The 57671-nt window shown below is 34.9% G+C and carries 53 protein-coding genes, 3 tRNA genes and 1 riboswitch (1 of these 57 only partly in view); of the genes, 37 read left to right on the forward strand and 19 right to left on the reverse strand.

Going from position 1 to position 57671, the window contains the following annotated elements; genetic code table 11:
* Both nrdD and nrdG read left to right on the forward strand, forming a co-directional pair.
* A protein-coding gene (nrdD, locus tag QJV49_RS08760; protein WP_225512293.1) for an anaerobic ribonucleoside-triphosphate reductase crosses the window boundary here: on the forward strand, window positions 1-918 show its 3' end. It extends 1326 nt beyond the left edge of the window; 918 of the gene's 2244 nt are visible here — the last part of the coding sequence; its start codon lies beyond the left edge, outside the window; its stop codon occupies window positions 916-918.
* Window positions 915-1520, forward strand: coding sequence for an anaerobic ribonucleoside-triphosphate reductase activating protein (gene nrdG, locus QJV49_RS08765; RefSeq protein ID WP_225512373.1), 606 nt, complete (start codon window positions 915-917; stop codon window positions 1518-1520). The genes nrdD and nrdG overlap by 4 nt, the downstream gene beginning before the upstream one ends.
* Before the next feature lie 108 nt (window positions 1521-1628).
* On the opposite strand, the gene QJV49_RS08770 is transcribed toward nrdG, so the two are convergent.
* Complete coding sequence (locus tag QJV49_RS08770; RefSeq protein WP_225512294.1) at window positions 1629-2135, reverse strand: DUF2325 domain-containing protein; 507 nt, start codon at window positions 2133-2135, stop codon at window positions 1629-1631.
* A gap of 206 nt (window positions 2136-2341) precedes the next feature.
* Between QJV49_RS08770 and QJV49_RS08775 the strand changes: the two genes are divergently transcribed.
* Together QJV49_RS08775 and eno are read left to right on the forward strand one after the other, a co-directional pair.
* Window positions 2342-3712: a hypothetical protein gene (locus tag QJV49_RS08775; RefSeq protein ID WP_225512295.1), complete on the forward strand. Its 1371-nt coding sequence runs from the start codon at window positions 2342-2344 to the stop codon at window positions 3710-3712.
* Between the two features lie 223 nt (window positions 3713-3935).
* Window positions 3936-5207: a phosphopyruvate hydratase gene (eno, locus tag QJV49_RS08780; protein ID WP_225512296.1), complete on the forward strand. Its 1272-nt coding sequence runs from the start codon at window positions 3936-3938 to the stop codon at window positions 5205-5207.
* Window positions 5208-5375: 168 nt separating this feature from the next.
* On the opposite strand, the gene QJV49_RS08785 is transcribed toward eno, so the two are convergent.
* The 4 genes from QJV49_RS08785 to QJV49_RS08795 form a co-directional block, all read right to left on the reverse strand.
* Complete coding sequence (locus QJV49_RS08785; protein WP_225512297.1) at window positions 5376-6890, reverse strand: helix-turn-helix domain-containing protein; 1515 nt, start codon at window positions 6888-6890, stop codon at window positions 5376-5378.
* A gap of 171 nt (window positions 6891-7061) precedes the next feature.
* Window positions 7062-8012 (reverse strand): choloylglycine hydrolase family protein, encoded by a 951-nt coding sequence (locus tag QJV49_RS08790; protein ID WP_225512298.1) that lies wholly within the window; start codon window positions 8010-8012, stop codon window positions 7062-7064.
* Between the two features lie 38 nt (window positions 8013-8050).
* Entirely contained in the window at window positions 8051-8191 is a 141-nt protein-coding gene (locus QJV49_RS13240) for an LPXTG cell wall anchor domain-containing protein (RefSeq protein ID WP_225512299.1), read from the reverse strand.
* Window positions 8188-10005 carry a VWA domain-containing protein gene (locus tag QJV49_RS08795; protein WP_225512300.1) on the reverse strand — a complete coding sequence of 606 codons (1818 nt, stop codon included), beginning with the start codon at window positions 10003-10005 and terminating at the stop codon, window positions 8188-8190. Before QJV49_RS08795 ends, QJV49_RS13240 begins: the two co-directional genes overlap by 4 nt.
* Before the next feature lie 659 nt (window positions 10006-10664).
* Between QJV49_RS08795 and QJV49_RS08800 the strand changes: the two genes are divergently transcribed.
* Window positions 10665-12104, forward strand: coding sequence for a MucBP domain-containing protein (locus QJV49_RS08800; protein ID WP_281449130.1), 1440 nt, complete (start codon window positions 10665-10667; stop codon window positions 12102-12104).
* 244 nt (window positions 12105-12348) lie between these two features.
* Here the strand turns inward: QJV49_RS08800 and QJV49_RS08805 are convergent.
* Window positions 12349-12436 (reverse strand) — tRNA-Ser (locus tag QJV49_RS08805).
* A gap of 175 nt (window positions 12437-12611) precedes the next feature.
* On the opposite strand from QJV49_RS08805, the gene QJV49_RS08810 reads away from it, so the two are divergent.
* The 13 genes from QJV49_RS08810 (at window position 12612) to add (ending at window position 25392) form a co-directional block, all read left to right on the forward strand.
* Window positions 12612-13445 (forward strand): energy-coupling factor ABC transporter ATP-binding protein, encoded by an 834-nt coding sequence (locus QJV49_RS08810; RefSeq protein ID WP_225512302.1) that lies wholly within the window; start codon window positions 12612-12614, stop codon window positions 13443-13445.
* Window positions 13446-13646: 201 nt separating this feature from the next.
* Window positions 13647-14513, forward strand: coding sequence for an energy-coupling factor ABC transporter ATP-binding protein (locus tag QJV49_RS08815; protein WP_225512303.1), 867 nt, complete (start codon window positions 13647-13649; stop codon window positions 14511-14513).
* Window positions 14513-15313, forward strand: a complete 801-nt coding sequence (locus tag QJV49_RS08820; protein WP_225512304.1) for an energy-coupling factor transporter transmembrane protein EcfT — start codon at window positions 14513-14515, stop codon at window positions 15311-15313. The genes QJV49_RS08815 and QJV49_RS08820 overlap by 1 nt, the downstream gene beginning before the upstream one ends.
* A gap of 23 nt (window positions 15314-15336) precedes the next feature.
* On the forward strand, window positions 15337-15948 hold the full coding sequence (locus QJV49_RS08825) for a thiol-disulfide isomerase (protein ID WP_225512305.1): 612 nt from the start codon (window positions 15337-15339) through the stop codon (window positions 15946-15948).
* Between the two features lie 211 nt (window positions 15949-16159).
* On the forward strand, window positions 16160-16930 hold the full coding sequence (gene dapD, locus QJV49_RS08830; RefSeq protein WP_225512306.1) for a 2,3,4,5-tetrahydropyridine-2,6-dicarboxylate N-acetyltransferase: 771 nt from the start codon (window positions 16160-16162) through the stop codon (window positions 16928-16930).
* Window positions 16931-17066: 136 nt separating this feature from the next.
* Window positions 17067-18221, forward strand: coding sequence for an N-acetyldiaminopimelate deacetylase (locus QJV49_RS08835; RefSeq protein WP_225512307.1), 1155 nt, complete (start codon window positions 17067-17069; stop codon window positions 18219-18221).
* 122 nt (window positions 18222-18343) lie between these two features.
* Window positions 18344-19462 (forward strand): polysaccharide deacetylase family protein, encoded by a 1119-nt coding sequence (locus QJV49_RS08840; RefSeq protein WP_225512308.1) that lies wholly within the window; start codon window positions 18344-18346, stop codon window positions 19460-19462.
* A 142-nt stretch (window positions 19463-19604) separates the two neighbouring features.
* Window positions 19605-19678, forward strand: a tRNA-Arg gene (locus QJV49_RS08845).
* 304 nt (window positions 19679-19982) lie between these two features.
* A tRNA-Pro gene (locus QJV49_RS08850) sits at window positions 19983-20056 on the forward strand.
* A 590-nt stretch (window positions 20057-20646) separates the two neighbouring features.
* Entirely contained in the window at window positions 20647-21258 is a 612-nt protein-coding gene (rpsD, locus tag QJV49_RS08855) for a 30S ribosomal protein S4 (RefSeq protein ID WP_004255752.1), read from the forward strand.
* 126 nt (window positions 21259-21384) lie between these two features.
* Complete coding sequence (locus QJV49_RS08860; RefSeq protein WP_225512309.1) at window positions 21385-23523, forward strand: Tex family protein; 2139 nt, start codon at window positions 21385-21387, stop codon at window positions 23521-23523.
* A gap of 95 nt (window positions 23524-23618) precedes the next feature.
* On the forward strand, window positions 23619-24062 hold the full coding sequence (locus QJV49_RS08865; protein ID WP_225512310.1) for a SprT family protein: 444 nt from the start codon (window positions 23619-23621) through the stop codon (window positions 24060-24062).
* A 271-nt stretch (window positions 24063-24333) separates the two neighbouring features.
* Window positions 24334-25392, forward strand: a complete 1059-nt coding sequence (add, locus tag QJV49_RS08870; protein ID WP_225512311.1) for an adenosine deaminase — start codon at window positions 24334-24336, stop codon at window positions 25390-25392.
* 81 nt (window positions 25393-25473) lie between these two features.
* Here add and QJV49_RS08875 read toward each other — a convergent pair whose 3' ends face one another.
* The 3 genes from QJV49_RS08875 to QJV49_RS08885 all read right to left on the reverse strand — a co-directional run bounded on the left by QJV49_RS08875 (window position 25474) and on the right by QJV49_RS08885 (window position 28433).
* Entirely contained in the window at window positions 25474-26127 is a 654-nt protein-coding gene (locus QJV49_RS08875) for a hypothetical protein (protein ID WP_225512312.1), read from the reverse strand.
* 220 nt (window positions 26128-26347) lie between these two features.
* Window positions 26348-28030: a ribonuclease J1 gene (rnjA, locus tag QJV49_RS08880; protein ID WP_003131712.1), complete on the reverse strand. Its 1683-nt coding sequence runs from the start codon at window positions 28028-28030 to the stop codon at window positions 26348-26350.
* A 172-nt stretch (window positions 28031-28202) separates the two neighbouring features.
* A complete protein-coding gene (locus QJV49_RS08885; protein WP_003131711.1) occupies window positions 28203-28433 on the reverse strand; it encodes an RNA polymerase epsilon subunit in 231 nt (76 codons plus the stop codon).
* 309 nt (window positions 28434-28742) lie between these two features.
* Here QJV49_RS08885 and tsaB point away from each other — a divergent pair, with 309 nt between their 5' ends.
* The 5 genes from tsaB to QJV49_RS08910 are packed head-to-tail and all read left to right on the forward strand — an operon-like array spanning window position 28743 to window position 31701.
* Window positions 28743-29468 (forward strand): tRNA (adenosine(37)-N6)-threonylcarbamoyltransferase complex dimerization subunit type 1 TsaB, encoded by a 726-nt coding sequence (tsaB, locus tag QJV49_RS08890; protein ID WP_225512313.1) that lies wholly within the window; start codon window positions 28743-28745, stop codon window positions 29466-29468.
* A complete protein-coding gene (gene rimI, locus QJV49_RS08895; RefSeq protein WP_225512314.1) occupies window positions 29422-29991 on the forward strand; it encodes a ribosomal protein S18-alanine N-acetyltransferase in 570 nt (189 codons plus the stop codon). Before tsaB ends, rimI (QJV49_RS08895) begins: the two co-directional genes overlap by 47 nt.
* The gene (gene rimI, locus QJV49_RS08900) at window positions 29988-30458 is read left to right on the forward strand and encodes a ribosomal protein S18-alanine N-acetyltransferase (protein WP_225512315.1); all 471 of its coding nucleotides are present in this window, start codon (window positions 29988-29990) and stop codon (window positions 30456-30458) included. The genes rimI (QJV49_RS08895) and rimI (QJV49_RS08900) overlap by 4 nt, the downstream gene beginning before the upstream one ends.
* A 2-nt stretch (window positions 30459-30460) precedes the next feature.
* Window positions 30461-31501 (forward strand): tRNA (adenosine(37)-N6)-threonylcarbamoyltransferase complex transferase subunit TsaD, encoded by a 1041-nt coding sequence (gene tsaD / locus QJV49_RS08905; protein WP_139917652.1) that lies wholly within the window; start codon window positions 30461-30463, stop codon window positions 31499-31501.
* Window positions 31501-31701, forward strand: a complete 201-nt coding sequence (locus tag QJV49_RS08910) for a DUF4649 family protein (RefSeq protein WP_003131704.1) — start codon at window positions 31501-31503, stop codon at window positions 31699-31701. Before tsaD ends, QJV49_RS08910 begins: the two co-directional genes overlap by 1 nt.
* Before the next feature lie 42 nt (window positions 31702-31743).
* On the opposite strand, the gene QJV49_RS08915 is transcribed toward QJV49_RS08910, so the two are convergent.
* On the reverse strand, window positions 31744-31929 hold the full coding sequence (locus tag QJV49_RS08915) for a hypothetical protein (protein WP_225512316.1): 186 nt from the start codon (window positions 31927-31929) through the stop codon (window positions 31744-31746).
* A 101-nt stretch (window positions 31930-32030) separates the two neighbouring features.
* A complete protein-coding gene (locus tag QJV49_RS08920) occupies window positions 32031-32819 on the reverse strand; it encodes a hypothetical protein (protein ID WP_225512317.1) in 789 nt (262 codons plus the stop codon).
* 299 nt (window positions 32820-33118) lie between these two features.
* Between QJV49_RS08920 and QJV49_RS08925 the strand changes: the two genes are divergently transcribed.
* The 7 genes from QJV49_RS08925 to QJV49_RS08955 all read left to right on the forward strand — a co-directional run bounded on the left by QJV49_RS08925 (window position 33119) and on the right by QJV49_RS08955 (window position 41732).
* A complete protein-coding gene (locus QJV49_RS08925; RefSeq protein WP_225512318.1) occupies window positions 33119-34168 on the forward strand; it encodes a phosphate/phosphite/phosphonate ABC transporter substrate-binding protein in 1050 nt (349 codons plus the stop codon).
* A 118-nt stretch (window positions 34169-34286) separates the two neighbouring features.
* A complete protein-coding gene (gene phnC, locus QJV49_RS08930; RefSeq protein WP_225512319.1) occupies window positions 34287-35027 on the forward strand; it encodes a phosphonate ABC transporter ATP-binding protein in 741 nt (246 codons plus the stop codon).
* On the forward strand, window positions 35028-35840 hold the full coding sequence (phnE, locus tag QJV49_RS08935) for a phosphonate ABC transporter, permease protein PhnE (RefSeq protein WP_225512320.1): 813 nt from the start codon (window positions 35028-35030) through the stop codon (window positions 35838-35840). It begins immediately after the preceding gene.
* 14 nt (window positions 35841-35854) lie between these two features.
* Window positions 35855-36664 carry a phosphonate ABC transporter, permease protein PhnE gene (gene phnE, locus QJV49_RS08940; protein ID WP_225512321.1) on the forward strand — a complete coding sequence of 270 codons (810 nt, stop codon included), beginning with the start codon at window positions 35855-35857 and terminating at the stop codon, window positions 36662-36664.
* A gap of 5 nt (window positions 36665-36669) precedes the next feature.
* Complete coding sequence (locus tag QJV49_RS08945) at window positions 36670-38229, forward strand: bifunctional UDP-sugar hydrolase/5'-nucleotidase (RefSeq protein ID WP_225512322.1); 1560 nt, start codon at window positions 36670-36672, stop codon at window positions 38227-38229.
* Window positions 38230-38536: 307 nt separating this feature from the next.
* The gene (locus tag QJV49_RS08950) at window positions 38537-39019 is read left to right on the forward strand and encodes a peroxiredoxin (protein ID WP_225512323.1); all 483 of its coding nucleotides are present in this window, start codon (window positions 38537-38539) and stop codon (window positions 39017-39019) included.
* Window positions 39020-39191: 172 nt separating this feature from the next.
* A complete protein-coding gene (locus tag QJV49_RS08955) occupies window positions 39192-41732 on the forward strand; it encodes a M1 family metallopeptidase (protein ID WP_225512324.1) in 2541 nt (846 codons plus the stop codon).
* A gap of 37 nt (window positions 41733-41769) precedes the next feature.
* Here the strand turns inward: QJV49_RS08955 and QJV49_RS08960 are convergent, their stop codons facing one another.
* The 3 genes from QJV49_RS08960 to QJV49_RS08970 all read right to left on the reverse strand — a co-directional run bounded on the left by QJV49_RS08960 (window position 41770) and on the right by QJV49_RS08970 (window position 45141).
* The gene (locus QJV49_RS08960; RefSeq protein ID WP_225512325.1) at window positions 41770-42963 is read right to left on the reverse strand and encodes an MFS transporter; all 1194 of its coding nucleotides are present in this window, start codon (window positions 42961-42963) and stop codon (window positions 41770-41772) included.
* Window positions 42964-43387: 424 nt separating this feature from the next.
* The gene (locus QJV49_RS08965; protein ID WP_058209140.1) at window positions 43388-43861 is read right to left on the reverse strand and encodes a MarR family transcriptional regulator; all 474 of its coding nucleotides are present in this window, start codon (window positions 43859-43861) and stop codon (window positions 43388-43390) included.
* Window positions 43862-43863: 2 nt separating this feature from the next.
* Window positions 43864-45141 (reverse strand): cation diffusion facilitator family transporter, encoded by a 1278-nt coding sequence (locus QJV49_RS08970; protein WP_021722392.1) that lies wholly within the window; start codon window positions 45139-45141, stop codon window positions 43864-43866.
* Window positions 45142-45416: 275 nt separating this feature from the next.
* On the opposite strand from QJV49_RS08970, the gene QJV49_RS08975 reads away from it, so the two are divergent.
* From QJV49_RS08975 to QJV49_RS08995, 5 genes are all read left to right on the forward strand, one after another.
* On the forward strand, window positions 45417-45767 hold the full coding sequence (locus QJV49_RS08975; RefSeq protein WP_003131688.1) for a PadR family transcriptional regulator: 351 nt from the start codon (window positions 45417-45419) through the stop codon (window positions 45765-45767).
* 309 nt (window positions 45768-46076) lie between these two features.
* Entirely contained in the window at window positions 46077-47798 is a 1722-nt protein-coding gene (gene lmrC, locus QJV49_RS08980) for a multidrug efflux ABC transporter LmrCD subunit C (protein WP_225512374.1), read from the forward strand.
* Window positions 47799-47801: 3 nt separating this feature from the next.
* A complete protein-coding gene (gene lmrD, locus QJV49_RS08985; protein WP_225512326.1) occupies window positions 47802-49796 on the forward strand; it encodes a multidrug efflux ABC transporter LmrCD subunit D in 1995 nt (664 codons plus the stop codon).
* Window positions 49797-49971: 175 nt separating this feature from the next.
* Window positions 49972-51237, forward strand: coding sequence for a UDP-N-acetylglucosamine 1-carboxyvinyltransferase (locus QJV49_RS08990; protein WP_225512327.1), 1266 nt, complete (start codon window positions 49972-49974; stop codon window positions 51235-51237).
* A 45-nt stretch (window positions 51238-51282) separates the two neighbouring features.
* Window positions 51283-51501, forward strand: a complete 219-nt coding sequence (locus QJV49_RS08995) for a YdbC family protein (RefSeq protein ID WP_003131683.1) — start codon at window positions 51283-51285, stop codon at window positions 51499-51501.
* A gap of 31 nt (window positions 51502-51532) precedes the next feature.
* Here QJV49_RS08995 and QJV49_RS09000 read toward each other — a convergent pair whose 3' ends face one another.
* On the reverse strand, window positions 51533-52360 hold the full coding sequence (locus QJV49_RS09000; protein ID WP_225512328.1) for a helix-turn-helix domain-containing protein: 828 nt from the start codon (window positions 52358-52360) through the stop codon (window positions 51533-51535).
* A gap of 198 nt (window positions 52361-52558) precedes the next feature.
* Between QJV49_RS09000 and QJV49_RS09005 the strand changes: the two genes are divergently transcribed.
* Window positions 52559-53209, forward strand: a complete 651-nt coding sequence (locus tag QJV49_RS09005; protein WP_225512329.1) for a hypothetical protein — start codon at window positions 52559-52561, stop codon at window positions 53207-53209.
* Between the two features lies 1 nt (window position 53210).
* Complete coding sequence (locus tag QJV49_RS09010) at window positions 53211-54923, forward strand: ABC transporter ATP-binding protein (RefSeq protein ID WP_225512330.1); 1713 nt, start codon at window positions 53211-53213, stop codon at window positions 54921-54923.
* Between the two features lie 31 nt (window positions 54924-54954).
* On the opposite strand, the gene QJV49_RS09015 is transcribed toward QJV49_RS09010, so the two are convergent.
* The 4 genes from QJV49_RS09015 to thiT form a co-directional block, all read right to left on the reverse strand.
* Complete coding sequence (locus tag QJV49_RS09015) at window positions 54955-55311, reverse strand: DUF3397 domain-containing protein (protein ID WP_225512331.1); 357 nt, start codon at window positions 55309-55311, stop codon at window positions 54955-54957.
* 23 nt (window positions 55312-55334) lie between these two features.
* A complete protein-coding gene (locus QJV49_RS09020; protein ID WP_225512332.1) occupies window positions 55335-55883 on the reverse strand; it encodes a biotin transporter BioY in 549 nt (182 codons plus the stop codon).
* Window positions 55884-55993: 110 nt separating this feature from the next.
* Window positions 55994-56470: an aminoacyl-tRNA deacylase gene (locus QJV49_RS09025; protein WP_015425787.1), complete on the reverse strand. Its 477-nt coding sequence runs from the start codon at window positions 56468-56470 to the stop codon at window positions 55994-55996.
* A gap of 63 nt (window positions 56471-56533) precedes the next feature.
* Window positions 56534-57082 carry an energy-coupled thiamine transporter ThiT gene (thiT, locus tag QJV49_RS09030; RefSeq protein WP_225512333.1) on the reverse strand — a complete coding sequence of 183 codons (549 nt, stop codon included), beginning with the start codon at window positions 57080-57082 and terminating at the stop codon, window positions 56534-56536.
* 46 nt (window positions 57083-57128) lie between these two features.
* A riboswitch (TPP riboswitch) is annotated at window positions 57129-57228 on the reverse strand.
* Window positions 57229-57671: the final 443 nt, after the last annotated feature.

Genomic DNA, 57671 nt, shown 5'->3' on the forward strand with positions numbered 1-57671 from the left:
GAAATCTTCAATGAAAGAATTGAAATTGCTCATGATGCGCTTGCCTTTCGTGTTGAACGTGCTAAAGAAGCACAACCTAAAAATGCACCTATTCTCTTTATGAATGGTGCATTGGGACGCCTTGATGCCGAAGGTTCAGTTGATGAATTGTACAATAAAGAACGTGCAACTGTAAGTTTAGGTTACATTGGACTTTATGAAGTGGCGACTACTTTTTATGGCCCAACTTGGGAAAATAATCCTGAAGCTAAAGCTTTTACAATTGAAATTGTGAAACGAATGCATGAAGATTGTGAAGATTGGTCTAAAGCCTCTGGTTATCATTATTCTGTTTACTCAACACCGTCAGAAAGTTTAACTGACCGTTTCTGCCGAATGGATAAAGAAAAATTCGGTTCAGTTGCAGATATTACTGACAAAGATTACTATACTAATTCTTTCCACTATGATGTGCGTAAAAATCCAACTCCATTTGAAAAATTAGAGTTTGAAAAAGACTATCCTGTTTATGCCAATGGTGGATTCATTCATTACTGTGAATATCCCGTTCTTCAACAAAATCCGAAAGCTCTTGAAGCAGTTTGGGACTTTGCCTACGATCGCATTGGATATCTTGGAACAAATGCACCAATTGACCACTGCTATGCTTGTGGCTTTGAAGGAGATTTTGCGGCAACGGAACGTGGATTTAAATGTCCACAATGTGGCAATGATGATCCTAAAACCTGTGATGTTGTCAAGAGAACTTGTGGATACCTTGGAAATCCGCAAGCACGCCCAATGGTTCATGGTCGTCACAAAGAAATTTCATCACGTGTAAAACATATGAATGGTTCTGTCGGAGCTTTGAGCGATGGAAATTTGATTGATTCAGTTGAAGTTGACGAAGCAAAATCAAAATATTTTGCGGAGAAATAAGTATGAACAATCCAAAACCAGGAGAATGGAGAGCTGATGAACTCTCACAAAATTATATTGCAGATTATAAACCCTTCAATTTCGTTGATGGCGAAGGGGTGCGCTGCTCACTCTATGTGAGCGGCTGTATGTTTCATTGCGAGGGCTGCTATAATCAAGCCACTTGGTCATTTCGTTATGGAACGCCCTATACCAAAGAGCTTGAAGATAAAATTATGGCTGACCTTGCTCAGCCTTATGTCCAAGGTCTGACACTTCTTGGTGGGGAACCTTTCTTGAATACGACATTTTTGATTCCTTTGCTCAAACGGATTCGTCGTGAGTTACCGGATAAAGATATTTGGTCATGGACAGGTTATACATGGGAAGAGATGCTGCTTGAAACAGATGACAAATTAGAAATGCTTGATTTGTTAGATATTCTAGTTGACGGTCGTTTTGAATTATCAAAGAAAAACTTAATGCTCCAATTCCGTGGGTCATCAAATCAGCGGATTATCGATGTACCAAAATCTCGAAAACAAGGACAAATTGTCATTTGGGAAAAACTCAATGATGGTGAAAAAACTTTTGAACAAATTCATAAAGAAAAATTAATTTAAAAGTTACTGATGGACATTTGAGTATATCCGTAAACACTAAAGTGCCAACGACTATGTTCTGACAGAAATTCTATCACTAAAAATAAGCACTGACAAATGCGTCAGTGCTTATTTTTTAAATAATTTTGTAAAATCTGGTTCGTCGTCAGTAATTTTGAAATCTTTTAGCGCCGATTTTAGAGGGAGATGTTTCTTTTTTCCTTTTAAATAATTTTGACTTTCTTTGCTTTGGGCACTTTCGGCTAAAGAATTTTGCTTTTGCAGAACTCTATTTTCATTTTTCCTTTTGCTTTTCTTATTTTGTTCGGTGCTTTCAAAAGATTCATCTGGAAAAGTTTGAGAAAGTTGCTTGATAATGGTTTCTAAACCAAAATTACTACTAATCCAAAAGGGTGTATCGGTTGCTTTACAAGCATCTTTAGCAAATTGAACTGAATGATGAGCCACATTACGGTTTCTCATAACGACGAAATCAGCTTTGGCAACAAGCTGTTCAATCTCAAATCGATTAGGCTTTTTCTTATCAAAACCAAGAAAAGCAACACCAATTTTAGCCAAACCTTCTCTAAAATCATGCCAATATTTAACTTCACATAGAATAAGAACTGTTTTCATATCATTCCTAACTAATTGTCTTTTCTTCACAAACAGAAGATGATTTATAGTATTATAGCACAATTTGAAATTAACATTTTAAAAAAAGATTATGTTAAAAAAATATTAATAAAATAAAAAAATAATTTTATTATTAGAAAAAGGTTGAAAAATGAAGGATAACTTTATAAAATGAAAGAGAAAAGTTTTTTATTAAAAGGAGAATTATGGAAAAGTTTAAAGAGAATTTGAGCCCAGTTTTGAGAGTCGTTGGATTTGTACTAGCCGCATTATTTTTGTTTGTGATTGCGAAAACTGTTAATAGTATCTTCGGATTAATTATTTTTTTAGGGCTCATAGGATTCGCTATTTATTATGGATTAAGTGGAAGAAAGAATGCCACAAATTATATTTCCAAAATTAGTAATAAAGCGCTTCTGATTGTTACACTTATTTTGTTTGTTGTAAGTACGGGTGCATTGACCGTCCATAGTAATCAAGTTGAATTAAAAGAGTCTAGAATCGAACTAGAAAACTCTAATGATCAACTTTCAAATTTATCCTTAGACTATGTATCGAAAGCAACGCAAAGAAAAGTTAAAGATGAACAAAAAGATACTCGTGAAATTAATAAGAGCAAAAATAACGCAAGCATAAAAGCCGAAACAAAAAGACTCAACCGTCTCATCTCAATTGCAAAATCAGAGCAAAAAGTCGTCAATAAGATTTTGTCCCAATCTGCTGAACTTAAAAATGATGAGAATATTTTATTAGAAGACAAAGCAGATATTGATAAATTAGAGAAAAAGGCAAATAATTATCAATCCTTGAGTTCTTATAAAAAAGAATCTGAGAATTTACTAGCACTCATCTCGGTTCACAATCAAAGAGAAGAGCAACTAAAAGCAGTCGCAACAACTCTAAAAGATAAAAATTTATCAACACAAGATAAAAGTAAATTAGACAAATTAGTTCTAGAAATAAAAATAGCTAGAAAAGCATCAGATATTAAAGATAAGATTTCTGAGATAAATACTGCTTTAGAAACTGCAAAATCTAATATTCAAATAAAAAAAGAAGTAGATGATCAGAAGGAAAAACTTAGTTCAACAATAAAAAGTGCTCAAAGTTTACTGAATGATTCATACATCTCATCTAGTGATAAAGTACTAATTCAAGACAGTCTGGATTTAGTTAATAAAGCTCAAACACTTGATGACCTAGATAAAGCTGCACAAAATCTTATTGAAAATACGAGTAAGGTTCAGATTAATAATGAATCTGCCAAAGAAATGGCAGATAAGAAAAAAAGAGATGATGAGCAAAAAAGAATAGCAGAGGAAAAAGCTGCCACTCAAGCTGCAGCTTCTCAAGAAAAGGAAAGTGCTCAATCCAATTCTGAAGTATCAGGTGGTAATTATAGCACTAATACATCTGGATGGGGCGTAGCTCAATCTGGCTATTGTTTTTATCGTTCAAATAGTAAAAAATATTATAGTTCGGTAGCTAATCCTGGTAACTATACTTATATGACTATCAGTGAAGCACAAGGTCTTGGAGGAACACCGGGGCATAGTAATGGCTCTGCTCATACTTAATTCAACTCGTTTAGTCTAATTTATTAAAAATACAAATCTAAAAAGTTGACCATATAAAAATAAAGTGGTAAATTAATAACAGATGGGTATGGTGCACACCCGAAACCATTTCAAGAAATAGCTTGAATCTAATGGCGCCTACAATACAAACCTTTTTGTGTTGTAGTCTGCCATTTTTTCTTTGACTTACAACAGCATTAAGGGCAAAGAAAAGGAGATTATTATGACAACAGTCACAATCGAAAACATCCACGCAAGAGAAATTTTTGATTCTAGAGGAAATCCAACCGTTGAGGTAGATGTTAGATTAACAGATGGAACACTAGGACGTGCAGCAGTACCTTCAGGAGCATCAACTGGAGACCGTGAAGCAGTTGAATTGAGAGATGGCGGAACCCGCCTTCAAGGGAAAGGGGTTTCTAACGCTGTTGCGAATGTCAATGGCGAAATTTATAAAGCTTTAAAGGGACAATCACCATTTAATCAAGCAAAATTAGATCATCTGATGATTGAGCTTGATGGGACAAAAAATAAATCACGTTTAGGGGCCAATGCGATTTTAGGCGTTTCAATGGCTCTTTCTCGTGCAGCAGCGAATAGTGAAAAAATTCCACTCTATCGCTATCTTGGTGGTGTTGATTTGGAACTTCCGCAACCATTTTTCAATGTCATTAATGGTGGAGTACATGCCGATTCAGGAATTGATGTTCAAGAATTTTTGATTACACCAGTCAAACGGGACAGCTTCCGCGGTGGTTTAGAAAAAATCGCAAATATCTATCATACCCTGAAGAAAATTTTAGCTGACAAAGGGCTAGAAACAGCCGTAGGTGATGAAGGTGGCTTTGCTCCTAAACTTGGCTCTACAGAGAATGCAATTGCTACACTTTATCAAGCAATTGAAAGTGCAGGATATGTCCCTGGTGAAGAAATTGCGATTGCCATTGACCCAGCTTCAAGTGAATTTTATGATGATAAAGAAAAAGTTTATCGTTTTGAAGGGCAAAAATTGACTTCTAAAGAACTATTAACTTACTATGAAAATTTAGTTGAAAAATATCCAGCACTTATTTCTATTGAAGATGGATTTTCTGAACATGACTGGGAGGGATTTGCAGCTCAAACGAAAGTACAAGGTCAAAAAATTCAATTAGTAGGTGATGATATTTTTGTGACAAATCCTGAAATTTTCAAAGAAGGAATTAAAAAAGGTGTAGCAAATGCTATTTTAATTAAACTTAATCAAATCGGAACAGTAACAGAAGCGATTGAAGCCATTCGTTTAGCGAGAAAAGCAGGCTATAAGACAATGATTTCTCACCGTTCAGGTGAAACAGTTGATAGCTACATTGCCGATTTTGCTGTAGCCATGCATGCCGGCCAAATAAAAACAGGTTCAATGGCTCGAAGTGAACGTGTTGAAAAATATAATCAATTTTTACGAATTGAAGAAGAATTAGAAAATGAAATTACTCTTGCAAGATTTCCTGAATAAACTAATAAATAAAAAAGCAGTAATTATTTTACTGCTTTTTTATTTATCGATAAACATATGAAAAAACGGTTGTTATTTAACAAAGCTCTATTTAAGATGAATCTTTTGGTTTAATAAGTACTTTTTATATAACTCCTTCGCTAAATAAAGAATTTGGAATTTTAGGAATTACAACCTTTTTATGTTGGGAGAATCCTTAATTTCGTTTTTTTTCTTGGATAGTAAGATTTCTTTACAGGATTTAAAAATATTTTCGACATCTTTTTTATTGACTTCGGAATTTATATAGATTACTTTAGACCTTTTATATTTATCTTCAATCAAACCTGTAGAGAGTATTAAATCGGGCTTTCCTATAGCAAAGTTCCGCTCTAAAGTGTAATTATACTTATCATGTAAAAGATTCTCAATTCTTTCCTGAGTTATCATATCAATGTATAAGGCAACATCTGTCAATAAAAGTATCTTGATTTCGGGTTCAAAATCTTGTGGTGAAAATTCTAAAATGTAGGCTTGGGCATATCTCAAAGTTAATGATTTTAAAGTATTTTTAGATAAATTAGGCTCGATAGTTTGAATTTCTTTTTTAATGGAAGGAAGTAAATGTGGAGATTCAGTATTTGCGTGTTTAAATATACGCACAGCGGAAGAATTAAAGTAAATATCACCAAAAATATCAACAAATATTCTTCCGGAAATTAATACTGACCAAAAAAGGGAACTAGAAGGAGCATTTTTATCCCATTTAGGGTGCTTTAATTCAATATAGTTTACAAACTTAATTAAACTATTGTAACTTTGTTCTGAGAAGTTTTTTAAGAGGACAAGTGTACTAGCGGTATCTTGAAAGTAATTATAACTTTCAGGAAATGTATAAAAGGTCAGAAGAATGAAGGCTACCTCTTTATCTGGAATCTCAAAGAATTTTTTAATGGTATCTGATAATTTTGATAAATAGTTATTTTTAAGAATTAATTGTGTTGAATAATTAGGGAGGTGTTCTTCCAAAATCAAATGATTTGTCTTAACTCTAGAAAGGTAGACAGCTAAATAAAAAGATAGCTGTTTTCGTTTACCATAACTAATTTTTCTTCCATCCAATACAATGGAAGAAACGAGTGAATCTATCGTTTTTTCTTCAAGGAGTTTAAAAGGCCATCTAGTTCCGCGATAGACACGCCACAGTAGACTAATCAGACAATAACGAATAATTCTTTCTTCGCCTAGGATAGATATAAAGTTTTTTCTAATGACTATTTTTAAACCAGTACTTTTTAATAACAAATTTACTTTACTAATTTTTTTCTTAAGTGTACTCTCACCTATAAAATTTTCTCGACAAAAATTAGTGAAATTAACCGCCGGATTATTCAAGAATAATTCAGAAAGTTTTAATAGAGATTCAGGTTCTAATAGGTAACTTCTTAAATTATAGTAATCTATTTTGTTTCCAGAAAAATAATATTTCCATTTTTTTGAAACAATAATGTTTCCAGAGTGGTGGTATTTTTCACAAATTTTATTAATAAAATTTAGATGATTATAGATGGTTCTTCTATCTACATTAATGATTGTAGTTAAATTTTCAATATCCATACCCTCAGAATTGTTAAATAATGCTTTTAATATTAACAGTTGCTGATAGGTATCCTTGCTAAAAAGGTATTCCATATAGTTATTCATCATGTTCCTTTATTTTGTACCATCTCTTTTTTGATTAAAGTACTTATTTTGCTTCATTGTAACATATGAAAATATTGCTTACAACTGACTTATTTTAAAATTAAAAATAAAATTTCTTACTTTCAAGTGAGAAAATAAGAAATAAAATAACTTTATAAATGCAGCACATAACTAAAAATTAATGACATTTTTTTGTTCGGTGAGTTCTTTAGATAAAGAAAACTCCATGAAAGATAAACTATCATAAGTTTTAAAGTAGTACTTATTATTTGTCAAATCCATGATTGCAATGTACTGAGTGTAATCAGATAATCCTTGGGAATTTATTTTTATCCCCTTTGGAATATTGACAGAGTCTAGGATACGGTTAATATTCATAATTCCTTCATAAGTATTTATTGCAGGTTCAACATAACTTTTGATAAAGGCTGTTCGAATAAAACGAGAAGTAGAAGTAAAATCACCTGGTAGTCCGAAAGCACCAAATCCTGGCCCATCAAGCTTAGCAACATAATTTCCATAAATTTTGGATTCTGTTTCGCTAGGTTGAAGATGATTATAATGAGAAAGATTGTCTAAATGCCAGTTAAAATCAGGAGAGTTCGTCATTATTCCTACCTCATTATCGTATAAATGGTAGCCGGAATCAGTAACTTCTAATACGGAAGTTTTACCCGACTTGTCTGATATAATCCAATGTAGTGGGACATTAACTTGTAAAAACTTATTTTTCGAATGTACGAAATTAATGGTAGATAGTTTTTCTTTGAAGTCGTTCACAGAAGTAATATTTCCTAATGCCCAGGCTACAAGTTCGCTGGATTCAAAATTGATTTTGGAAGGTTCTGGTTTTTCAGAATACTTTGCTTTTGTTTCAAAATAAAGCGCTGCGATTCCAAAACCCAGTTCATTAAATCCATCAGACAAGATATAGTTCTCAACAAAGCGTGAAGAACCAATGAAACTATACTTTGTTTTAAATCCGCTTGGGTCGAACGCTAAATTAAAATGATAGTGGCGTGGAATAAAAGTAGGCCTAGCTTGAAGATTGATTGCAAAATCCATTGTTCTGGCTAAAAAATGACTTCCATTTTGAGAGGAATAAGTCAAAGATGTACACATTTTATTCTCCTTATATTATAGATTATTAAAATGAACAATTAATGTCCTTTAAAAAAATAGAGACTTCCTCCTAGAATGAAGAGTCCTGCACCTATCAAAATCGATTGGGCTGACTGATCACCTGTTTCTGGTAAATTCTCAGCGTGTGTGTCTTGAGTTTGACTGGAATTTTTAATCACTTTTTAGGAGCAACCGGAAGTGATTGAGAGGGCAAGGCAGAGGAGCTGGGGTTAGTAGGGTTAGTTTTTAGTCTGTTAGTGATAAGAAAATGATTTTCAAGTTTCGTTACTGTACTTTCAAATTCATCAGGAACATTGATTTCATTTACTTCGTAAATAAAATTATCCCCATTGTTATTATAAAGTGGTAGGTCACTCTGAGATTTATTTACAGGTAATGAGCTATAACTTTGCTTATAACCCTCTTTTTTACTAAGAATTATATTGTCACTTTTATCCCAAGAGTTAGAAGTAATGTTATGACGAATGACTACAAAGTCAATAGAACTGGGTGTTGAATCATTATTTATATTTTCCCAATGCTTTTCAACGGTTAAAGAAAATTTAGGGGCTTTGATAGAGGGGACAGGAAATTGTAAAAGTTCTTCCGTATTATCTGGATCCAGTGTAGTTACCCCATTACAGAGATACCAATTTTCACCCTTAAAATCAGTTGTTTCAGTGTTCAAGCGTATTTGATAAGTCAATGTTAAACGCTCATTTTCCCCTAATACGATATGAGAAACCGTGATGGTCTGGTTCTCTTCGGTTACTTGAACATTTTCGTTTAAATCGTTATCTGGAGACCATATTCCATCAGATTCTTTGCGCCATCCTTGAAGTTGATAATTAGAGGGGGTAAAATTCCCACTTCCTTGTAACAGAATTTTATCCCCCATAGGGTCTTTAATGCTCCCATTCGAGATAGTCTTATCAATTTTATCTGCGATACTTGACAATGCTTCACCTAAGCCACTCAAATTTTCATCAATTGTAAAATAATTTTTTGAAGTAGAAGCGATATTTCTTGCAATATATTCTCCTCTTAGAGAAGGGGAAACGCCAATAGAGTAACAATTAATCCCACTTTCTTTGATTTGAATAACGCTACCTAATGTTTCATCGTTGATTATTTTTTTATCCACTACAGTACCATTTGTATCACCAGCAATAAGTTTATCGCTGGTATGATATAGCTCAGAATCAGTTTGGAAATCTTTATTGTAGGTTTCAGTGTGATAATTATTGTAATCAATAATTTCACCATTATTTAAGTAGTTTGTTGCTCCGGGTACGGGAAGATAGCTACGATTAGCACTGCCATCACCTATGTGAATTAACATCGGTTCAGCATCAGGTCTCTGATTATTTTCTAAAAGTTTCTGCCCTTCTATTAGCCCTTTTTGAATGAAGGTACCAGAGTGACTCTCTGCAGTATTTTTTAAAAAATATTCTAATTCAGAAATATCATTTGTTAATTTTCCAGTAGAATAAACATTTCTATTATAGGCTACAATTCCTACCCGGATATTCCCATTTTGTAAAGAAGTTTTTAGTTCTGAACCAAATTTTTCTAGCCCTTTGAGTGTATTATTAAGTTTTTCTCCAGTCATAGACGATGAAAAATCAATGACGAATACAATGTCAATAGGGTGGTTAATTTGGTTTCCTTTAATATCAAGCGTGACATCAAATAGTCCTTGCTTAGCATTATTTTCTTTGACTGTTTTTTTGAGATAGGCTTTATCACTATAATTTACAAAGCCTTCTTGATCGAAAGGGACTCCGTTGACATTTCCATAAGCATAATTATGAGTATTACCACTACTTATCCCATTGCTAATGTAGGTACCCAAGTTATCATTTTGATAGTCGAACTTTATAGTATCTGAAAGAACAGGTTTATTTAGAGTAAAAAAGCTAATAATAAATAGTAAGCCAAGTATTATTTTTAATATTGCTATCAGGGAATTATTTTTATCTATAAACTTCATTTAATCCTCCCATTTTAGTTTATTTATCTTGATAGTCATATGATTAATGAGCTTAACAAAACTTTTGATTTGAAAAGGCTCTAAGACTCCTTTAGGATAACTTAAGTTCAAAAATAATTCAAGACTAATTTTCGTTGTGTTTTTTATTAAAAATAAAATATTGTTACTTGTTTATTTTTGTCAAACGAAGAAGTCTTTTATTTATAAAGCTTGCGAGGTTATTGTCTATATGTCATTTGAAATAAATCTCTTTAAAAGTACTGTCTTAGTACGAAAATTAGTCTTGCAATCGGTCGTTTTCTTACTATTTAAAAAAGATGCGAAAGAAGATTGTTGATTAAATTAGTTCTATAGGCAGAGTATCATATAAATTTTACGAATTGGGTAAAAAGTGAGCTACTAAATTGAACGCTCTTCAGCAATTAATAAAAGAGAGACAATAAATAAAAAGAGAAGAAAGAGATGTCAGCTTACAATTGCTTAAATACGGTATTAAAAAATTTTGTAAATGTTACCGAATAAAAATTGTCAAAGTAAATAGGATATTAGATTGGATGTGACAATGTAACAATATGGATACATGTATTGTAATTTTATTCCACTTGGATTATACTTAAGTAAGTTAGGGAGAAGCTACATATGAAAAATAAAAAAATTTATTGGGAAACTTACTAATGCTTTTCGTTGCTTTTACAACATTGCTTTCATTTTGCAGCAAAGGTCATGCAGCTGAAATTAGTAATGCAACTGTAAGTACTGAATATATTGATTACTCATCGCTTAATCCTACTGAACAACGTGGAATAATCAAGGGAAAACCTAATAGCTTGATTAAGCATGACAAAGAAATATTCTCTTTAGTTTATAAAAAGATTGAGAATAAGAGTACTATATTCCCTTCTTCATCCAATGTCCTTCCGATGAATAATAGTACTAGTCTAGTTTCTTCTAATAATGCGGGACTCCTTCCACAAACAGGAGAGCAATCAAGTTTATTACTTTATGTTTTAGGATTACTTATTATAGTGATAACTGGCTTTTCACTTTATAGATGGAAAAGAACTAAGCAGATTATTCTTATGATTATTACTGTAGGAAGCTTAGGGTTTTTAAAAAATGTATCTGCAGAGACTTTAGGAAGTTTTCCAAATAATGTAACTACTGAATATCTACTTGGTAGTGAGTATTCAGGAAATGTCCCTTCAATATCAGGTTACGAATATATTGGCTACCTTCACAATTATTCCGATCATTCAAAACCAAATGGAAACGGAACGGTCATGGTTCAATTCGTGGACGAAGCAGATAAAGAAGTCGCGCCATCTAAAACTTTGACAGGAATTATTGGTTCAACATATACAACATCTTCTGAATCAATTACTGGTTATAATTTATTGACTACTCCAAATAATGCAAATGGCAAATTTACACTTACTCCTCAAACGGTTAAGTACATCTATAAAAAAGTTAATAAAAACGGAACAGTTACGGTTCAATTCGTGGACGAAGCAGATAAAGAAGTCGCGCCATCTAAAACTTTAACAGGAATTATTGGTTCAACATATACAACATCTCCTGAATCAATTGCTGGTTATGCTTTATCGACTACTCCAAGTAATGCGAATGGCAAATTTACACTTATTCCTCAAAAGGTGAAGTATATTTATAAAAAAGTCGTTCAAAATGCAACGATTACCGTTAAATTTGTGGACAAGTCAGGTAATCCTTTTGTTATTCCTGATTTTACAACTTTGAAAAATGGAGAATTTGTTTCACAATACCCTAATTTACAACACTACTCTACCCTACTTGATTTCAATGGACAAACCTACAACCAAAAACAAACAGTTAGTGATCTATCTCTTCCAGCAAAAATAGGAGAAAAATATTCATTGCCTAAACAAGTTATATTTCATATCAAGGATGATAAGGGAAATGACGTAGACTATCTTATGTCACCAGATCCTGATGGCTCACTTTCTGGTATTGAGTACTGGTATTCACATGACACTCCCAATAATATTAGTGGTATTGTTGATAAACAAGAAGTAGTAGTAACTTATATTATTGAGGGGGAGGGAGTAATAACTCCACCATAATAAGAGGACATATTGAGTTCTTACTTTAATAAGATGAAGAAAAGGCCTAATTTAATAGGCTTTTTCATTTATTCTTAAATTAAGTAGAGAAGTAATTGAGATAAGAAAATGATAAAAACACACCCAAAACTTTCGCATAAAATAAAAGTGATACAAGATAATGTAACTTTTATAAAAATGATTCAAAAAATAGAAAAGCTTTCTGTTAATCTTAAGACAGAAAGCTTTTTTAATATTATTTTTAAGGAGAAGAGGGGATTCGAACCCCCGATACGCTTGTGACGTATACACACTTTCCAGGCGTGCTCCTTCGGCCACTCGGACACTTCTCCATAATTATATTCAAGAGGTGAATGCTCTTTATTTATACGAGTTCAATTATAACAAAAACTTTACTTATTTAGCAATGGTAATGAATGTTTTGTTTTGGCAAGAAAAAATGTCATTTTTAGTAGAAATATAAAACTAAATGCTTAAAAGTGTCTAAAATTTGGTATAATAAGGGCTATGAATAAAATTCTCGAAGTAGAAAATTTAGTTTTTAAATATGAAAAAGAAAGCGATGTAAATCAGCTTAATGGGGTTTCCTTTTCAATTACAAAAGGAGAATGGGTTTCTATTATTGGCCAAAATGGATCTGGTAAATCGACAACAGCTCGGCTGATTGACGGTCTTTTTGAAGAATTTGAAGGAAAAGTCAAAATTGATGGAGAACTTTTGACTGCTGAAAATGTCTGGAATCTTCGTCGAAAAATTGGGATGGTTTTTCAAAATCCGGATAACCAATTTGTTGGGGCAACGGTTGAAGATGATGTCGCTTTTGGTATGGAAAATCAAGGAATTCCACGGGAAGAGATGATTAAACGTGTTGATGAGGCTTTGGCCGCGGTCAATATGCTTGATTTCAAAACTCGCGAACCCGCGAGACTTTCTGGTGGACAGAAGCAAAGGGTAGCTGTGGCTGGAATTATTGCTTTACGACCTGAAATCATTATTCTTGATGAATCAACCTCAATGCTTGATCCAACCGGGCGTCAAGAGATTATGCGCGTGATTCATGAAATTAAAGAGAAATATCAACTGACCGTTTTATCTATTACTCATGATCTTGATGAAGCAGCAAGTTCTGACCGAATTTTAGTGATGAGAGCAGGAGAAATAATTAAGGAAGCGGCACCGTCTGAACTCTTTGCAACGAGTGAGGACATGGTTGAAATTGGACTAGATGTTCCCTTCGCTTCAAATTTAATGAAAGACCTGCGAAAAAATGGCTTTGATTTACCAGAAAAGTATCTGTCAGAAGACGAATTGGTAGAGCTTTTAGCTGATAAGTTGCGCTAAATTTACTGACAGAATTTCTGTCAGTTTCACGCGATTAACGTGAGCTTGGAATCGGCGTATAAATCAAGTTTCAGCATGCTGAAATTTCTGTCATTTCAAGGAGACTAATGAGAGTCCTTGAATCGGTGGCTTCATGAAATTCTAGTATGCTAGAATTTCTGTCATTAAAATGGATATTATTGGATTTGAGAAAAAAGAAAAATGATTAAATTTGAAAAAGTAAATTATACTTATCAGCCCAACAGTCCCTTTGCCAGTCGTGCCCTTTTTGACATTGATTTAGAAGTCAAAAAAGGAAGTTACACGGCCTTGATTGGTCATACTGGTTCTGGTAAATCGACGCTTTTGCAACATCTGAATGGTTTGTTGCAACCTACGCAAGGAACAGTTAGAGTAGGTGATATTGTTGTCAGTTCAACAAGTAAACAAAAAGAAATTAAACCTGTCCGCAAAAAAGTGGGCGTAGTCTTTCAATTTCCTGAAAGCCAACTTTTTGAAGAAACGGTTTTAAAAGATGTCGCTTTTGGACCACAAAACTTTGGAATTTCAAAAGAAGAAGCTGAGAAAATTGCTGCTGAAAAACTGGAAATGGTTGGCCTTTCAAAAGAATTTTGGGAAAAATCTCCTTTTGAACTTTCAGGAGGGCAAATGCGTCGTGTGGCCATTGCTGGGATTCTCGCGATGGAACCAGAAGTTTTGGTGCTTGATGAACCAACAGCAGGCCTTGATCCAAAAGCTAGAATTGAGATGATGCAACTTTTTGAGAGTATTCATCAGACGGGTCAAACCGTTGTTTTAGTCACTCATTTAATGGATGATGTGGCTGATTATGCTGACTATGTTTATCTTCTTGAAAAAGGACATATTATCAGCTGTGGTACTCCGTCAGATGTTTTTCAAGAAGTTGATTTTTTGAAAGCACATGAATTGGGAGTGCCAAAAGCGACTCATTTTGCTGACCAACTTCAAAAAACAGGGGGCTATACTTTTGAAAAATTGCCAATCACGCGAGCTGAACTTGTTAATTTACTGACAAGTCTGTCAGTAAAATCAGGAGGTGAAAACTGATGCAAAATATGCTGATGGGACGTTATATTCCAGGTGATAGTATCATTCACCGCATGGACCCGCGTTCAAAACTTTTGGTGATGATTGCTTTTGTTGTCATTATCTTTTTGGCTCATGATTGGTTAGGCTACTTACTTTTAGTGCTCTACACTTTAGCAGGTGTCTTATTATCAAAAGTCTCAGTTTCTTATTTTTTAAAAGGCCTACGGCCAATGATTGGTTTGATTCTATTCACAGTTATTTTCCAAATGCTTTTTACTAATGGTCAACATGTCATTTTTAGTTTATGGTTTATCAAAATTTCAACAGAATCTTTAATTAATGCTGTCTATATTTTCTTTCGTTTTGTCTTGATAATTTTTATGTCAACAATTTTGACGCTGACCACGCCACCCTTGACCTTGGCTGATGGAATTGAAAAAGGCTTAGGACCTTTGAAAAAAATCAAAGTCCCTGTTCATGAATTAGGTTTGATGTTATCTATTTCTTTACGCTTTATTCCGACATTAATGGATGACACAACAATGATTATGAATGCTCAAAAAGCCAGAGGGATGGATTTTGGCGAAGGAAATTTACTGAAAAAAATCAAATCAGTCATTCCGATTTTAATTCCATTATTTGTCAGTTCTTTCCGTCGTGCGGATGACTTGGCAGTCGCAATGGAAAGCAGAGGCTATCAAGGGGGAGATGGACGTACAAAGTATCGTCAACTCAAATGGAAAATGCGAGATAGTCTGCTCGTTGTTTCTATTATCATAATGACATTTTTACTTATTTTATGGTCAAAAGTTTCCTAAATAAAAGCTCAAGAGGAGAAAAAATGATTACTTTAAACGTAAATAGCTTGGAAAATGCAGAAATTTTTTGGAAAGAATTAGGTTTGGAAGATGAAGTAGCACTTAATGAAACCTATGACCCAAATCCTGAAACTTTAGCAATTTCAGTAGAAACAATTGATGAAATTCATGATAAAATCATTGAACTTGGACTTCCTGTAAGTACGATTACGCCAGCTGTTGATGGAAGATTCATGTTTTCTTTTATTGCTCCTGAGGACAATACCTTTATTGTTATTGGTGAATGGGTCGAAAGACCTTACACTGGAGAAATGCGCACTGAATTTTTTGAAAATGTAAAAGGACTAATTCCACTTGCGCCAGAACGTCTGTCAGAGCTGACAGAAGGCCAATTTGTACTTTTTGGACGTGTCACTTGTCCTTGGACCAGAAGATTTGTTAAGGCTCTTCCTGACTATGCTGACAAAATGATTTATTACGTTGACACAGAAAATACAGACCTCAATCAAGAATTACAAGCGATTCGTAAAGCTCACGAAGTAGAAACCGTTCCAACATTTATGAAGAGAAGTGCTGACGGAACTTTTATCAAATTTGATAAAAAGAAAGAAAGTCTTTCTGAGTTTATAAAATAAATGCTGACAGTTCTGTCAGTAAAAAAAACAGTTTCGGCTGTTTTTTCTTTAAGCAGAATTGAAAATTTTCCAAATATTTGATAATTTGCTATAATATAGAACAATAATATTGTAGGTAAAATGATTCTGTCAGTAAATTTTTTACTGACAGAATCATAAAAAGACCTATAAAGTGTCATCAATAAATTAATGACCCTAGAATGGAGTAAAAATGGAAGCACAAAAACGAACAGCACAAGAAATAATTCAATTCATCGGGAACGCTGAGAAAAAAACACGTGTCAAGGTAACCTTATCAGGAATGCCTAGTTTTAAAGCAGCTGGTTTTCTTGCTGAAAATGGGCGTCCAAACTTTAAGGCACTAGCCAATAAAGGAATCCAAGTTCTGGGAGATTTTCACACACATTACAGCTTAAAAATTATCATTGGAGATTGGCAAGCAGTACGTCCATTACTTTCTGGCTTAACTGAAAATAAAGATTACACTCTAGAGCTTGAAGGCCGAAATTCAGCCGTTCCTCTCCTTGATACCAGAGAAATCAATGCTCGAATTGAACCAGGAGCAATTATTCGTGACCAAGTAACCATTGGTGATAATGCAGTCATCATGATGGGGGCTATCATCAATATCGGAGCTGAAATTGGTGAAGGCACAATGATTGATATGGGGGCAATTTTGGGTGGTCGTGCGACGGTTGGTAAGAACTCTCATATTGGTGCTGGTGCTGTTTTGGCTGGTGTTATTGAGCCTGCAAGTGCTGAACCAGTTCGTGTTGGGGATAATGTCCTTGTGGGAGCCAATGCTGTTGTAATCGAAGGAGTACAAGTCGGTTCAGGTTCTGTTGTTGCAGCAGGGGCAATTGTTACCCAAGATGTTCCAGAAAACGTTGTTGTTGCTGGTGTTCCAGCTCGAATTATCAAAGAAATAGATGAAAAAACACAACAAAAAACGGCTTTAGAAGATGCCCTTAGAAATTTGTAAAATTAAAGAAATAGCTTATTTCTGAACTTTTGTTAATCTTAGCAAAAGTTTTTTTGCTAAAAAGGGCAATATACATCCGAAAAAGAGTAAAATAAATATAAAACTTTTGAAATTTAGCTTAGTAATGAGGAAAAATATGATAAATTTAATCGAAATCAGACGGCAGCTTCACCAAATTCCTGAAATTGGTCTTGAAGAATACGAAACTCAAAAGTATTTACTAGCCATTATTCAAGAACTGATTCAAAATAAACCATTTATTCAAGTGAGAACATGGCGAACTGGAATTCTAGTTTATCTAGCAGGACGTCAGGGCGAAAAGACAATTGGTTGGCGAGCAGATATTGATGGTTTACCTATTGAAGAGTTAACTGATTTACCTTATGCTAGTAAAAATGGACGAATGCATGCTTGTGGACACGATATTCACATGACTGTTGCTCTTGGTTTATTGGAAAAAATGAGTGAAAGTCAACCAAGAGATAATCTCCTCTTTCTCTTTCAACCTGCTGAAGAAAATGAAGCGGGTGGAAAATTAATGTATGATGACGGAGCATTTGAAAATTGGCTTCCTAATGAATTTTACGGATTACATGTCAGACCAGATTTAAAAGTAGGTAATATCGCTACGAATCAGCATACGCTTTTTGCAGGGACTTGTGAAGTTGAATTATCCTTTATTGGAACAGGAGGACATGCTGCTTTTCCCCACACAGCAAATGATGCTTTGGTAGCAGCTGCTTATTTTATCACTCAGGTTCAGACGATTGTAAGCCGTAATGTGGATCCGTTAGCTTCAGCAGTGGTTACATTTGGAAAAATGGAGTCTGGGACAACGAATAATATTATCGCTGAACGTGCTTTTTTACATGGAACTATCCGGAGTCTGACCCAAGAAGTCAATGAATTGACTCAAAAACGTTTAAGAGAACTTGCAAATGGAATCGCGCAATCTTTTAACATGGAAATTGATCTTAAACTTAAACAAGGCGGCTATCTTCCAGTTGAAAATCATCCTGAACTTGCTAAAGAACTGATGGAATTTTTCAAAAAAGAAACTAAGGCTAATCTTATTGACATCGCTCCAGCCATGACTGGTGAAGATTTTGGTTACCTTTTGAGCAAAATTCCTGGAGTCATGTTCTGGTTAGGAATTGATAGTGATGCTCCCCTTCATTCACAAAAAATGAATCCAGACGAGAATGTCCTTGATTTCGCTGTTGATACAATTAGCCAATTTTTACAATTTAAAGTTAATCGGATATCAGAAGATGAAGAAATAATAAATTGATGGCTTTAATCTCAAGAAGGGATATGTTAAGATAGGAAGATAGAGTTTTTTTAAATCATTCAGTAGTTAAATTGTTATAATTGAACTTTTTTGAAATAATAAAAGTTGTTTAGGGAAGAAAAATGAAACAAAAAAGATTAAAATCAAAAGGGGCAAAGAAAGCTTTTTGGAAGCTTACCTTACTTATAGGTGCATTATTAATAGTGGTAGCGGGAGTAGGGACCTATTATTATGATCAAGGAGTTCAAAAGCAAAAAATTGCCTATGAAAAACAAGTAGATGAGGCAAGAAATGCAAAAGACAAAGCCTATAATTCAAGAAAAGCAAACGATATTGATCAGGCTCATAAGTTAATTGATAAGCTTCATGTTAAAGATAAAACTTCTTTAGATAAATCAATGAGTCAATTGACAAACTATTTGTCAGAGATTGATAAAGTGAACCAGATTGTTGCAAAAGCCCATGAAAATATAAGTGAAGAAGGAATAAAAAGCTCTGAAGAGGCTTTAGAATTATTAAAGGCTCCCTATGAGAAATCAGACAAAGAAGCATTGGCAAAACAAGTAAATGCTGATAAACAAATACTTATTGAGCGTCAAAAAGAAGCGGAACGTATTGCGAACGTTCAAAATCAATATGCAAATAAAAAATTGATTGCCTTGACCTTTGATGATGGACCAAACCCTAATACGACCCCTCAATTATTAAAAATTTTAACAGACGCACAAGTTCCAGCAACCTTTTTTGCTCTAGGAAAACAAGCTCAAGCCTGCCCCCAAATTATTAAAGAAGAAGCTGATAGAGGAAATGAAGTCGCTTCGCATACATGGGACCATAAAGACTTGGTGACACTCTCACCAGATCAACAAAAGCAAGAAATTGAGAGTGCAAATCAGTTAATTAATAAAATTACAGGTAAAAATGTAACACTCTTCCGTCCACCTTATGGAAGTTATAATAAGTCTGTTTTAAGTCAAACAAATTTGAGTGCAGTCAATTGGACTGTTGACACTAATGACTGGCGTTATCGTACAAGCGCTCCAGTTGTTCAAAATGTTTCGACTTACGCTCATGATGGAGCAATCATTTTAATGCATGATATTCATCAATGGTCAGTAGATGCGGTACCACAGATTATTCAAAATTTGAAAGCACAAGGTTATACCTTTGTAACGGTCAGCACTTTGCTAACAGTACAAGATGGGGGAGCTAAGGCTCAACAAGTTTATTTTGGTAGATAATAAAATAAGAAGAGGAGAAGTAATTCTACTCTTTTTTATTCGCTTTTGACGAAGGATTATTCTAAAAATTTCAAATCCAATGAGTTTATTCTTGACAACCTATGGGAAACTTGATATACTAATATAGTCGTTTGAGAGAAACGCAGGCGTGGCTCAACTGGATAGAGTACCTGACTACGAATCAGGCGGTTGTAGGTTCGAATCCTACCGCTTGCATAAACAGAATATGGCGAAAGTCATTTTTTTGTTTGATACTGATATTTTAGATGCAATGAGAGAGGTATCGGTAAGGATTTAAAAATTCTAAAATAATATTTGGAACTTCGCGACAAGCGCGAAGAACCAAATTGCTAAACGCTAAAGCGTCAAGCACATCATGTCCGGGAAGTAGCTCAGCTTGGTAGAGCTCAAAGCATGCTTTGAGGTTGTGGATAGGAATTTGCGAAGCAAATTTACTTTACAAGTACTCTTAAAAGTGGAGATACTGAACAAAGAAGTTTCAAAAATTTAATATTAGCTACGGGAAGTAGCTCAGCTTGGTAGAGTACTTGGTTTGGGACCAAGGTGTCGCAGGTTCGAATCCTGTCTTCCCGATTACCGACTAACCCTAACTCATCTTTCGTGGATGAGTTTTTTTGATGTCAAAATTGGATAATCTTCCATAATCCTTGAAAGTGTTATCAAGATATGATAAAATTCAAGTGATAATGTGAGTTTAGAAAATTACTAAAAGCGAGCATTAAATGAAAGGAGCCATCATGGCATATAAATCACATAAATTTGGTAAACGTAACGGTAAAAAACATTTTAACGCAGTAGGCGTAAGAACTGCCCCAAAACCAGAAGCTAAAAAAGAAGAAAAATAATTTTTGTTTAGGAATTTTAGATTAATTAAAATTGAATCCTAATCTCTTAATTTTCTAACTCATCTCTTGCAGATGAGTTTTTTTATTTAAATCACTTGTTCTAATGTGAAAGATATTGACAAAATAAGGATTTTTGGTATAATAGAAAAGTTGAATATAGCAGTCAGCTAGAAAGCTCGTCAACATTTTGCTGTTATGTCAGGGAGCCTAAGCTATTATACTCCTTGTGTCAAGTAACTGAAGCTATAAGCGAAGGTAAAATGAACGAATTCGAGGCTGTCAATATTCTTCAAATAAAATATTTGGAGGACATAAATTATGTCACGTTACACTGGTCCATCATGGAAACAATCACGCCGTTACGGTATCTCACTTTCTGGTTCTGGTAAAGAAATCGCTCGTCGTAACTACGTACCTGGACAACACGGTCCAAACAACCGTTCAAAACTTTCTGAATACGGTCTTCAATTGGCTGAAAAACAAAAACTTCGTTTTTCATACGGTCTTTCTGAACGTCAATTCCGTAACTTGTACATTGCTGCAACTAAAGTTAAAGAAGGAACTGTTGGTTTCAACTTCATGACTTTGCTTGAACAACGCCTTGATAACGTTGTTTTCCGTCTTGGTCTTGCGACTACTCGTCGTCAAGCACGTCAATTCGTAAACCACGGACACATCCTTGTTGACGGAAAACGCGTTGATATCCCATCATTCCGCGTACAACCTGGTCAAGTGATCTCAGTTCGCGAAAAATCTATGAAAGTTCCTGCAATCCTTGAAGCTGTTGAAGCTACTAAAGGTCGCGCTAACTTCGTATCATTTGATGCTGATAAACTTGAAGGAACTCTTGTTCGTCTTCCTGAACGTGATGAAATCAACCCAGAAATCAATGAAGCATTGATCGTTGAATTCTACAACAAAATGATGTAATTTCTTATTTGCATTTTGAAATCGCTCCTGTTTGGGAGCGATTTTTTAGTAACTTTTTTGGTAAAATAGAGGTAGGACACTGTCCATTAAAATTGATGACAAAAACTAGTTAAGGATTATTTCTAAGTGGAAAATGTTAAAAAAATTGCTGAATTATTGAATATCAAAAATTCACAAGTTGAAAAAGTATTAGAATTGACAGCAGAAGGGAACACTGTTCCGTTTATTGCTCGTTATCGTAAAGAAGCAACAGGTTCACTTGACGAAGTTGAAATCAAAAAAATTATTGATGAAGATAATTTACTGACAAAATTATCAGAACGTAAAACGGCTGTTTTGTCAAAAATCGAAGAGCTTGGTAAGTTGACTGATTCGCTTAAAGCACAAATTTTAGCTGCTGAAAAACTGACAGAAGTTGAAGATCTATATTTGCCTTATAAAGAGAAACGTCGAACAAAAGCAACGATTGCAAAGGAAAATGGTTTATTTCCTTTGGCTCAATTGATTGTAAAAAATTCAGCGAATCTTGAAGAAGAAGCTGAAAAATTTGTCAATGAGAATTTTACAAGCCCTCAAAAAGCTTTGGAAGGTGCCGTGGATATCTTGTCAGAAGCGATTTCTGAAGATGCACGTTTGCGTTCATGGCTGACCGGTGAAATTAAAAATAATAGTTTACTGACAAGTAGTTTGAAAAAAGATGCTGTTGATGAAAAGCAAGTTTTTCAAATGTATTATGAATTCTCAGAAAAAGTTTCGGAATTACCAAATTATCGTGTATTGGCTTTAAACCGTGGTGAAAAATTGGGAATTCTGTCAGTAAAATTTGAAAATAATGAAGACAAAATTTTACGTTATTTTGCTGCCCGTTTTGCTGCTCAAAATAATCCAATGATGCAAGTGGCGATTAAAGATGCCGTCAAGAAAAAATTGATTCCGGCCATGGAACGTAGTATTCGAACTGAATTGACAGAAAAAGCTGAAGTATCTGCCATTGAGGTTTTTGGCGAAAATTTGAAAAATTTATTATTGGTGGCTCCGCTTAAAGGACGTGTAGTCATGGGATTTGACCCTGCTTACCGTACTGGAGCGAAACTTGCTATTGTTGATGAGACAGGAAAATTATTGATGACAACTGTCATTTATCCTGTTAAGCCAGCAAACGCAGGTCAAATCGCTCAAGCGAAAAAAGATTTAGCAAAATTCATTCGAGAATATGGTGTAAATATGATTGCGATTGGGAATGGAACTGCCAGTCGCGAATCTGAAAGTTTTGTTGCAGAAGTGCTTAAGGAAAATAATTTTTCTGATGTTTATTATGTGATTGTTAGTGAATCTGGAGCTTCTGTTTATTCAGCGAGCGAGTTGGCACGTGAAGAGTTTCCAGAATTGACTGTTGAAAAACGTTCAGCAATTTCGATTGCACGCCGTTTGCAAGATCCATTGGCTGAACTTGTAAAAATCGAACCAAAAGCCATTGGTGTTGGTCAATATCAACATGATGTTTCTGAGAAAAAATTAACAGAAAATCTCGATTTTGTCGTGGAAACAGTAGTTAACCAAGTTGGTGTTAATGTCAATACAGCCAGTCCTAGTTTGCTTTCACACGTAGCTGGTCTTAATAAAAGTTTGGCACAGAATGTAGTAAAATATCGTGAAGAAAATGGCGCACTTAAGACAAGAGCGGAACTAAAAAAAGTCCCGCGTTTGGGAGCTAAGGCATTTGAACAAGCGGCAGGTTTCTTAAGAATTCCAGAAGGAAAAAATTTCCTTGACAACACTGGTGTTCACCCAGAATCTTATAAAGTTACGGAACAACTTTTAGCGGAAATTGCTGCTGGACCTTCTGTCAGTAACGAAGAATTACTGACCAAACTTTCGTCAGTAAATATTCCTGAAATGGCTGAAAAACTTGGTCTTGGTCAGGAAACATTGACTGATATTATCAACGATTTAAAAAAACCAGGCCGTGATTTGCGTGATAGTTTTGATGCCCCAATTTTAAGGCAAGATGTCTTGTCAGCTGGAGATTTACAAATTGGTCAGCAACTTGAAGGTGTGGTCCGTAATGTTGTCGATTTCGGTGCCTTTATTGATATCGGGATTAAAAATGACGGCTTGGCACACGTTTCTGATTTGAGTAAATCATTTGTCAAAAATCCAAGTGATGTTGTCGCTGTAGGGCAAATCGTAACGGTTTGGGTTAAATCTCTCGATTTACAAAGAGGAAAAATTAATTTAACCTTAGTGAATCCGCGAGAAAAATAATCTGTCAGTAAATTTTTTGATTCTAGTTTCATTAAGCGAAGCTGTCAGTAAAATTTACTGACAGTCGTCTGTGCGAGCCTGTCAAAGGAGGAAAAGTGTTAACTAATCAAGAATTGACAGCAAAAGTAAAAGAAATGTCACTCACATATTTTAAGAAATCATTTGACCACGAAGCAAAGTGGAATCAACGCTTACGGACAACCGGTGGTCGTTTCTTTCCCAAAGATTTACATCTTGATTTTAATCCTAAAATGGCTGAACTTAAAGACTTTGAAGGGGTAATTCTTCATGAATTAACTCATTACCATTTGTATCGCTCTAAAAGAGGCTATAAACATCAAGATGCTGATTTTAAAAGACTTCTTGCCCAAGTTGGTGGCTTACGATATGCTCCCTCAGTAGTTGATAAAAAGTTAAAATATTATTATAGCTGTCAAAATTGCAGCCAACTTTATCCTCGGCAAAGAAAAATTGATACAAAAAAGTATCGTTGTGGAAAATGTCGAGGGAAATTAATATTAAAAACAAGCGGAAATTAAAAATTCGGCTTGTTTTTTATTAAGAATTAAGAAATTTATCCACATTTTCTTCACTTTTTCCCCAAAAACTGTGAATAAGTTAAGATAAACTGGGGATAATTGCAAAAAAAAGGCTTAATTGAGCCTAAAAAATCTTATCCACAAGATAAATTAAAATCGTAAAGATGATAATTGCTTTTTCTCACAAAAAAGCGTAGAATAGTAAAAATACATTTTTGAAGGACTTCGAGCTATTCAGCTCGAAATCTTTTATATCATGTAAAAATATTTGATGAAAAAGAAAAGGGAAAAATTCGTGCTTAAATCAGAAATTATTGCTCAAATGCCAAAAGTTGAACTTCATTGCCATCTTGATGGTTCGCTTAGCTTGCCAGTCATTAAAGAACTCGCTAAAAATGCTGGAATTCATATGGCAATGTCCGACGAGGAAATTTTAGAGAAGGCACAAGCCCCAGAAAATACAAAAAATTTGCTAGAATACCTGCAACGTTTTGATTTTGTCTTACCACTTTTGCAAACTTATAAGAATCTGGAGTTAGCTGCTTATGATGTTGTCAGACAGGCAGCTGATGATAATATTAAATATATTGAAATTCGTTTTGCTCCAAGCCAACATCTCTTGGAAAATCTAACCCTTGAAGAAGCAGTGGAGGCTGTCATTGCTGGCCTTTCTCGTGCAGAGAATGATTTTGATATAAGAGCAAATGCACTTGTTTGTGGATTAAAACAAGAACCAATTCAAAAATTACAAAAACTGCTGCCACTTTTTGATAAGATTCCTGATGAACATCTTGTCGGATTTGATATGGCGGGTGATGAATTAAATTATCCACAGGAAAAATTTGTAAATTTGATCCATAATATAAAAATTAAGGGTGTCAATGTGACGCTTCATGCTGGAGAATGCCCAGCCTGTGAGCAAAATATTTTAGATTCAATTGCAATGGGGGCAAGTCGCATTGGACATGGAATTATGACTAAAAATCTGTCCAAATCTGAACAAAAAATGATGATTGAAAAACAAATCGTTCTAGAAATGGCTCCGACTAGTAATTTTCAAACAAAAGCTGTGACAGAGCTTGCGCAATATCCTTTTAAAGAACTTTATGACAAAGGAATACATGTGACATTAAATACCGACAATCGAATGGTTTCGGCTACAAATTTAAGCAAAGAATATGAGAAAATCTCAGCTTGGTACCCAGATTTTTCTCTTTCTGATTTTGAAAAAATAAATCATTACGCAATTGATGGCGCCTTTATTGGTCAAGAAGAAAAAGAAGAACTTCATCAAAGATTGACCAAAGAATACAAAAAAATCTCTGAATAATCAGAGATTTTTTATATTTATAATAGATGAATAGGTAAAATTTTCCTTTAAAGTTGCTTCAAAGATTCAAATTAATTATTTTTATTTAATTTCTATCTTAGAAATGATTTGAGCAGCTTGTTCATCAAATGAAGTTGGAATGGCAAGCGTTTGGCTACTGTCCAATAGTTTTTGAGATTCTTTTTTTACCCAAGCAGAATCTTTAAGATATCTTTCGTCTTGGTAATGATTTGGATCTTTATAAAAATTGATTGACCCATTATGATTAGAGCTATAGGTAACAATAGTGGTTCCAGCCATTGTATTATCAGAACTAAAAGATAATGTTACTGTGTCCTGAGGAACAACTACAGAACCGGAAAAAGGAAAGACTTGGTGATTAGCTCCATTTTTAGTAACACTGATAGAAACAGGTTGATAATCATATTTATAATAACTTAGAAGGGTTTCGGTTACGCGTGCATACTCAACCTGTTCAGCGCTATATCCAGATAAAGGCGAAGAACTTTTTTGTACTTTTTCAGAATTATTGGTATTTGCTTGACTGCTTGAAGGAGAAGTGTTCGTAGAATGAGTAGCAGAATTTTTACTATTGCTAGTTTTTGAACTTGAGGTAACTTTAGAACTAGAAGTAGTTTCTTTTTTGGTCTGATTTTCAGAACTTTTAGAATTTGAACAGGCAACTAATGCAAATAAACTCAAAAATGTAGCTGACCAAAGGATTGTTTTTTTCATAAGATTTATTCTCCATTTTTATTACTTTATAATAATACCATTAAATTTTTATAAAGTAAAATTTAGCTATGATTACTATAATCTTAGAATATATTTCTACTTGGGTATATTCTATTGTTGGAATGAGCTTATTTAGATATTTTTAGTTCTAAGGTGCTGCTTTAGGACAATAAAAAAAGACTGAATCATTATATATTGAGTCTTTTTTTATTAATAAATATTATTCATCAGGTGTCATAATCATTGGAACAACAAGTGGTGAGCGTTCAGTTTGTTTATAAAGGAATGGTGACAGTGCTTCACGCATCGCACGAGCCACAGAAGCTTCATTTGCGTTTTCTTCATGCATTGCTTCACGAATGGCATTGAAAAGAACACGTTGACCACTACGAATCAAATCACCAGACTCACGCATGTAGATAAATCCACGCGAAAGCATGTCGGGACCAGCAAGAACGGTTTTCTTTTCAAAGTCAACGGTTGCAACCGCAAGAACAATTCCGTCTTCTGAAAGTTCATGACGATCATGGAGAACGGCATTTCCGACATCACCAATTCCTGAACCATCAACATAAGTATCAGAGGCTGGGAAATGGTCGGCATATCTTGCGCTGTCAGCAGTTAATGCAAGGACGTCACCATTTTCTTGAATGAAACAATTTTCTTTAGGGACACCAGTATCTTGAGCAAGTCCCGCATGAATTTTGAGCATTCGATATTCACCGTGAACAGGCATAAAGTATTTCGGTTTGATGAGACGTAGCATGAGCTTTTGTTCTTGTTGCCCACCGTGACCAGAGGTGTGAATGTTATTCATTTTACCGTAGATGACTTCAACGCCAGCTTCAGCAATTTTGTTAATCAATTGGTTAACACCGTGGGTATTCCCAGGAATAGCATTTGATGAGAAGACAACCGTATCACCCATTTGTAAGGTAATGTGACGGTGCATTCCGTTGGCAATTCTTGAAAGTGCGGCCATTGGTTCGCCTTGCGAACCTGTACACATAATTAAAAGTTCATGTGAAGCGTATTGATTAACTTCATTTGGTTCAATGAAGGTGCCTTTAGGGGCTTTGATATAACCAAGTTCCAAACCATTCACGATTGCTTTTTCCATTGAACGACCAAAAACGACAATTTTGCGTCCAGTCTTAACTGCTCCATCAACGGCTTGTTGCAAACGGAAAATATTTGAGGCAAATGAAGCGAAAATAATCCGACCTTCAATACGTTCAAAAATTTTCATGATGCTTGCACCAACGACTTTTTCAGAATGTGAAAAAGTTGGAATTTCAGCATTGGTTGAGTCAGAAAGAAGGAGTAAAACGCCTTCGCTTCCAAGTTCAGCCATTCGGTGAAGGTCAGCAGGTTCACCTACTGGTGTGAAGTCAAACTTAAAGTCACCAGTAGCCACAATTTTACCTTGAGGAGTATTTACAACAATTCCTAAAGGTTCTGGAATTGAGTGAGTCGTACGGAAGAAGTCAAGACTTAAATGATTAAATTTAATGACTGAATCTGCATGAATTTCATAAAGTTTAGCATCACGTAAAAGCCCGTGTTCTTCGAGTTTTCCACGAATGAGCGCAAGCGACAATGGTCCAGCATAAATTGGAATATTGGCTTGTTTCAAGAGGAATGGAATTCCTCCGATGTGGTCTTCGTGTCCGTGAGTGATGAAGAGACCCTTGATACGATCAATATTTTCAACGATGTAAGTATAATCAGGGATGACGTAGTCAACACCTAATAAGTCGTCTTCTGGGAATTTAATTCCGGCGTCAATGATGATAATTTCATCTTTATACTCAACGCCGTAAGTATTTTTACCGATTTCGCCCAGTCCGCCAATGGCGTAAACTGCGACTTCATCAGCTTTTATTTTAAGTTGCTTTGGCATGTTTCTCCTATTCTTTGGATTTTTTATTTTATTTTTTGACTGACAAGTTGGTCAGTTAGTTTTTTTAATGTAATATTTACTGACAGAATTTTAAAGGTACAAGAAAATCACTTTAGATTGCTGTCATTTTTGACAAAAATCTAAAGTGCTCTCCTTTATACTCCGGTCAGTCTTAGAAGCTTGTGATTTCAAATACGCCAGTTTCTTTTTCATATTCGACAGATTCATCAGAAAGTGAGTCAATAAACTCTACATGGTAGGCGGTATTTTTAGCAAGAAGTTCGCGTGCAAGAATAACGCCTTCTTCTTTAGTAGCAACATCAAGGTCGAGGTAAAGAGCCTCAGTAGTCTCACGACGTGGTGAGCGGGTATTATCTTTTTGGTAGAAAACTTTAAAAATCATTCTATAAATCACGAGCAAAAGCTCGTTCCTTTCTTAATAGTTCGTGTTTGCTGTTCTTTGCAATTACTATCATTTTAGCATATTTGCAAAGAAATGGAAAGTTGAGTTCATTAATTTTATAAATGAAGCGCTTCCTAAAAAATAATGGTGGAACTTGCAAGGCAAGCGTGGTAAAATATAAGGAAGTAGAACTGATGACAGAGAAGATAAAAATTATTTGTAGATAGGTCGCATTGGATAAGTGGCTGTCAGTAAAAGTCTATCAGTAATTAAAAAATAACATACTTTCAGAAATATTATAGGTAAAAAATGAAGATATTAGCATTTGATAGCTCATCAAAGGCTTTGTCAGTAGCTGTGGTTGCTGACGGAATATTACTTGGTGAAGTAACATTAAATTTGAAAAAAAATCACAGTACAACTTTGATGACAAGCATTGATTTTTTGATGGCTCAAGTTGGTCTTGAAGCCAAAGAACTTGACCGGATTGCGGTAGCACAAGGCCCTGGTTCTTATACAGGTTTGCGACTTTCTGCGACAGTTGGAAAAACATTGGCTTTTAGCTTAAATAAAGAGCTTGTTGGTCTATCAAGTTTATTGGCAATTGCTAATCGCGTTCAAGACAAAAATGCTTACGTGCTTCCGATGATTGATGCAAGACGTGGTAATGCTTATGCAGCTCTTTATAAAAATGGTCAGCAAATAATTGCAGATCAGCATTGCAATTTTAGTGATTTTTTGGCTGATTTATCAGAGAAAGTTTCTTCATTCGAACAAGTTATTTTCACAGGGGAAACTGATAATTTCGTTGAAGCGATTCAAAATGCTGGTTTCTCTGAAGAACAAATCATTTCTGACAGTTTAGAAAAGCTCCCATCAGCCTATGAAATTGCTAAAATTGCCGAAAAATTAACTCCTGAAAATGTGCACGCTTTTGTGCCAAATTACCTCAAAAAAGTTGAGGCCGAAGAGAAATGGTTGGAAAGTCATGAAAAAGCTGAAAACACTCCTGACGACTACGTTCAAAGGGTTTAGTGGAAAAAAATTTAATCCTCGGCGTTATTTAGAAATGGCCGACATTGATCTTGAACATGATCGAGAAGGTGTTCATTATCGATTGGCAGATAGAGTTGATATTGTTGCTTTGCTTGCGATTGAACGAGATGTTTACAATGGAGATATTCCATGGACCTTCTCTCATTTTGAACATGAAATCGTCAAAAATGATGAAGCCTTTTTCATTGTGGCTGAAATTTCTGGCAGTGTCATTGGTTTTATTGGAACTAGAATCAATCACCATGGCCAAGATGCACATATCACTAATCTCGCAGTATTTAAAGCCTTTCAAGGACAACAAATTGCTTCAACTTTAATTGAACAACTAATTGTATTGATGAGTGCACTCGGAAAAAATGAGATGACTTTGGAAGTTCGTCGTGACAATACCAAAGCACAGGGACTTTATCGTAGGCAAGGTTTTGTCACTGAAAAATTATTGCCAGAATACTATGAAGACGGAGCCGATGCCATTTGGATGGTCAAGAAATTGAAAAAATGAAGCTAAAACATCTCTCTTATTCTGAAAATAAATTAGAAGATAAAAAAGATTTTTCAACCATAGAAAAGCTCTCAGCTCAAATTTATGACCTTTTGTCACTTGCTTATGAAGAATCACCGTGGACACGAGCTTACATTTTAGCTGATATAATCAATGAAAATTCCGATTATTTCTTCCTAGAAGAAGAGGGAAAAATTGTTGGAGTACTAGCAATTTCAACAATAATGGATGAATTAGAAATTACAAATATCGCTATTCATCCTGATTTTCAGGGGCAAGGACTAGCGAGTTTTTTACTGACAGAAGTGTCAACATTTAGTGGAACTTTATTTTTGGAAGTTCGAAAGTCCAATCTTGCCGCTCAAAAATGTTATGAAAAATTTGGTTTTAAGATTTATCATACAAGAAAAAATTATTATGACAAACCTCTTGAAGATGCTTTGTTAATGAGAAAAGAGCAATTTTAAAAATGAAAGATAATTATATATTAGCCTTTGAAACTTCATGTGATGAAACTTCGGTGGCAATTTTAAAGAATGGAAATGAATTATTATGTAATATCATTGCCAGTCAAATCAATAGTCATAAACGCTTTGGTGGAGTTGTGCCAGAAATTGCCAGCCGTCATCACGTCGAACAAATTACTGTTTGTATTGAAGCAGCACTTGAAGAAGCAGAAATTTCGGCTGACCAACTGACGGCCGTTGCGGTGACCGAAGGTCCAGGCTTAAATGGTGCCTTGTTAGTTGGAATTATGGCAGCAAAAACTTTTGCATGGGCAAATCATCTTCCATTGATTCCAGTCAATCACATGGCCGGTCATTTGATGGCTGCAAGTTTAGTGGATACCATTGAATATCCAGCTATGGCCCTTTTGGTTTCAGGTGGACATTCTGAACTTGTTTACGTAGAAAAAGAAGGAAGCTATAAAAAAGTTGGTGAAACTCGTGACGATGCTGCCGGTGAAGCTTATGATAAAGTTGGCCGAGTGATGGGCTTGACTTATCCGAGTGGAAAAGTCATTGATGAATTAGCACACAAAGGAGCTGATACTTATAATTTCCCACGAGCAATGATGAACACACATGAAGTAGAATTTAGCTTCTCAGGCTTAAAATCAGCCTTTATCAATCTCGTTCATAACGAAAATCAAAAAGGGAATGATGTGATTGCTAATGATTTAGAAAATTTAGCTGCTTCCTTTCAAGCTGCGGTCGTCGATGTCCTTATGGCCAAAACTAAATTAGCCATGGAAAAATATCCAGTAAAAACGCTAATAATCGGCGGTGGAGTATCAGCAAATCAAGGCTTACGTGAGCGTTTGTCAGCAGAAATTACTGACGAAAAGTTAATTATTCCTCCTTTAAGACTCTGTGGTGACAATGCTGGAATGATTGCAGCAGCAGCATATATTGAATGGAAAAAAGGTTTGGAAAATGTTCAAGCAGGATTAGATTTAAATGCAAAGCCTAGTCTCGTTTTTGAAGACATAGAAGAAGGAGAAGTTTAATGATGAAATTAATTGGAAAACTTCAAAATGGCATGACCTTTACTGAAGAATTTGACGGAGTCAACGATTTCCTAGCCCTTCAACAAAGCGATTATAATGCCATTGCTGATGAAATTGAAGTTGTTGAAGTAAAAATTGCTGACGAAGTCCTTGATTTTAAAGGCAATATGGGCCAACTTTACTATGAGTTAATGAAATAAATTAAAAAAGTTACTGACAGTTCTGTTAGTAACTTTTTTAATTTAGAGTTGATTAATCATTAATATTTTTGTTTGCGGAAAACTTTCTTTAAGCTCTTTCAGATGAAGTTTGAGCTCTGGATAACAAAAGAGATAATCAATTATTTCATTTTTCTTCGTCAGCAATTCGGACAAATATATTTTTTGAAGTTGAATGTCATTGCCAAGTGGCAGATAAGCAGTAGTCACGTAACCGCCTCCCTCTGCTACATTGTAACTCTACAAAAAAAGATTAGCAAGAAGAAATTCACAGATTAGGAAGTCCTATTGTCAGCTTTTAGTAAAAATTACTAGACTACAGATAATTCATGAATTGTCCGTCCTTCTTTATCGACCAATTGTAACCAGCTATTCGTTCCAGCAAAGTAAAGGAAATGTCCCACTTCATTGACTGATTTTAAGACAATATCCGCCGTAGTTGTGAATGTTTTAGCATCCCAATTGTCTTTTTGTTCTTCTCTTAAAGTTTGTGTAAAACGATAGGCTAAACCTGGTGTGCCATCAGATTTCATTCCACCGCTTTCGGCGATTTTAGCCCCGGCTTTTATCACGAGTTGATTGGATTTTTCCCAAATAATGGTTGCTTTACTGTCAGAACGATTAACAAAAAATTCAACTTCAGAAAGTCCTTTTTTCCAGCGATGTTGCGCTTTAGGAGAAAAGGCTTTTTTCTTTTCTATTTTAATGCCAAAAGCAGTTAAAGCAGTCAAAAACTCGTCAGCAGAAGTGGTACAAGCTTTTTCGATATTGCTTGGAATTTTAATTGACTCGGCTTTATCACGTAAAATAATGCCAGCTTCCTCAGCCAAATTAACTAAATATTGCGTTAGGTACTCCAGCTCTAAATCATAGGCAGCCATATTTAATATCACGACTTTATCAAATTCTAACTTAGGAATTAATTCTAAATCGTTGGCAATCATTTTAATCTGCCCTTTTTTTAATAAAAAGAAGAGCTCATCATTTTGCAAATCAAAACGTGCGTTATTCTGATCAAAAATGCGTAAAAAGGCAGTTGATGGAAGACGAATTTCTAAACCAAGGTCAGACATGCTGACCGTAAAAGTTAAATTTTTCATAAGTTTATTATAGCAAAAAGTTTGACAGCCTTATCAAACAATAAATCGTTAAGCTAAAGTTTGGTATATACAAACAATTTAAACTGGTTTTTTGTATTTTATAAAAAATGTATCTGCAAAAAAGCATTATAATGTAATTTTATAAAATAAAGTTCGGTATTTACGTACAATGGTAACTGTTAACAGAATATTTACAAAAAGGTCATTGTCAGATAAATTAAAATGGGTTAGAATTACTTTGTGAAGCATACCGATTCATCAACCGATTGATAAAAATCTTAAGGAGATTCATTTTTATAATGAAAAAGACATCGAAGAAAGTCATTGGACTTACAGCAAGCGCACTAATTGCAGTATCATTACTTGCAGCTTGTGGTAATAGTAGCTCTGCATCAAAATCTGATAGCAAAACCATTTCAAATTTAAAGATTTCATTTATTCCATCCAAAAATCCGGATGATATTACCACAGCGACTAAACCAATCGCAAATATTTTGAAATCTGAATTGAAAAAACAAGGCTATACAGTAAAAAATATTGATACTAGTGTTGGTACAAATTATCAAGCGGTTGGTGAAGGACTCGATGCTGGTTCAGTTGATGTCGGTTATGGAATGTCAGCGACAACTTATGCCATGTATCAAGATGGTTCAACTCCACTCTTGATGGCAACGCGTAAAGGACTTTCAAATGATGCCTCAGATTCTGCAAAATATTGGAATGAACATAAACCAACAACTAAAACCGATAAAGAAGTGACTTCTTACCGTTCGCTGATCATTGCTGGTAATTCTCCAATGGGTAAAAAGTTAGCTAAAGAAGCCAACGACGGAACTTTGACATGGAAAGATTTAAGCGAAGCAAAATGGGGGCTTGAATCAACCTCATCTGCGGCAGGTTACATGTATCCTTCGCAATGGTTAACTGAGAACTTTAAGCATTCGATTCGTGATTTAAAAAATACAGTTACCATGGATTCTTATGATTCAGCAATGGCTCAGCTTGCTTCAGGTCAAATTGATGTAATGCCAGAATATGCTGACGCACGAATGGATGACGCTGCTAAGTGGACCACAACTTTCGGCGCAAAAGAAAGTATTTGGGATGATACAAACGTTATCGGTGTGACACCTGCTATTGCCAATGATGGAATCATGGTTTCAGAAAAATCAAAAATCATGACAGCTGACTTCAAAAAAGCACTTTCAGCAGCAATTAAAGATATGGCTAAGACTGATGAAGGAAAGAAAGTCATTGCCATTTATTCACATGATGGCTATGTTGATTCAACAAAAGCTGACTATAAAACAGCCATTAAAGTGGCAAATTCAATGAGTAAAGCCAACTAATGAACAAATAAATCATTTAATAAGGGTCTGGGTTACTCAATGAGTTCCAGACTCTTTTTGTGGAAATTGACTAATATTAATTAAAAAGCCTTCATTAGTGAAGAAGGATGGAGAAGTAATGATAAAATTTGAAAATGTGTCAAAAATTTATCCAAATGGCACAAAAGGTTTGACGGATGTTAATTTACAGATCAATCAAGGAGAATTCGTAGCTATTATTGGAACATCGGGAGCAGGAAAATCAACCCTGATTCGTTGCGTTAATGGTTTAAATGATATTACTTCGGGTTCGTTAATTGTGAATAATACAGAAGTGTCAAAACTTAAAGGAAAAGAGCTAAGAAAATTTCGGAGACATGTGGGAATGATTTTTCAATCCTATAATTTAGTTCCTAGAGTGACGGTTTTGAAAAATGTAATGTTTGCTCGTGTACCAGATATGAGTTTATTTAAGGTCATTTTTGGTTTATTTTCAAAAGAAGATAAACTCGTTGCCTTAGACTCTCTTAATAAGGTAGGAATTTTAGATAAAGCTTATATCCGAGCAGATCAACTTTCGGGTGGACAACAGCAACGTGTATCACTCGCTCGTGCTCTTAGTCAAGAAAGTGAAATTTTACTCGCTGATGAACCTGTTTCAGCACTTGACCCAGTCACAGCTAAAGAAGTAATGGATGATTTTAAAAGAATTAATGAAGAATTCAATAAAACAATTTTACTGAATATTCACCATGTCGAGCTTGCTTTAGAATACGCTTCGCGGATTATTGCTGTAAAAAAAGGAAAAATTGTTTATGACGGTCCTTCGAAAGAGGTAACCAAAGAAATTTTGGATGAAGTTTATAGAAAAGAGGCCTAAATGTACGATAAAATTTTTAAGCCTAAAAAAATAAAACTCATTACAGGAGAAGTTGTTGAAGAAAAAGTCAGTCGAACTTGGTTGACTTGGTTAATTATCATCTTACTGATTGCTTTTTCTGTTCTTCTTACAAATTTTGATTTTAGTGCGCTTAGCAGAAGTGGTCTCTTTTTTCAAAAATTAGCAAGTATGCTCCCACCAAATTGGGCTTACTTTCATAAAGTGCTTCCTCCATTATTAGATACGATTAAGATGAGCTTTTTTGCTTCCTTACTTGGAGCAATTTTGTCAGTTCCATTTGCGATATTGGCGGCAAATAACATCCTTAAAAACCGTTTTGTTAACGGCATCATTCGTTTGATTTTTATGCTAGCAAGAACTTTGCCAACTTTGGTTTTGGCTTTAATTGCAACCTATATTTTTGGCCTAGGGACTTTTGCTGGAGTTGTTGCAATTTTTGTATTTACCTTTTCTTTCATAGGAAAACAATTGTTTGAGGTGATTGAAACCGTTGATATGGGACCTTTTGAAGCAGCTGAAGCTTTAGGGGTCAGTCCTTTAAAAGCCTTTTTCATTGCTGTTTTTCCTCAAGTCTTACCTACTTATCTTTCAACTGCTCTTTATGCATTTGAAGGAAATGTCCGCTATGCTGCAATTTTAGGATATGTTGGAGCTGGAGGGATAGGAAATATCTTAAATGACCGAGTGAATTTTCGTGATTTTTCCAGTGTTGGTATGATTTTAATTTCTATTCTAGCTACAGTCATGATTATTGATTCAATCAGCGCATTAATTCGTAAGAAAATTGCCTAGGAATGAGAGGAAAAATGAATTCACAAATTATTGAAGAATATAATCATAGACCTAAAAACTGGTTTTATTATCTTTTGATATTTATTGTTTTATTAGCAGTTTCAATTTGGTCGACTTCAGTCGTCCATTATCATGGTGTTTCAGAACATGGAGCTTTAATTGCCAAAAATATTTTCACAGGGATTTTTCATCCAGATACCAGTTTAATATTTAACCTAACTGAAACTGGCTTACCTTATCTCTTGCTACAAACTTTTGCAATTGGTTTGCTTGGGACTTTGGTTGGTGCAATTGTTGCCCTTCCACTCTCTTTTCTTGCGGCGACTAATTTAGTTCCGATTTGGTTAGCTTATCTGATTCGTTTTGTCTTGATGGCGATTCGGACAATTCCTTCTTTTGTTTATGCCCTTTTATTTATTCCAGTCGTTGGTTTAGGTTCTTCAGCCGGTGTAATGGCGCTTGGTTTTGAGTCAATTGGGATGATTGCAAAACTATTTATTGAAGCTATTGAAGATTTGGATATGGGTGTTATTGAGGCTATGGACGCAGCTGGTGCAACAACTTTTCAAAAAATTCGTTTTGGAGTTTTACCCCAATTATTACCAGATCTTTATTCGATTTTACTTTACCGTTTAGATATGAATCTTCGTGATGCGGCTATTTTGGGATTAGTTGGTGCTGGTGGAATTGGTGCGCCATTGAGTTTTGCAATGTCTGGCTACAAATGGTCAGCCGTTGGTGCAATATTGTTGGGACTTTTAGTTTTAATTATCCTTGTTGAACTCATTTCATCAAGAATTCGGAAAAAATTGGCGAAGGGATAAATAATATGAAAATAAGAATTCTAGAAACGAGTGATTTACATGGTTTTGTTCTCCCAACAAACTTCACTGAAAGAAAAATGAATTTGCCTTTTTCAATGGCTAAAGCCAAATCTAAAATAGATGAACTGACAGCAGTGGCTCAGCAACAGGGTGAAATTATTGTAAAAATTGAAAATGGTGATTTATTACAAGGTTCACCCTTGGCTTATTATCTAGCAAAAAAATCAAGTCGCGGTCTTAAAGACTTGGTCAATGTTACTAATTCTTTTGGTTATGATGTGGGATTGCTTGGTAATCATGAGTTTAATTATGGGATTGATTATTTAAAAAGTTATGTAAATCAGGTTAATTATCCTATTTTGGCTGCGAATGTATTGAATAATGAAGGTCAACCTGCTTTTGGCCCTGCTTATAAAATTATTGAAGCGCAGGGGGTGAAAATTGCAATTGTTGGTTTTTTGACACAATATATTCCACATTGGGAAAAACCGTCAATTATCAAAGATTTGACTTTCCAATCTATTCTGACAACTGCAAAAAATATTCTGCCTGACTTGCGCCAATCAGTTGACCTTCTGATTGTTGCATATCATGGAGGCTTTGAGCGAGATTTACAGACAGGCATTCCGACAGAAAGTTTGACAGGGGAAAATGAGGCTTATCAGTTAGTCGAAGAGTATAAAGATTACATTGATGCCTTAGTGACTGGACACCAGCATCGTGAAATTGCTGACCATCTTTTTGGAGTTCCAGTTATTCAACCAGGATATCGTGGTGCTTTTGTTGGTGAAATAGAACTTGAATTAGATAATCATAAAAAAGTTGTGGCTTCAAACGCTAAACTTCATAAAACGGAGAATTGCAAAGTTTCATCGGAGGTCAATCAGCTGATAGCCGCTGTTAGTGAAGAAGCAGAGGACTGGTTAGACCAGCCAATGGGAGAAGTTCATGGAGAAATGATTATCCGTGATCCAATGACTGCTCGACTGATTGAACATCCTTATATTGAATTAATTAATAAAATACAAATGGAAGCGACAGGAGCCGAAATTTCCGGTACTGCTCTTTTTAATAATGAGTCTAAGGGTTTTGCAAAAGAAATCACGATGAGATCGATTCTAACAAATTATATTTATCCCAACACTTTAGCTGTTTTAAGAGTGACAGGTGCAGAATTGAAGGCTGCCTTAGAGCGGACAGCGGAACATCTTGAACTTGACAAAAGTGGCGAAATTGTTTTTAGTCCACGCTTTATTGAACCAAAACCTGAATATTATAATTATGATATGTACGAAGGAATTGAATATGTTATTGATTTGAAAAAAGAAATTGGTCAGCGAATTGTACGTTTGGGTTTCAAGGGACATCAGGTAAAGGATGACGAAATTTTAGAAATTGTCGTCAATCAATATCGCGCAGTTGGGGGTGGAAATTATCCCATGTTTTCTGCGGACAAGATTGTTAGAGAAATTACAGTTGATATGACCGAATTGATTGCTGATTATTTGAAAAAACATCCGATAATTGAAGCGACAGTCAATCATAATTTTGAAATTTTAAAATAAAAATTACTGACAGAAATCTAAAAAGTTCTGTCAGTAATTTCTTATTAAGTTATACTTGAGAATGAGCTAAGTTTTTCTAAAGTTTTTACTGATATACTTTTAATTATCAAAAGGAGGAGCCTAGTATGAAACATACAGTAATAATTCCAAAAATTAATTATCAATTTGTGAAATCAGAAGATGACTCACTTTTACTTCCAAGTCCTTTAGAAAGTCAATATTTAGCAGTAAAATATGAGCAATAAGAGCCAGATGAGTTGAGATTCTATGATAAAATGAAGTCATAGAGATTAACAAAGGAGCATTAATGACAATGAATATCACATCTCATGGTGAAAAAATAGCAACAATAAATCCGACAACAAGTGGTGATGCACCTGATTTTGAACTGACAGATTTAAAAGGAAATAAAGTTAGATTATCAAAACTTGAAAAACCTGTGTTGATTAGTGTTTTTCCCGATATTAATACTAGAGTTTGTTCACTTCAGACGAAACATTTTAATCTTGAAGCAGCAAAACATTCTGAAATTGACTTTTTGAGTATTTCAAATAATACAGCAGATGAGCAAAAAAATTGGTGTGCAGCCGAAGGTGTTGACATGACAATTCTTGCTGATGATGGAACTTTTGGAAAGGCTTATGGTCTTATTTTAAATGGTGGTCCTCTTGAAGGACGTCTTGCCAGAAGCGTCTTTGTTGTGAAAAATGGTCAAATTGTCTATAGTGAAGTTTTGTCAGAGCTTTCTGATGAACCAAATTATGAAAAAGCACTAGCAGCTACTAAATAGTTATAACTGACAAAATAGGGGATAATTGCAATTGATGCTTGTCTTCTATTTATAAGCTGTCAACAGGCAGCTTTTTTAGTAGTAAAAAGAATAGATGTAATTTTTCTTTGTACTCGAAATTTTCTATTCAATTTGATATAATTAGATTAATACTGAATATTTAGGAGAAAACATGGCTGTAAAACGTTTAATTGAAACTTTTGTTCCGGAAAATTATAAAATTTTCCTCGATATTGACCGTAAAACCAAGAAAATAAAAGGTCAAGTGGCAATTACTGGGGAAGCAAAAGATAGTGTGATTGCCTTTCATGCCAAAGGTTTACACTTTAATAAAGTTCGTGCATTTAGTGTGGACACAAACTTCATTGAAAATGAAGAAGATGAAGAAATTGTAGTTAAAATTGGTGAAACTGGGCGCGTGACTGTTTCATTTGAATATGAAGCTGAATTGACTGACAACATGATGGGAATTTACCCTTCATACTATGAAGTTAATGGCGAAAAGAAAATGCTCATTGGTACACAATTTGAAAGCCATTTTGCTCGTCAAGCCTTTCCTTCTATTGATGAACCAGAAGCAAAAGCAACCTTTGATTTGTCAGTAAAATTTGATGAAGAAGAAGGCGACATTATTGTTTCAAACATGCCAGAACTCTTGAATATTAATGGAATTCACGTTTTTGAACGTACTGTTAAAATGAGTTCTTACCTTTTGGCTTTTGTATTCGGTGAACTTCAATATAAAAAAGGAAAAACAAAATCTGGTGTTGAAGTAGGTGCTTTTGCAACGAAAGCTCATAGTGAAGCTGCGCTTGATTTCCCGCTTGATATTGCCATTCGTTCAATTGAATTTTATGAAGATTACTATAAAACACCATATCCACTCCCACACAGTTGGCACATTGCCTTGCCTGACTTTTCAGCAGGAGCAATGGAAAACTGGGGATGTATCACTTATCGTGAAGTCTGCATGCTTGTTGACCCTGAAAATGCAACAATTCAAAGCAAACAATATGTAGCAACCGTTATTGCACACGAATTGGCTCACCAATGGTTCGGTGACCTTGTGACAATGAAATGGTGGGACGATTTGTGGCTCAATGAATCATTTGCCAACAACATGGAATATGTTTGTATGGATGCTTTAGAACCAAGTTGGAACGTTTGGGAATCATTCTCAATCTCAGAAGCCAATATGGCACTGAATCGTGATGCAACTGATGGAGTCCAATCTGTCCATGTTGAAGTGACTCACCCAGATGAAATTGGAACACTATTTGACCCAGCAATCGTCTATGCCAAAGGGTCACGTTTGATGGTTATGCTTCGTAAATGGCTTGGAGATGAAGATTTTGCTGCTGGTTTAGCTCTTTACTTCAAACGCCACCAATACGGTAATACAGTCGGAGATAATCTTTGGGATGCTTTGGCTGAAGTCTCTGGAAAAGATGTAGCAGCATTTATGCATTCATGGGTTAACCAACCAGGATATCCTGTCGTTACTGCCGAAGTCATTGATGATACTTTAGTTTTGAGTCAAAAACAATTCTTCGTTGGTGAGGGTGCCGATAAAGGACGTTTGTGGAATGTTCCTTTGAATACAAATTGGTCAGGATTGCCAGACTTACTTTCTTCTGAAAAAGTTGAAATTCCTGGTTTTGCTGCTTTGAAAGCAAAAAATAATGGTAAAGCTCTCTTTTTGAATGATGCAAATATGGCTCATTACATTATTGATTACAAAGGGCAATTATTAACAGACCTCCTCTCAGAAGTTGAGACTTTGGAGAATGTCACTAAATTCCAAATCTTGCAAGATCGTAAATTATTGGCTAAAGCAGGTGTAATTTCTTATGCTGATGTCGTAAATATCTTGCCAGCATTTACTAATGAAGAATCTTACCTTGTCAATACTGGTTTGAGTCAACTCATTAGCGAATTGGAACTTTTTGTTGATGAGGATTCAGAAACTGAAAAAGCTTTCCAAAGCTTGGTAGGTAAACTTTTCGCTAAAAACTATGCTCGCTTAGGCTGGGATAAAGTTGCCGGTGAATCTTCTGGTGATGAGAGTCTTCGTGGAATTGTTTTGAGTAAGACTTTGTATGCTGAAAATGCAGATGCCAAAGCAAAAGCCAGTCAAATCTTTGCAGCACATAAAGAAAATCTAGCAGGAATTCCGGCTGATATTCGTCCAATTGTTTTAAATAATGAAATTAAGACGACAAATTCTGCTGAATTGGTTAAAACTTATCGTGAAACTTATGTTAAAACTAGCTTGCAAGAATTTAAGCGTGAGCTTGAAGGGGCTGTCGCATTAATCAAGGATGAAAAAGTCATTGCTGAATTGCTTGAAAGCTTCAAAAATGCTGATATTGTTAAGCCACAAGATATTGCTTTCTCTTGGTTCTACCTTTTGCGCAATGATTTCTCACAAGATGCTGCTTGGGCTTGGGAAAAAGCAAACTGGGCATTCCTTGAAGAAAAATTGGGTGGAGATATGAGTTATGATAAATTTGTTATCTATCCAGGAAATACTTTTAAAACTGCTGATAAATTAGCAGAATATAAAGCTTTCTTTGAGCCAAAATTAGAAAATCAAGGTTTGAAACGTTCAATCGAAATGGCAATCAAGCAAATCACAGCACGTGTTGCTTTGATTGATAGCCAAAAGGCTGACGTTGATAAATCAATCAAAGAAATTTCTGAAAAATTATAATAAATAAAAAATCACCTTTTTGAGGTGATTTTTTTATTCATTCTTGGTCTGACTTTGTTTTTGATAGCACAAGCAGAGCGATAATTAGAAAGATAAATCCCATGAGTGCTGGAGCGAAATGACCAAGGCTGATATAGATTTGTCCACCAATTAAAGGGCCTATCACACGAGTAAGTGCTTGAAGTGCTTGACTTCCACCTTGAAGTTTACCTTGTTCGGAAGAAGTCGCTGATTTTGAAAGTTTACCGTTAAAGGCAGTTCCAAAAATACTATCTCCAAAAGCAAAGATAAACATTGCCAGAATGAAGAAGGGCCACATTTTAGAAAAAGCAGAAAGTGCGAAAAGAAGGTAAGCAATAATTTCGCAGACTAGTGCCAAACGGATGAGTTTATCTTCATTAGCTAATTTTAGAAGTCTTGGCATGATAAAGATTTGAGTCAAGATATCCATTAAACCCATAATGGATATGGCTAGACCAATTAATACAGGCGTCCAAGCAAAAGAATCTAATGAAAATTGACTAATAATTGCTTGGAGTGCACCATTTGGTAGCCAAAGTAAGATACCGGCAAAGAGCAGACGATTGAGATTTTTCATGCGTAAGAGTTGAAAAAGTTGAGTGAAAGGATTGAGTTGTTTAAGGGAAAAATTACGTGTGCGATGAGTTTCAGGCAAGCTTTCGTTCATTACGAATGCACCGTAAAGAAGATTGGCGATGGAGATTAGGGCGCCGAAATAAAAGGGAACTGAATTGCCAAAATGAGCCAGAAGTCCTCCAACTGTTGGGCCAGAAATTGTTCCAACACCAACAGCGGCGGCTGTCCAACCAAAAACTTTAGTTCGATTTTCTTCATCAGTAATATCAGCGAAGTAAGCAAAAAGGGTCACGATATTTCCACCAGTTAAACCATCAATGATTCGTCCGAGAAAAAGTATCCATAGACTACCCGCTAAGCCAAAGATAAGATAACCGAGAGCAGAGCCAGCTAAAGAAATCAGTAAGACAGGTTTACGACCAAAGCGGTCTGATAAAGAACCGAGAGCAGGAGCGGCAAAGAAAGTACAGAGGGCATAGATTGCCATTAAACTAGTGACAATGAGAGCTTGGTCATGAGGATTAGCAAAAGGTGCGACCATAAAAGGAACAACTGGTGAGATGATTGTAAAACCAAGACCAGTCAGGAAAGTGGTAATAAGCCCAAAAGTGAGGGCGTGTTTATTAATTTTCATAGGTAAAACCTCCATAAGATATGAGCCTGACTGTGTTGAAGTGATGAAATTTTCCATTCGACTTGCTACTTTGCCTTTTTATCACTTGCTTTAGCAAGTAGAGAAAACGGGCAGGTTCTCAATTTTGTCTAATTTCATTCACTTCAAAGAGGGCGAATTCAATTAAAGTAAGAGGTGAGAAAGGCTCAGTTATAAGATTTGTCCTAAACATCTAAGGCTCTGAACCCGATTACAATAATTGATGATGATTTCTTAGGAAGTTTTTTGCGCAGGCTTGCGTCTGCTAAAGTGAAATCTATAGAATTGTGATTTCACCTTTCTACACGGTTTCCTCGGAAACAAAAATAGTATATCATAACATTGTTTCCGTGTCAACAAAAAACAAACAAAAAAACTGTCAGTAAAAAATAATTTACTGACAGAATTATTTTTCAATATTATTCCGGATAGCAGAATCAAGATGATTATTGTATTTATTGAGGAATTCTAAAATATTGCTGACAGACTCATCAGTTAATTCATCGAAGATAACTTGATCATTTTCTGAAAATTTTTGGTGCAAACTTTCGTGACGGTCATTAATTTCTTGCCCCTCTTTTGTTAAGCGAAAATAGATTTCCTTTTTATTTTGAGGAATTTGATAAGATTCAACGAGATTTTTTTTGAGCAGTTTTTTAGCGATTTTACTGGCAGCACCACGTGTCATGTAGAGATGATGAGCTAATTTGGTTACATTTGGATAAGGAGTTTTAGCAATAAATTCAATCGTTTCAATTTCTGATAACGAGATATTTGAGAATTCAGCCTCCATTTGCGGCTTGTAATAGGCATCAATCTTATTAAATAAATCAGTTAAAGAAGTCATAATTTGTTCCTGATTTTGCTGAAGATTGGTCATAATCACTTTTCCTCTCTTTTTAAAGTTGTCTGTCTATAAATACAGCGCCAATAGTCATTGCGTCGCCAGATACTTGTAACCACAAAATTTTGTTCATTTTTCCAGTAATCATAAGTTAAAATAAATGTTTTCTTGCTGACTTGTGAACTACTATAGTGATTTATTGCTAATGGAATTACTGACAGACTTGTCAATGAATTTTTAGAGTCATTATTTTTACTGACAGAATTTTCGTCAGTAATTTTTGCAAAATCTATCAATTTATCAGAAGCACTGATGATTTTTCCATCAGCAAGAATTTCTTGAAAAGTGCTGTCAGTTAATTTGTCCAAATTTTCCAGATTTAAAAACTGTTCTTCTTTCGCCAAAAGTTCAAGTGAGCGACTGGCGTAATGTTCCTCTTCAGGTAAGGCAGCAGGTTCAACGTGGACATCAACATCATAAACACCATAATTGTCAATTAACATTTTCTCAATGAACTCGGTCGCTTCATGACTCTCGAAAACACTTAAATCAGGAGACATTTCAACCACTACATCAAGGAAAATATTACTTCCATAAGAACGACCTCGGACAAGCTTAACCCCTTTTACTTTTGGAACTAAGCAAATCGCTTCGCGATATTCTTCGACAAGATTTTCATCAAAACCATCAGAGAGACTAAAAACAGATTCATGGAAAATATCATAAGCAGTCTTTAAAATGAAACCACAAATAACTACAGCCATCGCAGTATCAAGCCACTCCCAGCCGACGCTACTTGCTAAAATAGCAACCACAGTTCCAATAGAAGTCACCGCATCAGAGAGATTGTCCTTACTTGCTGCTGACAGCGCTTGTGAGTTCGTTTTTTTAGCCAATGCCCGATTATAAAGATAAACGCCCAGCATGACAAAAGCTGAGAATAAACCAACAAGAGCTCCCAGTGGGTCTATGGCTTCTTCTTTACCAGAAAGAAGTGTCATAACTGTTTCTCTTAAAACCTCAAAACCAACGAAAAACATGATAAAACTAGAAATTAAGCTAGCGATTGATTCAATTTTCCAGTGACCATAAACATGATCACTATCTGCTGGAATTCGAGCAAGTCGAAGACCAATCAAAATTGCAATATTTCCCATAATATCAGTCACATTGTTAAAACCATTAGCTTGAAGAGCGCTAGAATGCACAATTGCTGCAAAAGCAATTTGTCCAATGGATAAAACAATATAAGCGATAATAGAAACCCAAACTCCTTTTTCAGCGAGTTTCAGATTGTTTGTACTTGAAGCTGCCATATGAATCCTCCCAAATTTACATCATTCCATTATAACAAAATTTTGAATGAAAGTTTGTATCTATTGCCAAAAAATGCTTTTATAACAAGGGCTCACAAAATATAAATAAAAAATAAGGGCTGACTAATTTATATAAAAATACCCACTTTTTACTATATTAATGTAGTAGAAATCAGTCAAAAATAAAATAATTATATAAAAAATTCAAGTACCTTGACTTACATAGTAATGTGAAGTATAATATACTTTGTTTAAAATGATAGAAAGGAAAAAGAATGGCAGAAATACCAAAGGAAATGTTACGCGCCCAAACCAATGTCATTTTGCTCAATGTCTTAAAACAAGGGGATAATTATGTTTATGGCATTATCAAGCAAGTCAAAGAAGCCTCAAATGGAGAAATGGAGCTTAATGAAGCCACGCTCTATACAATCTTTAAACGACTTGAAAAGGATGGGATTATCAGTTCTTATTGGGGAGACGAAAGCCAAGGTGGCCGTCGTAAATACTACCGCTTGACAGAAATTGGTCATGAAAATATGCGACTTGCTTTTGAATCTTGGTCTAGAGTCGATGAAATTATTGAAAATTTAGAAGCAAATAAAAAAGATGAATCTAATAAATAATTTCCAATTAAAATTTAAGTTACTAAATAAGGGATGAAGGTAAAAAATATTCGTCGCAAATTGTTGACTTAAACTTTGAAAAGCGTTACAATATTTTTGTTAGTTTATCTTTCGTGAAACTAACTATTGTAATATTTAACAGCATTAACAATTAATGCTTGTTTACTAAAAAAAATAATGTTATAATTATTTTCTCAAAAAATTTATTGAAATTATTTTGAAGTAAAATGAAATTGAAAATTCAATTTAATGTAAACTTATTTACATTATTTAACTCTATAAAGGAATTTTATGATTTTCAAATCAATCATGAAGCATAAATGGGTTGCCTTATTCTCAATCGTTTCAACCTTTATTTATGCAGGAGTACAGCTTTACCAGCCCCAAATCATGAAACGAATTATGACCGTAATGTCATCAACAACTTATAGCCGTCATCAAATGGCTGATAAGGTTTCAGGATATGGAGTTGAGCTTTTGATTGTTGCTGGGATAGGGATAATTTTTGCTATCTTTAGTACACTTTCAGCAGCGCGTATTGCTCAAGAAATTGGAGCAGACGTTCGTGAAGCGACTTACAAAAAAATTAATACATTCTCTTATGAAAATGTTGAAAAGTTCAATGCCGGAAACCTTGTTGTTCGTATGACAAACGACGTCACACAAGTTCAAAACTTAATGATGATGGTTTTCCAAATTTTGATGCGGATTCCAGTACTTTTGATTGGTGCGGTTGTTCTTTCTATCACAACTCTTCCAAGATTATGGTGGATTACTGTTCTTTTAATTGTTTTAATCGTATTAGTCACAGCCGTTTTAATGGGACGTATGGGGCCTCACTTTATGGCTTTCCAAAAATTGATGGACCGTATTAATGCCATAGCTAAACAAAACTTGCGTGGTTCACGTGTTGTTAAATCATTCGTTCAAGAAAAAAATCAAATCAAAGATTTTGATGAAACTTCTGATGAACTTTACGACCATAACTGGGCAGTAGGAAAACTCTTCTCAGCAATGATTCCACTGTTTACTGTGATTGCTCAAGGAGCAATTTGGCTTGCTATTTACTTTGTTTCAACTTTTGTAACAGAGTCAACAACAGTGGCCCAAGATAGTATTGGTGGTATTGCAACATTCATGACTTATATGGGGATGATTATGTTTGCCATCATCATGGGTGGTATGATTTCAATGTTTGCTTCACGTGGTATGGTATCAATTGGACGTATTAATGAAGTGTTAAATACTGATCCAGCCATGAAATTTGATGAAAATGCTAAAGACGAAGTTCTTTCAGGTTCTGTCAAATTTGACCATGTGTCATTCTCTTATCCTAATGATGAAGAACCAACACTTAAAGATATTAGCTTTGAAGTAGAACCTGGTCAAATGGTTGGGATTGTCGGAGCGACTGGTGCTGGTAAATCTACATTGGCACAATTGATTCCGAGACTCTTTGATCCAACAGAAGGTACCGTTTCAGTTGGTGGAAAAGATCTTAAAACAGTTAGTCGTGGAACATTGAAGAAAAATATTTCTATTGTTCTTCAAAAAGCCATTCTCTTCTCAGGAACAATTGCTGGAAATATTAAACAAGGGAAAGCCGATGCAACTGATGAAGAAATGACTCGTGCTGCACGCATTGCCCAAGCCGCAGAATTTATTACAACTAAAGAGGGTCAATATGATTCTGAAGTTGAAGAACGCGGAAATAACTTCTCAGGTGGTCAAAAGCAAAGACTTTCAATCACACGTGGAGTTGTTAAAAATCCAAATGTCTTAATTTTAGATGACTCAACATCAGCCCTTGATGCTAAATCTGAAAAACTTGTTCAAGAAGCTTTGAATAAAGACCTTAAAGACACAACCACAATTATTATTGCTCAAAAGATTTCATCAGTGGTTCATGCAGATAATATTTTGGTTCTTGACCAAGGAAAACTTGTTGGTCAAGGAACTCACCAAGAATTAGTTGCTGAGAATAAAATTTACCAAGAAATCTACGACACACAGAAAGCACAGGAGGACTAAGACATGGAAAATACCAAATCAACAAGAAAAATGTCTGACACCACACGTGCCATCCGATTTTTTTACCTCTATCTGAAAAGATATAAACTCCAATTTGCTGTAATTATGATTTTCATCATTTTAGCAACTTGGTTACAGGTTGTTTCTCCATCACTTTTGGGGGACGCCATCACTAATTTGACTAAATATGTGACTGACTTCTTTACACATCAACATGCTGGTCAATCCCAAGATGCACTACAACAAATTGCTCAACAACTAAGCCAACAAATGCACCAAACAGTAGATTGGCACAATGTTCCTGAAGTTGTGAAATCTTTGCCACAAGCAGCACAAGACCAAATCACTGCTAATCTTCCTAAAGGAACAACTTTAGAAACACTCAAAACAGTGGCAACTTCACATGCAGCCAGCACTTCTACATTCATGAAAGGAATGTGGCAATTGCTTGCAGTATATGTAGCAACAGGTGTATCAATGTTGATTTATACCTTGCTCTTTAGCCGTATCGTTGCTCATTCAACAAATCGCATGCGTAAAGGTTTGTTTGGTAAACTTGAACGTTTGACAATTTCATATTTTGACCGTCATCAAGATGGTGATATCCTTGCTCGTTTCACATCTGACTTGGATAACATTCAAAATACTTTAAACCAAGCACTCGTTTCAGTTATTTCAAATGCTGCGGTCTTTGTGGGTGTCATTATCCAGATCTTTAATAAAGATGTGACATTCGCTTGGTTGACAGTTGCCGCTTCTCCAGTTGCCATTCTATCTGCTGTTATTATCATTCGTCAATCGAAAAAAGCAACAGACAAACAACAAGAAGAAGTCTCACAACTTAATGCCTATATGGATGAAAAAATCTCTGGGCAAAAAGCAATTATCGTTGAAGGTTTACAAGAAGATTCTATTAATGGATTCTTGGAACATAACGAAAATGTTAAAAAACGTACCTTTGCTGCTCAAGCATGGTCTGGTATGATTTTCCCATTGATGAATGGTTTCCAACTTTTGTCAATTGCCATTGTTATCTTTGGTGGAACGGCCTATGTTCTTAACGATGATAGCATGTCAATTGCCACAGGTTTAGGACTTTTAGTTGCCTTTGTACAATACGTTCAAAGTTACTACAACCCAATCATGCAAATTTCATCAAACTTCGGTCAACTTCAACTTGCCATCACAGGGGCAACTCGTCTGAATGTCATGTTTGATGAACCAGAAGAAGTTCGTCCTGAAAATGGTAAGAAATTTGATATGATTAAAGACGGTATTCAAATCGAAAATCTTGATTTTGAATATCTTCCAGGAAAACCAGTCCTCAAAAAAGTTAATATTGATGTTAAAAAAGGACAAATGGTTGCCCTCGTTGGTCCAACTGGTTCAGGTAAAACAACAGTTATGAACTTGATGAACCGTTTCTACGATGTTAATGGTGGAGCGATTAAATTTGATGGAACTGATATTCGTGAATTTGATTTAGATAGTCTACGTTCAAATGTCGGAATTGTTTTGCAAGAGTCTGTTCTCTTTGATGGAACGATTGCTGATAATATCAAGTTTGGTAAACCAGATGCTACTCAAGAAGAAATTGAAACAGTGGCTAAGACAACTCACATTCATGATTTCATTGATAGCTTGCCTGACAAGTACGAAACACATGTTTCAGATGATGAATCAGTCTTCTCAGTTGGTCAAAAACAACAAATTTCTATCGCACGTACCATTTTGACAAATCCAGAACTTTTGATTTTGGATGAAGCAACTTCAAATGTGGATACAGTAACTGAACAACAAATTCAATGGGCGATGGAGGCTGCTATTGCTGGTCGTACTTCATTCGTTATTGCTCACCGTTTGAAAACAATTCTTAATGCAGATAAGATTGTCGTTCTTAAAGATGGTGAAGTTATCGAAGAAGGAAATCACCATGAACTCGTTGCTCAAGGTGGCTTCTACTCTGAACTTTATCACAATCAATTTGTTTTTGAATAAGAGATTATTCAGTTAAGCAATGGAAAATAAAATCACAGCTAAAATTTTAGTTGTGGTTTTTTATTTAGAAAAAAAGTCTATGAAAAACTACGATAAAATGTTAAAATAAAGAGCGGTTCTTAAAAATATAATTTTTTTAAGACAATAAAAATGTGAAAAGTGATTTTGAAATAATATGAAAAAAATAGTAATTAATGGTGGGAAGCGTATTTCAGGAACCATCCCAATTTCTGGCGCAAAAAATTCAGTAGTCGCTTTGATTCCAGCAACTATCTTAGCTAACGATGTTGTAACGCTTGAAGGAGTTCCAGATATTTCTGATGTCGCAAGTTTAGTCGAAATCATGGAAATCATGGGAGCAAAAATTGAACGAAATCTTGAAGAAGGACGACTTGTGATTGATACACGCAGTGTTGTTTCTCGTCCCCTTCCTTATGGAAAAATCAACTCTTTACGTGCTTCTTATTATTTCAATGGGGCACTTTTGGGACGTTTTGGTCAGGCAACAGTAGGCTTGCCTGGTGGCTGTGATTTAGGCCCTCGTCCAACGGATTTACATGATAAAGCCTTTAAAGCTCTAGGGGCTAAGAAGATTCAAGAAGAAGAAGCTGAGCACTTAGAAGTGATTGGTGATTCATTAGTTGGAACAACCATTTATATGGATGTTGTTTCTGTTGGGGCAACTATTAATACTATGCTTGCTGCTAGTCGTGCAAAAGGTTTAACTATCATTGAAAATGCTGCCCGTGAACCTGAGATTATTGATGTGGCGACACTTCTAAATAATATGGGCGCACAAGTTCGAGGGGCAGGAACTGACATTATCCGAATTACTGGAGTGGATGAAATGCACGGTGCTCAACATACGGTGATTCCTGACCGTATTGAAGCTGGAACTTATCTTGCCTTAGCTGCTGCTATGGGAGATGGTGTCATCATTGAAAATGTTATTTATGAACACTTAGAATCTTTCATTGCTAAACTTGAAGAAATGGGTGTAAGTTTGACTATTCGTGAAGATAGTATTGAAGTTCATAAATCAGAAAATTTAAAGTCAGTCAATATTACTTCTGTTCCTTACCCAGGGTTTGCAACTGATTTGCAACAACCAATTACGCCACTTTTATTGAAAGCAAAAGGTCGTGGTTCGATTGTTGATACGATTTACCAAAAACGTGTCAATCATGTCCCTGAATTGGCTCGTATGGGTGCTAATATTTCTGTTTTAGATGATCGAATTATTTATGACGCTCCTAATGAATTAACTGGTAGTTGTGTTCAAGCAACTGACTTACGTGCTGGTGCGGCTTTGGTTACTGCTGGAATTATTGCCAGTGGGACTACAAAAATCTCTAATATTGAGTTTATCCTACGTGGTTATGACCACATTATTGAAAAATTGACTGCTGTTGGTGTAGATATTCAATTGATTGAAGAGTGATAAAAGTGATTTATTTTCGTATAGACTAATGAGAAAGGAAATAAGATGGCTGATAAATTAAAATTTGAAATCATTGAAGAATTGATTGTTCTCTCTGAAAATGCAAAAGGTTGGCGTAAAGAATTAAATCGTGTTTCTTGGAATGATGCCGAACCTAAATATGACATTCGTACTTGGTCGCCTGACCATGAAAAAATGGGTAAAGGAATTACTTTATCTGAAGAAGAATTTGGTGTTCTCTTAAAAGAATTGGGTAATAAATAAAAGTCCTGAGATTTCAGGGCTTTTTAATTTTTTAATGCTCAATTTCAAGAGAGTTGAAAAGTTTAAAGGCTTCGGTATAAGAATTTAAAAGAGAAGAGGCCTCATGATTCTCAGGGTTTATTTTCAACTCATATAATGCTTTCAAATAGACCGTAGTTACTTTTTCATAAAAAAATAAATCGCTCTTAGTATGTGACTCAAGATATGTAAAAAGCAAGGGGAGAGAATCCAAAAAATTATTTTCTATAAATATGGGAATAAGGCGAAGAATTATCTTAAGAATTTTAGGACTGATAAAGTCTAAATATTCATCTTCAGTGGTTATAATTTTTTGAATTAATTGCTCTTGTGTTTTATTCTCAAGGAGATGAAGACAAGAGCTATACAGATAAAGTTCATAGGCACAGAACTTATTAACTGAAAGCAGATATTCTTTTAGATAGAGAATATCTTTTTTATTTACTTGAATATTAGGGTCAATCAGATGAAGTTGGGATTTGATTTGGATAATATTGAGTTTGTAACTCTTTATACTAGGGTGAAGCGTAAGCAATTCGGTCTCTATTTTAAGGAGCTGATGAAGTTTTTCTTTATCTTCAATTTCAAGTTTTTGACAAAAGTCATAATTAAAAAGAAGGTCTTTAGATAAGTTAGAAAAATAGGCTTCATGATAAAATTCCTCAAGACTGACATTGATTGCCTTAAGACTACTAAGAAACTTTGTAAGCGTCATGTCCGTCTGCCCTCTTTCAAATTTGGAAATTTGAGCATAAGAAATATCTTCGCTAGCCACTTCTTTAATTTCCATATTTTTAAATTTTCTCAGCCTTCTAAAGGTTCTTCCTAAGTTAGTATCCATAACTTTCTCCATATGTTCATATATGATTGTTTTTGTTTGTTTAAAGTGTTGACTTTAAAGTTAACTATATTATATAATAATTTCATAATTTTCAGTCAATTAAAGTCTTTTGAATTTATATATTGAAAGAAGGTGAGTCCAATGCAATGCTTAAGATTATAGTATAACCGAAAAAATAAAAGTATGGAGGAAAAATAGATGAATTATATAGATGGAAAAGCTATTGGTAGCCATGAAGTATATTTAAATAAACTTGGGAGCGCTACACTTAATGCTACTTATAAAGTCACTTATGTTAGCCAAAGTTCAAATTCTGCAACAGTTATGGTAAATGGAGAATTATTAGACTTGAAAGTTGGCACAATTATTTATGAGGGGCAACTTATCAGTACGAATTCCTCGCACGTGGAAATCATCAGTAGCATGAATCAATTATATAGATTAGGAACAGAAAGTGAATTTTGTATCGAAAATACGGCTGAGGGTATGTTGCCAGTAGTTTTTGGAAAGGTTTATCGTAAATTTTTACGTGGAGTTCCAGAATTTATTTCAGGTGGAAAATATCGTACAAGTTGTTGGAATGGTATGGAAGAAACAGCTATCTTAAATTTGGACGAATGCAAAGATGAGTATTATAGTTTTGAAAATGCTGTAAATATTTATGAGTATGATGAAGCGGGGCGACAATTTCAAATTGCTCATATGGAGCCATTTACTAAAATGATTCTTTCATTTGATGAGAGTAGTAAAATGAGACAAAGATATAAAGTTTCTAGTGTTTTGAAAATGACAAATAGGGAGATAGATTGGATTTACAATGTCTTTGTGAAGCCTATTAACTGGAGATGATATGAGAAAATTTAAATCGTATTTTTTGTTGCTTTTTGAGGGATTGAAAACTTTTTCTAAAGCGAGTAGGTGGGGGACTCTTGTGCTTGTTATTTTGGTTCCGATTGAAGCACTTGTTCCGACAGGGATTATTTTTTCTATTCAAAAAGTAACAACCGAACTGGCTAAAGGTTCGGTTTTTTCGATGAGTTGGGGAATTTTTGGGGCAGTTTTGCTTTTGATCTCAAATATTATTCCGCCAGCGACAACGGCTATTTCAGGTTATTTGACGGATGTCTTGATTGCAAACATTAATCAAAAATTAATAGATAAAGCAAGCGAAATCAAGTCATTGGAAGTTTTTGAAAATGATGAATTTTATAATGATGTGGAAACAGTTAGGAGTGAACTTTCTTGGCGACCAGTAAATTTAATTGTTTTCACGCTTTCCAATGTTCGTTATATTATTTCTTTACTTTCTTTGCTTGTTTTACTTTTTAACTATACTTGGTGGTTACCTTTAGCAATCGTGATTGTTTTAGTACCTCAAAGTTTAATTCATTATCGAATTCAACAGGAGGCTTTTGAAACTTTGGTAACAAGGCGACCCGAAGCACGTAAGATGAATTATCTGCTAGAAATTGCCTTAAATCGTGATTATGCTAAAGAGAGTCGTCTTTTCAATGTTTTTGATTTTTTGAAGAAACGCTATTGGAAACTCTTTTACACGGTGCATAAGGAAGAAAATCGGATACGCATGCGACAATTTGGAATTGCTTTGATTTTTATTATTATAAGTTCACTTGTATCAATGTTCGCTTTCATTTATCTTGTATTTCAAGTTCGTTCAGGTAAATTATCTCTTGGGATTGTCGTTGGTTTTGCTTCAAGTTTGGTTGCAGCAATTTCGGCTTCTAATGGCCTAGTAGAGGAATCTGACCTGCTTTATGATACTTTAATGTGGTTGGAGAAATATCTTAAATTGATGAGAGAGTCATTCACTGAATCCGGCTATAAAAGTATTACTGAAATCAATCAAATTAGTTTAGATAATGTATCCTTTGCTTATCCAAAAGAAAATCAAAAAGTTCTTAAAAGTATCTCTCTTGAGATTAAAAAGGGGGAAAAAATCGCTATTGTAGGTCAGAACGGTTCCGGAAAATCAACCTTATTGAAATTATTAGCTGATTTATTTACTCCGACAAGTGGTCAGATTTTAATTAATAATGAAGATTTAAGAGAAATAAAGCATGAATATTACTGGGCAAAAATTTCTCCTGTATTTCAGGATTTTTCAAGATTTAAATTTTCTGTTGGAGATTCTATTAGTTTTGAAGAGAAAACAGGAGTTGGTGAAGCTTTACAATTTTCAGGATTGCCTGATTTGAATTCAGAACTTCAATTGGGCAAGGAGTTTGGTGGAACTGATTTGTCAGGAGGACAATGGCAGAAGTTAGCAATTGCTAGAGCTTTTTATAAAAATAATGTGGAACTGTATCTTTTTGATGAGGCTAATAGTGCACTTGATGTGCACAGTGAAAAAAAGCTCTATCAAAAATTGATGGAGCTATCTGCTGGGGCAACAGTAATTTGGATTACTCATCGAATGACTTCAGTCAAATTATCTGATAAAGTTATCTACTTAGATAAAGGCAAGGTTTTAGGATTTGATTCTCATGAAAATCTGTTAAAAAATGAAAACTATGCGTCTTTGTATCGAGAACAATTTGAATAAAAAAAACTGCTCATTACAATTGGGCAGTTTTTTAACGGGTAAATGTTATCACAATAAGGATAAGATAAATAATCAAGGTAATAAAGAAGGTTAAGCGCCACCAGAGTTTTAAAAAGCGACGATAAGTAAATTGTTTATAATAAAGTAAATCAAGCAACAACAAAACAAGCGCTAAGCCAGAAATGATTAGCAGATAGTATGGAATTATGCTGATACTCGTAACATTTTTAGAAAAAATTTGCATCCCTAAGATGAGAAAGATTGTAAAAACATCTGGAATTTTTAGTTTGCGATTGGTTAAGTGACGAAGTCTGAAAAACTTGAAAATGAAAACCAATGCAATAAAGACAATAAGGGGATAAAGCGCCATAAGTACTTTTATAAACATAGACTAATTGTATCGGTTTTGCCCTAGTTTGTAAAGTATTTATTTGTGTGAGAAAGTGCACGAATAAGTGCTAAGCCAAAGATAGTGACAAGGATAGCTTTAATAATTTCAACAAGGACAAATGGTGTGAATCCAAGCTTTAGAGCTAATGACCAATCGACATTGGTAAAAAATTTGAGCCACAATGTTCCGATAACTAACATAAGCAGGTGTCCAACAATATTTATGATAAAAGCAGGGATGGTCTTATAATTAATTTGATGAAGGCCAAAAGAAATAAGGGTTCCCATTATTAAAAAGGCAATTAGAAAACCACCTGTTGGACCAAAAAGAACCGCAATTCCTGATGTCCCTCCAGTGAATACGGGAATTCCAATAAATCCTAGCAGGAGATAGAGTAAGATAGCAAAAAAAGTTTCACGCGCTTTTAGTACTGTGGCAACAAGTCCTACGGCAAGTGTTTGTAAGGTGACGGGCACAATACCAATTGGGATAGACAGAGGGGAAAGAACCGCAATAATTGCTGCACCAAGAGCAATTAGGGTTAAAGAATATAATTTTGTATTTTGCATTAAGAATCCTTTGTTTTATGTATAAAATAAAATATACTAAAAAAGAAGAATTTTTGCAAACTCTTGCTCTAATACACAAAAAATTACTGACAGAAATTCTGTCAGTAATTTTATTCTCTAATTTCGACAAATTGAGCATGAACAAAGTCAGCGAGAACTTTAGGAGCGATTTTTATGCTACGCCCAACTTCGCCAGCTGAACAAACGATAAAGTCGTGCTCTAAGGCAATAGAATCAATGAAAATTGGGAATTTTTTATTTTGCCAAATCCCCACAGGATTATTTGCACCGTGAATATAACCTGTCGTTTTTTGCAAGTCTTTTTGAGGAATCATGCTCACTTTTTTATTGCCCGAAACTTTGGCCAATTTTTTTTCTGATAAATGCTCTGTCAGTGGAAGAATACCAATGACAGGGCCAGTTTTATCGCCAATTAGTGCTAGGGTTTTATAAATATCACTGCGACTGATATCTTCAGGGAGACTATTACTTTCTAAAGCGTTAATGGCGAGTCCAGTATGCTCAATTTTTGCCTTATCAAGAATTTGTTCTACAAGTGTTTTCTTTAATTTTTGCTTTTTAGACATAGCTTTATTATAGAAGAATTTGTGCTGACTGACAAGATAAAATAATTTTGCTGACAGATTTTATTAGTAATTGCTATAAATGAAAAGTTTTGGGAATTTTTTGACGAAAATAATTAAAATAATAAAAGCAGCAATGGCAGTTAAAATTCCGCTGATTCCATTAACAGCAAGAGAGTATGCAACAGCTCCCCAGCCTTTCCAAGCGTATTGGCTCCAGAAAATAATTCCTGCAATAAAATGGAAGAAGTATTTAAGAAGAACAGCAACAAAGGTTCCCAAAAGAACAGGTGCAAGTTTTAGAGGGGGTGTTTTTTGGCGGAAAAGTCCAGCCAGTCCAAGAGACATAGGGGCAAGAATATACTCAAGGAAGGCTTGGGATAAGGTTAGAATATAAGCGTGTCCAGTTATTATTGCAAGCATACCCCAAATTAAACCTCCTACAAGTCCCGCGGTTAGACCACGGCGTAGGCTGAGAAGTAGAATCGGGATTGTAGCGATTTCAATAATAATCCAGCCGTAAACAGTATTTGGAATGAGGCTGATGATGAAGGCGAGCGCCGCCATGAAGGCAATTTCCGTTAGCAAACGAACATTGAACTTAGAATTAGACATAAAAAAACTCCTTTTTGATGCGCACAAAAGGAGGGCTAGAAATTAGACATTTGTCTTAACACATCCCTACGCTGGCATTACCCAGATCAGGTCAGATGGTATTTCTCGCTACTGACAGCTTTGTCAATAGACCCATTGTGCAAATATTTATTTTTACAAGTCTAAGTTTAGCATATTTTAAGGGGAAAAGCATTTTTTTAAGATTATTAATCTATTTTATAAATTAAACTTAAAAAATATTTAAGGCAACATAAAAAATCCATAATTCAAAAAAAACGAAAGTCTGTTAGAATAAGTCTATACACAAATTCAGACAAAATAAAAGCGGTCGAGTAAGTAATTGTGAAGGTCAGCACAGAGAGCTTGTAGCGGTGAGAGCAAGCCTGAGTGAAGCAATGAAAATGGCTTGATAAGCGTATCAAGAGTGAGGTTTAACTAAGCTCTTGACGGAATGGTTCTCGTTATTGAACTTGAAAGTTGCCTTTGGGACCTGAAAATTTTCAGTGGACTAATAAGTGCTTAAATCAAGAATGGTACCACGATATAGCTCGTTTCTTTATATGAAATGAGCTATTTTTATTTAGCACGA

Origin of the sequence: Lactococcus sp. NH2-7C, assembly GCF_029953655.1 — a bacterium.
In the GTDB taxonomy this organism is placed as follows: Bacteria; Bacillota; Bacilli; order Lactobacillales; family Streptococcaceae; genus Lactococcus; species Lactococcus lactis.

What these genes read in the sequence shown, in the direction of transcription:
- QJV49_RS08965 (WP_058209140.1), bottom strand. Translation starts at nt 43,861, where the DNA reads ATGACCAATCTTCAGCAAAATCAGGAACAAATTATGACTTCTTTAACT.
- QJV49_RS09025 (WP_015425787.1), bottom strand. Translation starts at nt 56,470, where the DNA reads ATGTCTAAAAAGCAAAAATTAAAGAAAACACTTGTAGAACAAATTCTT.
- QJV49_RS08825 (WP_225512305.1), top strand. Translation starts at nt 15,337, where the DNA reads ATGATTACTTTAAACGTAAATAGCTTGGAAAATGCAGAAATTTTTTGG.
- QJV49_RS08950 (WP_225512323.1), top strand. Translation starts at nt 38,537, where the DNA reads ATGACAATGAATATCACATCTCATGGTGAAAAAATAGCAACAATAAAT.
- dapD (WP_225512306.1), top strand. Translation starts at nt 16,160, where the DNA reads ATGGAAGCACAAAAACGAACAGCACAAGAAATAATTCAATTCATCGGG.
- QJV49_RS08910 (WP_003131704.1), top strand. Translation starts at nt 31,501, where the DNA reads ATGATGAAATTAATTGGAAAACTTCAAAATGGCATGACCTTTACTGAA.
- QJV49_RS08795 (WP_225512300.1), bottom strand. Translation starts at nt 10,005, where the DNA reads ATGAAGTTTATAGATAAAAATAATTCCCTGATAGCAATATTAAAAATA.
- QJV49_RS08995 (WP_003131683.1), top strand. Translation starts at nt 51,283, where the DNA reads ATGGCTGATAAATTAAAATTTGAAATCATTGAAGAATTGATTGTTCTC.
- QJV49_RS08775 (WP_225512295.1), top strand. Translation starts at nt 2,342, where the DNA reads ATGGAAAAGTTTAAAGAGAATTTGAGCCCAGTTTTGAGAGTCGTTGGA.
- tsaD (WP_139917652.1), top strand. Translation starts at nt 30,461, where the DNA reads ATGAAAGATAATTATATATTAGCCTTTGAAACTTCATGTGATGAAACT.
- QJV49_RS08820 (WP_225512304.1), top strand. Translation starts at nt 14,513, where the DNA reads ATGCAAAATATGCTGATGGGACGTTATATTCCAGGTGATAGTATCATT.
- lmrD (WP_225512326.1), top strand. Translation starts at nt 47,802, where the DNA reads ATGGAAAATACCAAATCAACAAGAAAAATGTCTGACACCACACGTGCC.
- QJV49_RS08990 (WP_225512327.1), top strand. Translation starts at nt 49,972, where the DNA reads ATGAAAAAAATAGTAATTAATGGTGGGAAGCGTATTTCAGGAACCATC.
- QJV49_RS09005 (WP_225512329.1), top strand. Translation starts at nt 52,559, where the DNA reads ATGAATTATATAGATGGAAAAGCTATTGGTAGCCATGAAGTATATTTA.
- add (WP_225512311.1), top strand. Translation starts at nt 24,334, where the DNA reads ATGAAAAAGAAAAGGGAAAAATTCGTGCTTAAATCAGAAATTATTGCT.
- QJV49_RS08840 (WP_225512308.1), top strand. Translation starts at nt 18,344, where the DNA reads ATGAAACAAAAAAGATTAAAATCAAAAGGGGCAAAGAAAGCTTTTTGG.
- QJV49_RS08970 (WP_021722392.1), bottom strand. Translation starts at nt 45,141, where the DNA reads ATGGCAGCTTCAAGTACAAACAATCTGAAACTCGCTGAAAAAGGAGTT.
- QJV49_RS09020 (WP_225512332.1), bottom strand. Translation starts at nt 55,883, where the DNA reads ATGCAAAATACAAAATTATATTCTTTAACCCTAATTGCTCTTGGTGCA.
- rimI (WP_225512315.1), top strand. Translation starts at nt 29,988, where the DNA reads ATGAAGCTAAAACATCTCTCTTATTCTGAAAATAAATTAGAAGATAAA.
- QJV49_RS08875 (WP_225512312.1), bottom strand. Translation starts at nt 26,127, where the DNA reads ATGAAAAAAACAATCCTTTGGTCAGCTACATTTTTGAGTTTATTTGCA.
- QJV49_RS08945 (WP_225512322.1), top strand. Translation starts at nt 36,670, where the DNA reads ATGAAAATAAGAATTCTAGAAACGAGTGATTTACATGGTTTTGTTCTC.
- QJV49_RS08885 (WP_003131711.1), bottom strand. Translation starts at nt 28,433, where the DNA reads ATGATTTTTAAAGTTTTCTACCAAAAAGATAATACCCGCTCACCACGT.
- QJV49_RS08960 (WP_225512325.1), bottom strand. Translation starts at nt 42,963, where the DNA reads ATGAAAATTAATAAACACGCCCTCACTTTTGGGCTTATTACCACTTTC.
- rpsD (WP_004255752.1), top strand. Translation starts at nt 20,647, where the DNA reads ATGTCACGTTACACTGGTCCATCATGGAAACAATCACGCCGTTACGGT.
- lmrC (WP_225512374.1), top strand. Translation starts at nt 46,077, where the DNA reads ATGAAGCATAAATGGGTTGCCTTATTCTCAATCGTTTCAACCTTTATT.
- QJV49_RS08835 (WP_225512307.1), top strand. Translation starts at nt 17,067, where the DNA reads ATGATAAATTTAATCGAAATCAGACGGCAGCTTCACCAAATTCCTGAA.
- QJV49_RS08955 (WP_225512324.1), top strand. Translation starts at nt 39,192, where the DNA reads ATGGCTGTAAAACGTTTAATTGAAACTTTTGTTCCGGAAAATTATAAA.
- QJV49_RS09000 (WP_225512328.1), bottom strand. Translation starts at nt 52,360, where the DNA reads ATGGATACTAACTTAGGAAGAACCTTTAGAAGGCTGAGAAAATTTAAA.
- rimI (WP_225512314.1), top strand. Translation starts at nt 29,422, where the DNA reads ATGAAAAAGCTGAAAACACTCCTGACGACTACGTTCAAAGGGTTTAGT.
- phnC (WP_225512319.1), top strand. Translation starts at nt 34,287, where the DNA reads ATGATAAAATTTGAAAATGTGTCAAAAATTTATCCAAATGGCACAAAA.
- eno (WP_225512296.1), top strand. Translation starts at nt 3,936, where the DNA reads ATGACAACAGTCACAATCGAAAACATCCACGCAAGAGAAATTTTTGAT.
- QJV49_RS08920 (WP_225512317.1), bottom strand. Translation starts at nt 32,819, where the DNA reads ATGAAAAATTTAACTTTTACGGTCAGCATGTCTGACCTTGGTTTAGAA.
- QJV49_RS08770 (WP_225512294.1), bottom strand. Translation starts at nt 2,135, where the DNA reads ATGAAAACAGTTCTTATTCTATGTGAAGTTAAATATTGGCATGATTTT.
- QJV49_RS08975 (WP_003131688.1), top strand. Translation starts at nt 45,417, where the DNA reads ATGGCAGAAATACCAAAGGAAATGTTACGCGCCCAAACCAATGTCATT.
- phnE (WP_225512321.1), top strand. Translation starts at nt 35,855, where the DNA reads ATGAATTCACAAATTATTGAAGAATATAATCATAGACCTAAAAACTGG.
- QJV49_RS09015 (WP_225512331.1), bottom strand. Translation starts at nt 55,311, where the DNA reads ATGTTTATAAAAGTACTTATGGCGCTTTATCCCCTTATTGTCTTTATT.
- QJV49_RS08815 (WP_225512303.1), top strand. Translation starts at nt 13,647, where the DNA reads ATGATTAAATTTGAAAAAGTAAATTATACTTATCAGCCCAACAGTCCC.
- thiT (WP_225512333.1), bottom strand. Translation starts at nt 57,082, where the DNA reads ATGTCTAATTCTAAGTTCAATGTTCGTTTGCTAACGGAAATTGCCTTC.
- QJV49_RS08785 (WP_225512297.1), bottom strand. Translation starts at nt 6,890, where the DNA reads ATGAATAACTATATGGAATACCTTTTTAGCAAGGATACCTATCAGCAA.
- QJV49_RS09010 (WP_225512330.1), top strand. Translation starts at nt 53,211, where the DNA reads ATGAGAAAATTTAAATCGTATTTTTTGTTGCTTTTTGAGGGATTGAAA.
- QJV49_RS08925 (WP_225512318.1), top strand. Translation starts at nt 33,119, where the DNA reads ATGAAAAAGACATCGAAGAAAGTCATTGGACTTACAGCAAGCGCACTA.
- QJV49_RS08790 (WP_225512298.1), bottom strand. Translation starts at nt 8,012, where the DNA reads ATGTGTACATCTTTGACTTATTCCTCTCAAAATGGAAGTCATTTTTTA.
- tsaB (WP_225512313.1), top strand. Translation starts at nt 28,743, where the DNA reads ATGAAGATATTAGCATTTGATAGCTCATCAAAGGCTTTGTCAGTAGCT.
- rnjA (WP_003131712.1), bottom strand. Translation starts at nt 28,030, where the DNA reads ATGCCAAAGCAACTTAAAATAAAAGCTGATGAAGTCGCAGTTTACGCC.
- phnE (WP_225512320.1), top strand. Translation starts at nt 35,028, where the DNA reads ATGTACGATAAAATTTTTAAGCCTAAAAAAATAAAACTCATTACAGGA.
- QJV49_RS08810 (WP_225512302.1), top strand. Translation starts at nt 12,612, where the DNA reads ATGAATAAAATTCTCGAAGTAGAAAATTTAGTTTTTAAATATGAAAAA.